The following is a 43,095-nucleotide window of genomic DNA, read 5'->3' as shown; positions in this document are numbered from 1 at the left end:
TCGAAGTTGAGAGTGGGGTTAAATATAGATAAGCCTAGCCATGACCGATCTTTTTGCTCCAGCTCCCACAGACAACTTATTGCCTTATGATGGTCAGGTGAGTGATCTAGGTATTATTATGGATAAACCTAATGAGCTGTATGACACCCTTTTAACTGAGCTGCCGTGGCATGCTGACATCGTCACACTATTTGGCAAAACCCATGTGACGACTCGCCAAATCGTCTGGATGGGGGCAGATGATGCAAGCTACCGTTATTCAGGGCAAGCGCGTCGCGCCATACCATGGTCAAACACAGTAGTCACCGTAAAACGGTATGTTGAGCAAGCCCTGTTAAAAGTGGGAATTTCAGCGAATTTTAACTCTTGTCTGCTGAACTACTATCCTTCTGGTGCGGACGGTATGGGGTATCATGCGGATAACGAAAAAGAGCTGGGAAATCAGCCAATCATCGCCTCTTTATCACTTGGCGCCACGCGCAAGTTTGTCTTTAAGCATAAAAAAACTCAAGATAAAGTCGAGCTCTATCTTGAGTCAGGTCAGCTGATCGTCATGCATGGCGATACTCAAACCTTTTGGAAGCACACTATTACTAAGACTAAAACCGTCGCGGCAGGACGCATCAGTCTCACCTTCCGGCAACTCTCCTTTAACTAACTTTCAAAACGATTTTGCCAAAAGCATCACCTTTTTGTAGCTCATGATGAGCCGCCACCACGTCCAATAACGGGTACGTTTGCTGAATCTTTAAGATCAGCGTACCATCAGCAACGAGCTGTAAAACACGCGCCATATCTTGGCCACTACGCTGCGCTTTGTAACCCGCCACGTCTAAACTTTTTTGCGCGCCTGCTTCTTTGAGCTTATCGACCCAAATGGTTGGCAGTACATTCACGCGCCCACCAGATTTAAGCACACTCAGCGCACGAACGCCTGCCTCACCGCCCACCAAGTCGAGCAGCACATCAGCTTGCAACTCAGGAAAATCCCCATCCTTGGTATAATCGATCCAGCCTGTCAGCTGTGACTTATCTACTAGCTCATCGAGTTTGGCATATTTTTCTGGCGAGCAAATGACGGTGACTTTATTATTATTTTTAGTGACTTTATCCATTAACAACTGAATCAGTAAATGGCCGACCCCGCCTGCTGGCGCATTTATCACGACATGCTCATCGTCTTTAATATCAGCAAAATCCACAAATTGTAGGGCGGTTTGGCCAATACAAGGCAGCGCACCCGCCTGCTCCAAGCTGACAGCCTCTGGAACTTTTGCCAAAAGCTTGGCATCGACTGCCACGTACTCGGCATAACAACCCCCATTAAAAGTCAAAGCTGCCACACTGTCGCCAATCGCAAACTGCTCGCTGTTACTGCTCACGACCTCGCCTGCCACGTCAAACCCTAAAATGGCAGGCTGGCCTTTGTCGAATTTTTCTTTTTGAATATTGTCTGCGCCCCAGCCCTTGCCCTGGCGGGTTTTATAATCGACGGGGTTGATACCGGCATAGGCGACTTTTATCAACACCTGATCATCCTGTAATTCAGGAATATCGACACCCTCCTGATACTTCATCACCTCAGGTTCACCAAATTCACGTATGAGTACGGCGCACTGGCTCGTTGGTAGTGGCTTGTTAGAAAGAGTAGACATCGTTATATATCCTTATAGGTATCTGTTACTTTGTTATAAAACCACCACGATAATCTAGTGGCTATTTTGGTACTTTTTTAAATTCTGTCATACCAGCGCCAGCTCCGCACTGATGGGCAAGTGATCTGATAATGTCGACCATGGCTTACCCGTGTGTACCCACGCGTCTTTAACTTTTAGATTACGTATATAGATACGATCTAAACTCAGCACAGGCAGTTTGGCTGGGAATGTCGGCGATAGCTTGCCGTGACATTCTTTAAAGGCCTCGGTCATACCCAAGCTGGTGGCAAGCTTATCGCAAGACATCTTTTTCCAATCATTAAAATCCCCAGCCAAGATCAATGGCTGGTCTCTGGCAATCTCGTTGCGAATATAATTGGCAATGGCTTCATATTGCTTGATACGATCACGCTCAAACAAATTCAAATGCGCACACAACACGACTACAGGCCTATCCCACCCTACTGGCTGCACCTCACAATGCAAGACCCCGCGCTGCTCAAGTTTATTGACGGTGATATTGACATTGTGCTTTGGGTCTAGAGGAAAACGGCTGAGCACCGCGTTGCCATGATGACCATTTTCATACTCTGAGTTTTTACCGTAGCTGTTTTGCAATTGTAGATACTCACCAAACCATTCATGTTGTGATTGGTCAGGGTACTCATTGTATTGCAGATTGCGCTTGAGATTTTGACCTTGCACTTCTTGCAGACACAGCACATCAGAGCCGATGATATCAAGGGCTTGGGCGATACCTTGAAGTTTCACCTGACGATTCATAGGCGACATGCCTTTATGAATGTTGTAGCTGGTTAGGATAAAAGAGGAGGTATTAGTCATAATGTTATTAGTCATAAACTCAGTATTTATAGCATAAGGGTTGATAGCACTTCATCAAAATGATGATCAAAAGTAAATAAAAGTATAGAGGCCATTGATATAAAAAGAGCATTGATTCTTATCGAAACAATGCTCTCATATTATACCTATATTCTCTCAATGGCTAATTCGTCATTAACCATCATTCATAAATAGTACCAATTAGTAGCGAGTCACCAGAGCAATCGGTTGATCTTCACCCATGATATCTTGGGGCATAAATACCGCCTCACCGCCATTGTGAATCACATGCTCAATGATTTCACCAACAGCATCATCGGTGACGCCTTCTGCGCTAGCGTCGTCTGCCATACTCAAGGTTTGCGCCTTTTCATCGATCGTGGCAGGTTGCATATAGCCACGACGGACATAGAGCGTCTCGCCCGCTCCTTGGAAAGCACTGCGATAAATTTCTTGTAAATCAGTCTGTAACATACTAGCGCCGCGAGCTTTATCAATCTCTCCCATGGCCGCTTGATGTAACGACGTACGATATCCTTCTACCGCTTCTTGGACGCTATCGACGATATGCTGAGCGTTACCATCGTCTAAATTGGTCGCATTTGAGACGGTGGCAATGATGTTATCTGGACGGTCACAGACTTCTTTATAGTAGCCAATGTTTTTGGCATCACCGACGATGACGAGAGGCATTTTGTGCTCGCCCCACAGCTCTTGGACACTTTTATCTACTTGGTTAAAGAACTCTTTTAAATGACTGCTTTCATTATTCGATGAGCGATCAGAACCCCCATCTCCGGTTGTGTACAGACCATTGTTCTCGATAGGGAACTGGATGTTTTCCATATTGTTTTGGATATCATCATCTTTATCGAACTCTCTAATGACGCGATCATTGGATGCTTCGATTAAGCGCGCATTATCACGCGTCAACACGACCGTGTAATAGTGCACCGAACTTGCCATATCACGAACCAAGTCACGAGTCGCAAAGCGATTTGAGATGATCACCCGCTCTTTTGTATCAATTGGCATACGAATGATTTGCACATCATCAGTACTCGCAAATATCGCTAAGGTATCAAGGTTATAGTTATGATTAAGCTCATTGGTCTTAGCATGGATATTGTCTAAAATTGTAGTCGCCGTCCGTTTATCATATTCGTTGGTCAAACGTTCTTCGACTACTTTTAATTGGTTTTTTAGGGCAATTGGATCTTGATCGTTGGCAGGATGCTCACGATGCGTCTTAACAAAGATACTTACCGCAGGATTGGCTTTGGTCTGACGTAAACTTTTGAGAGTCGCTTTCATATATAGTGCTCCTTGTTTTATTATCATTTACTCTTAACGTTATAATTTTTCTAGGTGTTAATGGTTTGGCTTAGCTACCACTTATCATTGTTAGGTTTAGAAATAAGTTTCTGTCCTTCTATTTATTGATAATTTTTAATCCTTCCTTTTTTATCTGACCGCTGATATGACACGTGATAATGACACTCTTTATAATGTTATTGTCTTTTCACAATGCTTTTTTGATCACGCTATTTTTTAATGGCAGTGTTAGTAAACAGACACTGTTAGTATTTGAGTCAGTGGATTATTTTCGTATTCCATTACAATGATGCTAACAGTTGAACCTAAGCCGCTGTAGGGTTAATTTGCAAGCAAATGATAGCGCTTTGTAAGTAGAACAAACTATATTGTTAAAAGGTCAATCTAGCTTTTTTGGCGCTTTTTTGTGCAGCAATGCTCACTCTGCTCCGACATTGGCCTGATGCAGGTTGCATTCTTGCCAAATGAACCCATCTTTTATATACCTAATACGTAAAACTGTCGAAGATAAAAGAGATCAGAATCATTGTGCGCTATGTGTTCGGGTGGTAAGCCAGTACGCTAAAACGTTTCACTTTAAAATGTACAGTGCTGCTGAGAATGATTTTTCGACGCCTCTTGTGTGCATGTAAAACGCCGCACAAGTAGGGACAGTCATCAGCAAGATGTGCTTCTTTTATTTTCAACTACCTATCTGTGACACCTTATCTATTCAATAATAACCTACTCACTTATGACGATACTATCGGATACCTTTATGAACTCTATTTCTCCAGACTTACACCTCGTTGATTTTGCCAGTGCGACGCCAAAAACCTTACAAAATGAAGTCCTCAACGCGATCAATGCTGCCAATGCGTTTTTAGACAAAATGAGCGTAGCAACAGACCAAAGTAGTGATACGATTGACATCAGTGCCGAACAAGCATTAGCGGATGTGATGACTTTTGATCATATGAATGTGGCATTGGATCGCAGCTGGGGTATTTTGTCACACTTAAATAGTGTCATGAGCAACGATGAGACCCGTTATGTACATCATGAACTGCTACCGAAGCTATCTGCTTATGGCACACGTGTGGGACAGCATCAGCCGTTATTTAGCCGTTATCAAACGATCATTAACGATGAGACATTTTTTGCCTCGCTGTCACCCGCCCGTGCGCGAGCGGTTGAGCTTGCGCTAAGAAGCTTTGAGCTATCAGGTGTGGCATTGCCTAAAGCTGAGCAAGAAACATTTGCGGCGGTTCAAAGTGAGCTGTCCACGCTGTCAGCGGCGTTTTCTGATCATGTTTTGGATGCCACGCAAGCCTATGCGTTACCGCTGAATGATAAGCAGTTAGCAGGTCTGACTGAAAGTGGGCTCGCTTTATTGGCAGATGCAGGCGAACAGTATAAAGCACGCGCGCTTGCTTGCGGTGCACTGACACAAGATGAAATCGATGCGTTGCCAACCCCTTATTATATGGCAAGCTTAAACATACCTGTCTATCTTGCTGTCATGACCCATGCTGACGACCGCAGTCTGCGTGAGACGTTGTACCGTGCTTATGTCACTCGCGCCTCTGAGTTTGACACACACACCAACAGCAAGGGCGAGTCCCTAAACAATGCTGATATCATGAGCCAAATTCTGCAACTGCGTGAGCAAAAAGCCCAGCTATTAGGGTTTGGTAATTATGCAGAGGTGTCGTTATCGACAAAAATGGCAGACAGCGTGACAGAAGTTGAAACTTTCTTACGCGATTTGGCAGCGCAAGCCACTCCGACGGCTGAACAAGATTTGGCCCAATTGCAAAAGTATGCCAGCGATTATGGTATTAGTGAATTGCAGCCATGGGACAGCGCTTATCTTGCTGAAAAAGTAAAGCAAAGAGAGTTTAGCTTGTCGCAAGAAGAAATTCGTCCCTACTTTCCATTACCAAAAGTCATTAGTGGCTTATTTGCGATTGTAGAGCGTCTCTACGGTATCAAAGCACAACCACAAAGCATCGATGGTACAGATAGCCAACCTGTATCGCGCTGGCATGACGATGTCCGTTTTTACCAGTTGTTCGATGCAGACGATCACTTACTCGGCGGTTTTTACTTTGATTTATTTGCCCGTAGTGGTAAACGCGGCGGCGCTTGGATGAATGGCTTTCAGGCGCGTTATCGCTATGAGGCACAAGGCCATCAGCAACTACCGGTTTGCTTTATGGTTGGTAACTTCACCCCAGCCCTAGATGGTAAGCCAAGTTTATTAACTCACGATGAGGTACTGACCTTGTTCCATGAATTCGGTCATGGTCTCCATCATTTACTGACGCAAGTGTCCGTTGGTGATGTCGCTGGTGTCAATGGTGTGGAGTGGGATGCGGTCGAGTTACCCAGTCAGTTTATGGAAAACTGGGCGTGGGATGCAGAAGGTATAGCGCTTATCAGCAGTCATGTCGGAACCGGTGACGCTTTGCCCAAAGACAAGCTTGATGCGCTATTGGCCGTGAAGAACTTCCAAAGCGGTATGCAAACGCTGCGTCAAATCGAGTTTGCGCTGTTTGACTTATTGATTCATGCGCACACGCCAGCGCTGGATTACGAGGGTATATTAGCAACATTAACTTCAGTGCGTAGCGATATCGCTGTTATGCAGACACCGGATTATAACCGCTTCGCCAATGGTTTTAGCCATATCTTTGCAGGTGGCTACGCGGCAGGATATTACTCCTATAAATGGGCAGAACTACTCTCCGCCGACGCCTTTAGCAAATTTGAAGAAGACGGTATTTTTAATCCAATAACGGGTAAAGCGTTCCGTGACACCATCCTGTCAGTGGGTGGTAGTTTCCCTGCCAAGACCAATTTTGAAAACTTCCGTGGTCGTAGTGCCAGTATAGATGCCTTGCTGCGTCACAGCGGTTTTGCTAACACTAATAATACCGAGACTGCAGCCGCCCACGCTTCTCATGAGGAGGGTTAAATGCGCTATCAATCACCTCGCCCCAAGCGTCAATTCTTAGCCGGTGTTCGCTGCCCCAAATGCCAAGCAATGGATGCGGTGGTGCAAGTCAACATCGTGACGCCTGCGCCTGATGAGTATATCGAGTGCACGCAATGTGGTCATACAGAGCATCGTCCCGACCCTGATACCATCAGTGCCAAAAACCATCTTGAGGATCAGCTGACTCGTGATGCAATGACTACTGGCACCAGCGGTACAGTGAAGTTTAAGGCTTAAAAAACCACCGTTAACGTGTTCAACCTCATTAAACACTGTGACCCTCAAGGTAACTTATGCCTATCTAGCAATAGATAGGTTTTTTATTTTGAGTTTGCTATAGTATATCTACTTACATTTTTGACCCAAATCGACCATCGTATGAATCGTAAAAAAATGCGTCCCCGCTCCACCAAGTCATCAGAAAAAAATACTGCCAAACTCCGCCAAAAATGGTGGCTGCTTGCGGTATTGGTCGCGCTAGTGATCGGTTACTTTGCTTGGAAAAGCACCACACCTGCGACTGACACCCTTCCTATCAAAAACTCATCATCAAAAACCGAACAAACCAAAGCAGCGCCGTCTGCTACGCCATTAGACAATGAAACAAACGATACGACGTTAAATAAAAGTGCGGCGCTTTCTACCACTTCAAGTAGTCAAACACTTGATCCCAACACTAGCCGTCAAGTACTTGACGCCGACGCTATCTTAAACGCGCCACTGCCAGAAACAGACAGTCTCGCCAAAGAAGAGATTGATCGCTTAGAAGATGAACAACGACGCTTGGCAGAACAAGAAAAGCTGGCTGCTGAACAATTAGCGATGAATAAACAATTGACTGCTATGAAAGCCGAGCAAATTGCGCTACTTGAACAACAAATTGCAAAATTAGAAGCGGATAATACCGATCAGACTGCGGTAGAATAAACCCATAACGTTTAGAAAGGGGCAGGTGATGGCAACGCTACAATTAACACACGCCCCTATTTTAAATAGCAACGCGCAACTACTTATCCTCCCAGTCAACACCGCAGGCGTTTTTTTAGATCCTGTCCTTACACGAGCTAAGACCTTATTTCCCGATAATTACCAACGCTACTATCGCGCGTGCCGTGATGGGAGTCTAAACGTCGGCAGTTGTATGCTGCACAAACGCTCACGTGAGCAAGCTGGACTGGGGGTCAGCAGTAATGGTAACCAACCCAGTCACATTGCCAATCTTGTGATATCTGATCACCCGTACCATCCCGCACGCGCGCGTTGGCTTACTGCCGCGTTACTTGACTTACAACAACAACTTTTTCCTCTCATTCGCTATCAAGGTATTCGTAGAGCGGCTCTATTTGCACGCCCACTTGTTTTTAATAATACGCGCGACCACACCTCAGACGTCCCTAACATCACAAACCTAACTCCTTTGGACTGGCACACAGATACTTTGCCCTTATTGATTCAGCATCTGCCAGTGTTACCTAAGTTGTCTATCGATGTGTATGTACCCAAATGTATTGAGTTTTAACGTCACATCGCTTTTTTTCTAAGGCACAACACGACCTTGAAGCCCCAAAAAATTGTGTCATCGATAATGGCTTCAATGCTATGCTAATTGTTGTTTTTTGTTTGAAAATGCACGATTACTATTCATCATCAGGATAAGTCATCATCAGGATAAGGATACCCTATGAAAACGCTTAGAACCCCCGATTCATGTTTTGCAAACCTGCCCGATTACAACTTTGCACCCCATTATTTGATGGTCGATGACAGCGAGGGTGGAGAACTGCGTGTACATTATCTCGATGAAGGTCCAAAAGATGCCGATCCTGTGTTGTTGCTGCATGGCGAGCCTTCATGGTGTTATCTTTATCGTAAGATGATACCGGTACTGACAGCAGCCGGTCACCGCGTAATTGCGCCAGACCTCCCCGGCTTTGGGCGCTCAGATAAGCCTGCTGATCGTCACGACTATACCTATCAGCGCCATGTCGACTGGATGCAGTCCGTACTTGATCAGTTAGATTTAAAAAATATCACGCTCTTTTGTCAAGATTGGGGTGGTCTGATTGGTTTACGACTAGTGGCCGAAAACCCAGACCGATTTGCTCGGGTGGCAGCGGGTAATACCATGCTCCCTACAGGTGAATACGACCCAGGCGACAGCTTTCGCCAGTGGCAGCAGTTCTCACAAGAGACGCCGCAATTTCATGTCGGCAAAATCATTAATAGTGGCACCACAACCGAGCTATCGCAGGCAGTTATTGACGCTTACAACGCCCCATTCCCTGATGAGTCGTACAAAGAAGGGGCAAGGCAGTTCCCGATACTGGTACCGACCACCCCCGATGATCCTGCCTCAGCAAAAAACCAAGCCGCTTGGGGTGAGCTTGGCAAGTGGAGCAAACCTTTTATCACGCTGTTTAGCGACTCCGACCCCATCACGGCTGGCGGCGCACGAATCATGCAAAAACTGATACCAGGTGCCGAAGGTCAAGAGCATACTACTGTTGCCAACGGTGGTCATTTTCTTCAAGAAGATCAAGGCGAAAAATTAGCCGAATTGCTGGTTAAGTTTATTACTGACAATCCTAAGCGTTGAGCTTTAAAGACCCTGCCCTCAAAGGACAATAAAATTAACACCCATAAAAAAACCGCTTTGAGCGCTCATCACGAGTCTCTCAAAGCGGTTTTTAAATACCTAGACTTAACCAATTTTCAAAATTAGTTTTGCTCGATACCTTTCATCGTGAGCTTAATACGACCACGGTTGTCGACGTCTTGAACAAAGACTTTAACGATTTGACCTTCTTTTAAATAGTCTGATACATTTTCTACGCGCTCTTCTGCGATTTGTGAGATATGTACCAAGCCATCAGTGTTCGGTAAAACATTAACAAAAGCACCGAAGTCTACGATACGAGCAACCGTACCTTCATAGGTCTTGCCGACTTCAACTTCAGCAGTCAATGCTTCGATTTTGCCGATAGCCGCTTTAGTCGCTGCTTTGTTTTCACCAAAGATGCGAATCGTGCCACCATCATCGATATCGATGACCGCGCCTGTCTCTTCGGTTAGCTGACGAATCATCGCGCCGCCTTTACCGATCACATCACGAATCTTATCTGGGTTGATTTCGATAACGGCATAGTTAGGGGCATGCGCGTTGATTTCAGTACGGCTTGCTGGCAATACTTTGTTCATGGCGTCTAAGATGTGGATACGACCTGCGTGGGCTTGCTTAAGCGCTTGCTCCATAATGTCAGGCGTGATGCCTTCAATCTTGATATCCATCTGTAGGGCAGTGATACCGTCTTTAGAACCCGCCACTTTAAAGTCCATATCACCAAGATGATCTTCATCACCTAAGATGTCTGACAAGACAGCGAAACGCTCGCCTTCTTTAACCAGACCCATGGCGATACCAGCCACAGGGGCTTTTAATGGGACACCAGCATCCATCAATGCCAAACTGGCACCGCAAACAGACGCCATAGAAGATGAACCGTTTGATTCCGTAATCTCTGATACCACACGAATTACATATGGGAAGCGTTCGCTATCTGGTAGCATGGCTTCTACGCCGCGGCGCGCTAGGCGACCATGACCGATTTCACGACGTTTTGGAATACCTTCACGGCCTGTTTCACCAACAGAGAAATGCGGGAAGTTGTAATGCAGCATGAAATGATCACGAATCGTACCACTGAGTGAGTCAATCATGTTGACATCACGGCTGTTACCAAGCGTGGTCGTAACCAAGGCTTGCGTCTCACCGCGAGTAAACAACGCTGAACCATGGGTATAAGGCAGGACACCGACTTGTACATCAAGGGCACGAACGGTTTCAAGATCACGTCCATCGATACGTGGTTTACCTGACAAGATATTGTCACGAACCGTACGATATTTAAGATCGTTATAGATTTCTTTTAGCTCAGAGACAGTATCAGCATAGTTTTCTGATTCAGCATCACCAGCCATCGTATCGATAATCGATTGCTTAATCTCATCAAGTTTGGTATAGCGCTCTTGCTTATTGGTCGTGGTATAAGCGTCAGCCACTTGCGCGCCGAACTGCTCTTTCATACTGGCCTCTAAAGCTTTATCACGCTCAGGGGCCGTAAATTGCTGCTTAGCCGTACCAACTTCTTCTGCCATTGACGCAATGTTATCAATGACGATTTGCTGCTGCTGATGACCGTACAATACAGCACCTAACATCTGGTCTTCTGACAACTCTTTGGCTTCTGATTCAACCATCAATACCGCAGACTTAGTACCAGCAACGACTAGATCCAAATCACTACTTTCAAGCTGCTCAAGCGTTGGGTTAAGGACGTATTCACCGTTAATGAAACCAACACGGGCACCCGCAATAGGACCATTAAAAGGCGCATCAGAAATAGCCAAAGCCGCTGAAGCACCAATCATTGCGGCGATGTCTGCAGACTGACTCTTGTCAGATGACACCACGGTCGCTGTGATTTGAATTTCGTTCACATAACCTTCTGGGAATAGTGGACGAATTGGACGATCAATCAAGCGTGAAGTTAAGGTTTCAAACTCGCTAGCACGGCCTTCACGTTTACCATACGCACCTGGGATTTTACCCGCTGCATACATTTTTTCTTGATAGTTTACAGTTAGAGGAAAGAAGTTTTGGCCTTCTTTGGCTTCTGATTTTACAACAGCAGCGACTAGTACAGTGACGCCGCCCATGTGTACTAAAATAGAGTTTGCTTGACGTGCAACGCGTCCTGTTTCGATAACAACCTGTTGGTTACCGTACTGGAATTCACGCTTAATGGTGTTAAACATTGTCATATAATATTCCTAATGTTGGCTGACAAAAGTGATGGCCGCGTTATAAAAAGCGGACATCTGTCATTAAAATTCTTTGTATATAACCGCTCATTGATAGCCCTTCCTGTTAGAAACGCATCAATTAGGATCAATACCGTTACTCAGTTATCTCTATCTGTGATAGACATCATACTATTCTATATATTTGGTCGTTCAGTGTCGGTTTTATTATAAATACTGTCAAAAATGACTTCGTGGCAAACCCACCCCTCTATGGGGCTTTTTAACCGCTAAATTTCTTAGATTTGTCATTGTTAATCTGTAGTGAGTCATTATAGCCGGATAGCCGCTGTATAAACGGTAGCCACGCTGTAAAATTACAAGATATTATTTTACAGTGATTTATAGGCGTTGACCAATTAATTGCAAAATAGCCCAACTAATAGACGTTACTCAGACGTATTGAAGTAAAAAAGCGTTAACTTTCTCGCTATCTGGCCAACTAACTATCATCTAGCAAATAGATCCAGTATCTCAGTCTATGGGGTTTACCATCCAATATTGACAAGCATAAAAAAAACGGCGTGAAACTATTCCACACCGTTTTTAGAAGCAATCTATTGTACCAATATCAGCAAGCAAGTCCTAAGCGGTGTCGCAAAAAAACTGAAACGGTGCCACATAACGGCAGCTTTAGCTTTAGAAACCACTCGTCCCCTTGTCGCTATATTAACGACGTAGACCTAACTGGCTAATAAGGGTGGTATAGCGACCAAGGTCTTTGCCTTTTAGGTAATCAAGTAGTTTACGACGGGTATTAACCATACGGATTAGACCGCGACGGCTATGGTGATCAGCTTTGTGCGCTTTAAAATGGTTCTGTAGATCATTGATACGAGCACTTAATAACGCTACTTGCACTTCTGGTGAGCCAGTGTCGTTTTCGCCGCGCTGGTATTGAGCAATGATTTGTTCACGATCGGTATTAGTTAGCATAAATATCTCCGGCAATGCTAAAAACTTTAAGGCAGACTTTCATTGAGTCATTTTTAAAGCAATAGAATAGTAAATAAAATAACTTGCACGCCATTCAGGACAACCCTGCATTACTAGAGTTGACCTAGTGTACGACAAGTTTGGTTAAAAATAACGCCACTTAAATCTTTAGATCAATACAGTATAACTATTAACGCCAGCCTCTCACTAAGAGGGTGGGTTAGATATAACTTAGGACCTAAAATCTAATTTAAATGTGGCAGCAATTATAGCAAAAAACTGCTGAACTAGCAGCAGTTTTTCATCATACTTGAAAGATTATATTTAACTGTTAAAAAAGCATCAGAGACAGATATTTTTTGCTTAATTATTTGTTGGCATCATCTTCTGTAGCGTTACCACCCAACTCTTTATCTTCAAGCGGCGCAGTAGTGGCCTCAGCCAAACTATCAGGAGTCCGATCTTCACGAGGGTTAATATCTTCTGCGAGCTGTTGAATCTCTTTTTCTTGTTCGTCTTTATTGTTAGATACGTTACTCATAATGACTCCTAGATCGTTATTATTAAGCGATTTCTTTTATTTTTTAATATTGAGACTAGTTTTTGGAAAGCGTCAAAATACACACTTGCTGAATCTCTACACTTCTAAGCTTAAAGCCAGCTAGCTTGTGTAACAGGCGACTGTCTTGTTTAAGATGCTATTTGTCTTCTTTTGCATTTTTTAAATTGTCAGCGATGCGGTCTGCTGCTGCGTTAGTATCTTCTGTATGGTTGTCTTCTGTTTGACTCTTAAGTGAAGCCGTAGCAGACTCCGCACGTTGTTGTTCTAGTTTGGTGTCATTTGGATTTGAATTAGCCATGGTAGTGTCCTTATTGTTAACTATAAACATTTTAAGTGAATGTATGAGGTAATTTCATGCTGTAAAGCCGTCAAAGCGTTTAAGAAAGTGCTTTATCAATCGCTTCAACGAAGTTTTTAATATCGTCTGGATTACGTGAGGTAATCAAATTACCCTCTACTTGTACGGTTTTATCCACAAATTTTGTCCCAGCATTTTCCAAGTCAGTTTGTAGCGAGTGATAGGCAGTCAATGTTTTGCCCTTGGCAATTCCTGTATTAATAAGTGCCCAAGGCGCATGACAGATGGCAGCCAACAATTTGCCTGAATCATTGATACCATTGATAATACCGTGAGCCTCTTCGTTACCACGTAGAGTATCTGCATTAACCGTCCCACCTGGCAGCACTAACGCATCATACTCATTAACCTTTGCGTCTTTTGCAAAAATATCAGCAGTAAAAGTATCGCCTTTATTGACATCCTGCTGCATCGCTTGCACTTCTTTATCTTTATTAGTAGTAATAAGAATCGTTTTATAACCTTTGTCTTTTAATTGGTTATTAACGTCTTCATATTCTGCTTGCTCAAAGTGGTTGTGAAGTAAAAAAGCAATCGTTTTCATAATATCCCTTCTTTTTTATAGGTGAATCGGTTATAAGCTACTTTTTTATTAGATTTTTTATTAGATAACTATTTTCATTATTGTGTAGTTATAATTATTGTTTAAAATAAAGTTGTGCAAATTAAAGTAAAGCTGTGCAATCTTTTTTTTATTATCAGATCCCATCCTTTGAACCCATTTCCTTTTTTTCTTTTTTAATTTCCTACTATAATTATTTTTTATCCAGCTTTCCCTCGCTGACTTAATTAATGTACAAAAAAAACAGGTTTCACCATAGGCGAAACCTGCAATAAAATGTGACGATATGTGATTAGTGTAAACTGTTAGTAAGCTGTCAAAAGAGGAAAACAGAGGGTTTAACCAAGCGCTCCTAACGTTGAATCAGCTTTTTGGGCTGTAATCGACCATTGAGACTGACCGCACCTAGACCAAGAAATTGCCCATCCTCATCCAGCAAGCGTATATCTACAGGGATTTCGTGCGCTAATAATGGCGTTTTGTCTGTTCTGCTTTTAGCATCAAGGTTATCATCCACATCCGTAGCAGCCTCCATACTTGGATGAGCGATTTCATCTTGCTCACTAAGTGTCGGGCTAGCAATACTTTTTAACACGTAATCTGTGAGATGACCTGTTAGCTGTTCAAAGACATTTAAGCGTTGGCCCATATGTACGCGGACACATTGTTCATTGGTTAATGTCAACTCAGCGTCAATATCGATGCAAGCATCTACTGGCAGCAGCCCCTCTTGTCGCTGAGCAAACGCGGTTTCTTCTAACGCTGCTAGCGTAATAGCATCCTCAATTTTAAAGTTGCCCACTTGCGTACGTCGTAACGCCGTCAAATGCCCAACTGTGCCGATTACTTTAGCGATATCCTCACCCAGTACGCGCACGTAAGTACCTTTGGTGCAAGTCACTGTCAATTGAATCTGCTCGTCATCGATTGCTTTCAAATCTATCGCTTTGATCACAATGTCTCTTGGCGGACGCTCTACCTCAATACCCGCGCGGGCATACTCATACAGTTTTTTACCGTCTTTTTTTAAGGCGGAGTACATCGGTGGTATCTGCTGCTGCGCACCTAAAAATTGCTGTGCCACTTTATCTAACAAGGCTTCGTCAAACTTTGGAACAGAGGCTTGCGCGATGGTTTGGCCATCTGCATCCCCCGTATCTGTCTGACTGCCGAGCAAAATAGTCGCTTGGTAAGATTTATCGGCATCTAGTTGGTAGTGGCTAAATTTGGTGGCCTCACCCATACAGATAGGCAACAGACCAGTCGCCATTGGATCAAGCGTGCCCGTGTGGCCTGCTTTTTTGCTGTCATGGTTCGGTGACTTAAACAGATACTTCACCTTTGACACTACTTGTTGCGAGGTCATACCTTTGGGCTTATCTACTAAGATAACACCAGAGACTTTTATTTTATCAGCTTGCTTGGATGATGTAGACATAGTGGATGCTTACTCGTCATTCTCATTTTTTTCTGTCTTAGTGACTGCCTGATTAATCAGATCCATCATGTAATTACCACGAGCGGTGACTTCATCATAGTGAAAACGCAAGCGCGGCGTCGTACGAGTCTTTAGACTGTGGCTTAGCTCAGTACGTAAAAATCCTGCTGCTTTGTTGAGTACCTTAATACTCTCTTCGTGGTTGGTCTTGGTCATCGCATCGTTGAGCTCAGGCTCCATGATGGTGACATAGACATCGGCATAACCCAAGTCTGGGCTAACCTTGACGCTAGAGATAGTGACAAAGCCAGTCAGACGAGGGTCATTGACTTCATCACGAATAAGAACAGCAAGCTCACGCTGAATCTGATCGGCTAAGCGTTGTAAACGTTGGTTCATGTTATTACCTTTATTTGATAGGGCTTATTTTTCTTGATATAAAATTCTGTGTATTAGTCAGTTTAGTACTGATATTTGCTAAAAAAGGCCTAGCAGGATGTACCTGTTAGGCCTAAGTACAGCTAGATACTAAAGGACAATCTCATATACTAAGCTGATTAAGCACCTTGTATGATGAGATAGCCCATATCGAACAGTCGCTTTAGATCGTACGTGCGAACTCTTGGATTTCAAAGACTTCGATTTTATCACCGGCTTCAACATCATAGCCACGAACTGCTAGGCCACATTCCATACCCGTACGTACTTCATTAACGTCTTCTTTATAACGACGTAGTGATTGCAATTGACCTGTAAAGATAACTTGGTCTTCACGCAATACACGGATAGGTTTGTTGCGATAGATAGTACCTTCGACCACCATACAACCCGCAGCAGCACCAAACTTACTAGAGCGGAATACTTCACGAACTTCGGCAACGCCAAGAATCTTCTCACGATGTTCCGGAGCCAGCATACCGCTCATGGCTGATTTCACATCATCAATCAAACCATAGATCACACTGTAATAACGGATATCCATGTTGGCAGCATCTGCTTTACGGCGTGCGGTCGCATCGGCACGAACGTTAAAGCCCAATAACACCGCTTCACTAGACTCTGCCAGAGTGACGTCAGACTCAGAAATCGGACCAACACCTGAACTGATCACTCTCACTTTAACTTCGTCAGTGGACAGCTCATTCAATGCCGCCAGTAACGCTTCAAGCGAACCACGGACATCTGTTTTCAATACGATATTTAAGAATGAGACATCGCCTTGGGCCATCTGATCGAACATGCTCTCTAAACGCATGGCATTTTGACGCTCAAGTTGACGCTCACGTTCACGGTTGGTTCTAAAGTCAGCCACTTCACGTGCTTTTTTCTCATCGGTCACAACTAAGAACTCGCTACCAGCCGCTGGAGTTTCAGGCAAGCCTAAAATCTCTACAGGGATAGAAGGACCTGCTGTTTTAACCCGTTGACCATTTTCATCCGTCAGCGCACGAACTTTACCGTAATGCTCACCAGCAAGAACCAAGTCGCCTTGCTTTAGTGTACCCTTTTTAACGAGGACACTAACCACAGGACCACGGCCTTTTTCTAATCTTGACTCGATGACCACACCTTGGGCAGCACCATCTAATGGCGCTTCTAGTTCCATCAGTTCAGCTTGTAGACTAATGAACTCTAATAAGTCATCAATACCTTCACCCGTTTTGGCTGAGATACGCGCCATTGGTGTGTCACCGCCCCACTCTTCTGAGACGACTTCTTTTGCGGTCAATTCATTAAGAACACGGTCAGGATCAGCACCTGGCTTATCCATTTTGTTAATCGCAACGATAATGGGTGTGCCAGCAGCACGTGCATGATCAATGGCTTCTACTGTTTGCGGCATCATACCGTCATCAGCAGCAACCACCAATACAACAATATCTGTCGCTTGTGCACCACGTGAACGCATCGCACTAAAGGCGGCGTGACCTGGGGTATCAAGGAAAGTAATTACGCCGCGATCGGTTTTCACATGATAAGCACCGATATGCTGAGTAATACCACCTGCTTCACCTGTCGCAACTTTTGTTTCACGAATTTTATCAAGTAATGAGGTTTTACCATGGTCAACGTGACCCATAATAGTCACGACTGGCGGACGTGTTTGCACGTTACTGCTGCGCTCATCAACCGCGTACTGCAGATCATCTTCAACCTTGGTATCACTGACCGGAACTGGATTATGTCCCATCTCTTCAACAAGCAAGCTTGCTGTCGCTTGATCGATCGTATCTGACTCACGTGCGATCTCGCCCATTTTCATAAGCAATTTGGTCACTTCACGCGCTTTAACCGCCATACGCTGAGCAAGATCCGCGACTGTAATGTGCTCGCTAATCTCAACATCATAAACGATTTTTTCGACAGGTTTTTCGAACTTATGCTGTGATGCTTGCGTTGAGCGCAAACCGTTTTTACGGTTTTTGATCTCACGCTCATCTTGATTCTTACGGCGACGACCACGAGTACCAGTACTGCTCGCACCGCGTTTGATTTCACGACGTTCTTTTTCAAAAGACTCTTCTAACGCATCACCGACCAGACCTTCTGCCAACGGCTCGTCTTTACGAACTTCAGCAACAGGCTCACGGTCAGTATATTGACCCGCCATTTTACGCATTTGCTCAAGCGTACGTTTTTGTGCTTCTTCAGCTTGGGTACGACGTGTTTCTGTTTCAATTTCACGTAGACGGGCTTCTTCTTTCTCACGCGCTTCGCGAGCTTTACGCTCTGCTGCCGTCTCAACTTTTGGTTTTGTCGCAGCGACTTTTTTCTTGGGTTGGTCTTTTGGCTTCACTTCAACCTTGGCTTTACCACCTTTTTTCACAACCACTGAAGTCGAGATATCGTCGTTCTTATCATCTGACTTTTTGCTAGAGCCTAAGCTTGCACGCATTGCTGCTAAGGTTGCTGCTTGACGTTCTTCAGCTTTTTTCTTAGTCGCCGCACGCTCTTCTGCGTCTTTAGCAGCACGTTCTTGCGACTCAATCATCGCTTGCTCACGCGCAGCCAATTCTTCAGCCATTTTTTCTGGATCAGGCTTTTCAAACACTTTCTTTTTACGCACTTCCACATTGACGCTCTTAGATTTACCTGAAGAGCCGGTCACGCGCGCGGTGCTAGTCGTCTTAGATTTAAGACTAATACGACGCTTTTCTTGCTGACCATGACTTTGCTTTAAATACGTCACCAACTTCTCTTGCTCAAGCTCGGTGACTAGGTCATCCTCTGCGCGAGCAGGCAGTCCAGCATCTACCAGTTGCTGTTTTACAGCACTTGGAGTTTTGCCTACCATATCTGCCAGTTCTTTGACGGTCTTATCTGCCATTTATTATCACCTACTGTCTATTATTTGCTATATGTTCAATTCAGTTGTTGGCCACAAATGATTGGGGTAAGGCTGGCATCTGTACTGCTTGCATACCAGCGCTTTATTCTCGATAGCATATCACTAAAAGACAGCGATATGCAGTTACCGCTTATTCATTGAACCAAGATTCCCGAGCTTTCATGATGAGTTTTCCTGCGGTTTCGGAGTCTAATCCTTCGATATCTTCTAGATCGAAGACGGCTTGTTCTGCCAAGTCATCAACGGTAATAATATCTTTTTGTGCCATTTTATAGGCCCAGCTTACCGTCATACCTTCGAGCTCTTGCAGCTCTTGACTTGGCTCTTTCATGTTCTGTTGTTTGACCAGCTCATCAGCGATGACCACTTCTTTAGCACGCTCTTGAATCATCTCGATCGCTTCGTCGTCTAGGCCTTCGATATCATAAAAGGTTTCAACGGGTACGTAAGCCACTTCTTCAATACTGGTAAAGCCAATATCGACAAGCGCTTGAGCTAAGTCTTTATCTACTTCTAAACGTTCATAGAATAATTCAATGAAGGCTTTAGATTCATTTTCTTGACGTTGCTGATACTCTTCTTCTAACATCATATTTAGCTTATAGCCCGTAAGCTCAGAAGCCAAACGTACATTCTGGCCTTGTGAGCCAATCGCACGCGCCAACTGATCATTGGTGCTAAAGATGATATCAGCCGTTTGGGCATCTTCATCTAAAATAATGCTGCTGACGTCCGCTGGTTCTAAAGCGCTAATGATGAACTGGGCGGGATCATCCGACCAAACCACCACATCAATACGCTCACCATCAAGCTCTTGCTGTACCGCTTGGATACGCGTACCACGCATACCAATACAAGCGCCCACTGGATCAATACGATGATCATTGGTTTTCACTGCTATTTTAGCACGAGTACCCGGCAAGCGAGCGACATTACGAATCTCAATGATTTGCTCTGCAATCTCAGGCACCTCTTTTTGCATCAATGCTGATAGCATTTCAGGATGCGTACGAGACAGCAATAATTGGGCACCGCGGTTTTCACGGTTCACATGATATAAGATGGCATTGATACGAGACTTGGCACGTAGTTGCTCACGTGGCAACATTTGATCACGTGATAAATACCCTTCGGCATTGTCACCTAAATCGATGATATAACCATCGCGTGTCTGTTTTTTGACTTCGCCATACATCATCTCACCAACACGTGGCTCAAAAGCATCGGCTACTAGTGCACGCTCAGCCTCACGAATTTTTTGGATAATGACCTGTTTGGCTTGCGTCGCGGCAATACGTCCAAACTCAATGGATTCAATCTGCTCTTCTTTGACATCACCGATTGACCATTCATCTTGATCAAGGTCGGTAATGGCGAGCTGACAAGCAGGCATTTCGTGATCTTCATCAGCAACCACTGTCCAATAACGATAAGTATCATAATCGCCAGTTGCACGGTCGATGGCAACCCGCACGGCCACTTCTGGCTGTTCGGTATATACTTTTTTCTTAGTCGATACCACCAAAGCGTCTTCTATGGCTTCAAAGATATCTTCAGGATTTAAGCCCTTTTCATTACTGACAGTTTCTACTACCGTTAAGATTTCACGACTCATGCTATACCTGTCCTATCATTTTTTAATTGACTTAAATTTTATCATTTGTGTGTTGCTATTATATTTTCATTATCCGCTATTGGGAGCGTATGCATCCTAATAGACTAAACCTCTGAATAAACCAGATTGGCTTTATCAATATTACTCAATGCAATCTCAAACTGCTCACCATCACTTGACGTCAGTTTCAAAGACGTGGCATCGATACTGTCTAAAGTGCCAGTTGCTTTACGGCGTTTTTGATCGCCTTCACCAATGGCTTGTATCAAACGTAAGCTCACGGTCTGACCAACATAAGCGTGCATTTGCTCATCTGAGAAAAAAGCACGATCAAATCCGGGTGAAGATACTTCTAAAATGTACTCACCAGCGATAGGGTCATGAACTTCGAGGATACCACTTACTTGGTGGTTTACCGCAGCACAGTCTTCGATGGTAACTTGCTTATCTTGAGCTTGCTCTTCTGGCAGTGCCTCAATATAAATACGTAGCAAAGAGCGACGGCCTTGTGGCGCAAATTCTATGCCCCAGAGTGCCACATCACAGGCGGCTACCGCAGGGGCAATAATATTGGTCAGTTCTGCAACTTTGGTCGAAAGCTTCATAATCTATTTATATTTTCCTATTCAGTATCTATCGTACTTGGTAAACCGTCTCAAGTTTTTACTTGGCTGTTATTTACTCTTGCCCTTAGTATTCACTTGCTCTTAGGAGTTACGGTTACTATTGTATGGTAAATCATAATAATGTGTTGTGCATTTATATAGGGATGAGCCTAAAAAACATCAAGCTCAGCCAGACAATGCTTTTATTATTCATAAAGCAGTACTATCGATAAAAGAGTAAGGAATAACAGATAGTGACGCTTAAGAAAAATCGCGTTAGTAGCGGCAAGTGACGGAAGAGTATTGTACTCTATAGACCTAGAGCTTAGCACAAGTAGGATAGATACCGCGATAACACTGACCATCAGATACAAAAAAACCCACAAACATAATGGTGGGCTAATCGTTACTGACAAATTTAGTATACAAAACATCAGTATAAAAAGTGGTAGCGGGGGCTGGATTTGAACCAACGACCTTCGGGTTATGAGCCCGACGAGCTACCAGACTGCTCCACCCCGCATCAATCTAGAACGCATATTATAGGGAGGTTTTGTAGAAGTGTCAATACTTTTTTTAAATAAATTATAAAACAAGTATCTCTGCTAAAAAATCCAACCTGACGCTATGCTACGTCTATAAAACTTGGTGCGATTGGGGGGACTTGAACCCCCACAGCTTGCGCTACCACCCCCTCAAGATGGCGTGTCTACCAATTCCACCACAATCGCATTTTACTACTCTGTGATCTAGTCGCTAATCTACGGTAAATGACGCTTAAGGTAGGCATCTATAGATCAGGACTTGCGAAAACAGGAAAGCATTGTAAATCTAACCTAGCAAAATAGCAAGCACTGCCTGCTTAAAAGACCGTTACTGAGGATTCTGTGTCAATGGACGCGGGGTTTGGGGGGCCGAAACGGGTGCATCTAAACGGAACTGATCTTCGGCTTGCTTACGAGCGTGAACCGCGAGCGTCATACTGGTGATAAAAAATATAACGGTGAGCACCGCGGTCGCACGCGTCAAGAAGTTGGCAGTCCCTGCGGCACCAAATACGGTGCCTGATGAGCCAGCACCAAAAGAAGCTCCAGCGTCTGCCCCTTTACCATGCTGTATTAAAATCAAGCCGATCATGGCAATCGCCACAATAATATGCAGGGCTAATATAAACGTAAACATGGTGGCCTCTTTTGCCGCGTAATGACGACTGATAACGGAAAATAAATCTTAAGGTTAATAAGGATAGTCATCAGCGTGTCATCACGCTGAATCGACTATATAAATAAGGCGCATTGTACATGATTACAAGGGCACTGTTAAACCTACTTTTGCCAACTGATAAAGACACTGATAGTCACACTAAGCGTTCACACGATTAAAGGCATTAGCGATCGCCAAAAAACTCTCCGCCTTCAATGAAGCCCCACCAACCAATGCCCCATCAATCATCGCATCTGCCGCAAAGCTCTCTGCATTATCGGCATTGACACTACCGCCATATAATACGGTAATCGCCTCTGCTGTATCAGCAAGGCCTGCCACCTTTTGCTTAATATGCTGATGGGTTTTGCTGACCTCTGCCACGGTAGGCACTTTGCCAGTACCGATTGCCCATACCGGCTCATAAGCGATGATAAAGCGCTCAGACAATGATGAAATAAGTTCTGGCTGCTGAATCAGTAAATCCTTAATGACCGCTAACTGAGCATCGATAACTTCAAGGGTTTGCTGATCATCGTACTGCGTTTGCGTCTCGCCAATACAAAGTACCACCCCCAAATTTTGGGCAAGAGCATGAGATAGCTTCTGCACTAGGCTATCATGAGACTCTTTGTGATACTGGCGGCGCTCAGAGTGACCAACTATCGTCCAAGTTGCACCGGCATCTGCCACTTGCTGCGCTGAACAATCCCCTGTATACGCGCCAGTACTCGCACTATGGCTACTGATATCTTGCGCCGCACACAGTACTGAACTATTCTTTAGACGCGTACTGACAGCCGCCAAATGGATATGGCTTGGTGCCACCATTAACTGGCAGCGACTGTTGGGACGTTCTGTATCCGCTTGCTCTTCAGCATTGATCGCAGTCAATAGGTCATCCAACAACACGTTGACGTCGTGGCTTGTTGCTGGATTCTGTTTCCAATTGCCAATTACCCAAGCTTGCATACTCATCTACCCTGTTTCATGTATTCATGCCAATTCGGCTAATATGCGCGCCAGTATAACAAATAATTTACAAGTGCTATAGTATGGTGCTCCAGAAACAAAACAGACGCCAACAGCTAGAGTCGACTGATATTTGACTCAGCGGTGATTCTTTGCGGATGAACCGTTTAATAGTCTAACTAAAAGCCTTTAAACTAAAGTAAAATAAAGTTCTATCTTACGATGTGAATAAGCAGTCTATTAGATAGAAGCTCGATATAGATAGTATGTAAATTTCAAGCAACAGTGCAAGGTACTTGGTATCAAGGAGAGGTCGTAATGTCTATCACAACTGGTAAATATGGTGGTTTAGCGCAGCAGCTCATCAGCGAAGGTGTCGTTAGCGAAGCCGACATGAAAACGGCACAAACTGAGTCTGCGCAGCAGCAAATAGGGCTAGTGCCGTACCTAGTAGACCATAAACTGGCTGATGCTTCTCAACTTGCCCAAATGCTATCACAGGCCTTTGGCGACCCTTTATTCGACCTGGACGCCTTAAACCTCGATGTCATCCCAAAAGACTTAGTGGATGAAAAAATTGTTCGTAAGTTTAATGCCCTGCCACTGTTTAAGCGCGGGCAGCGTTTATTTGTCGCGTTAAGTGATCCGACCCGTATCGATGCCATCGATGCCATTGCTTTTAATTCTCGCCTGTCTATAGAAACCATTGTCGTCGAAGAAGACAAGCTAAAAAGGCGTATTGAAAGTATTTACGCTGATACCATGCAAAACTTTGACAGCTTCTCTGATAGCGATTTAAACGTTGGGTTTGAAGAGGGTGAAGAAGACGAAGGTGAAACCAAACTCACCGATAGTGTCGATGAAGCACCAGTGGTAAAGTTCGTCAATAAAATGCTGGTAGATGCCATCCGTATGGGGGCATCAGACTTACATTTTGAGCCGTATGAAAAAACCTATCGCGTGCGCTTTCGTGTCGATGGCGTGATGCAAAAAATGGCCAACCCGCCCGTACAGTTGGCGGGAAAAATCGCCGCACGTCTAAAGGTGATGTCACAAATGGACATCTCGGAGCGCCGCGTGCCGCAAGATGGACGTATCAAACTAAAACTGTCTAAAAATAAAGCCGTTGATTTTCGGGTCAACTCTTTGCCGACCTTGTTTGGTGAAAAAATTGTTCTGCGTATTTTGGATCCCTCATCAGCCATGCTCGGTATTGAAGCATTGGGGTATGAGCCTGACCAAAAAGAGATGTTTTTAGAAGCACTGCATAAACCGCAAGGCATGCTCCTCATCACGGGCCCTACCGGCTCGGGTAAGACCGTCTCTCTTTATACAGGTATCAATATTTTAAATACGGGGGCAACCAATATCTCAACCGCCGAAGACCCAGTTGAGATTAATCTAGAAGGCATCAATCAGGTCAACGTCAATCCTAAAGTGGGGTTGACCTTTGCCAATGCGCTCAAGTCCTTTCTGCGACAAGATCCTGATATTGTGATGGTTGGTGAGATTCGTGACCTTGAAACGGCGGAAATTGCGATTAAAGCTGCGCAGACAGGCCATATGGTACTTTCTACCTTGCACACTAACTCGGCACCTGAGACCTTGACGCGTCTGCGTAATATGGGTGTGGCTTCCTTTAATATTGCGACGTCAGTCAATTTGGTCATCGCTCAGCGCTTAGCACGCCGTTTGTGTAAAAACTGCAAAAAACCTATCAATGTGCCTCGGCAAAGCCTGCTTGAGCTCGGTTTTCAGGATGCTGACTTGGACAATACAGACAATGTGATTTATGAGCCCGTCGGCTGTAACGAGTGCCGCGAAGGTTATAAAGGGCGTGTGGGTATTTACGAGGTGATGAAAGTCAGTCCAGATATTTCGCGAATTATCATGGAAGACGGTAACGCTATAGACATCAAAGACGCGGCACTCAAAAACGGCTTTCGGGACTTGCGCCGCTCTGGCATTTTAAAGGTACTCCAAGGTGTCACCAGTATTCAAGAGATGATGCGGGTCACCTCTGAATAGTTGTCATTTCAAAGTAAAAACAACCTCACCGTTTGTGAGGTTTTAGTGGTATCAGCGCTGACTTTTATGCGCTAGCAGTCACCTCGACCAGATGTACTTAAAAATAAAACAGATGGACACTGGTTTTTTACGCTAAAATAAAGTAGACGCACTAAACATTATTGGCTAACTGTCCGTTCATACTAAGTAATGTCCAATGAGACAGTTTTTGAGGGTAGTAACATGGCAAAAGCTAAGACCGATATGCTGTTAGACTTTGTCTATGAGGGGGTAAACCGGCGCGGGCAAAAAGTGAAAGGGGAAACCACCAGTCGTAGTTTAGAGTTGGCCAAAGCAACCTTGCGTAAACAAGGTATTACCGTCAAAGGCATTAAGAAAAAGCCCAAACCCCTCTATACCTTCAAAAAATCCATCAAACCTATTGATATTGCTATTTTTGCTCGGCAATTGGCCACGATGATGAAAGCGGGCGTACCACTGACCCAGTCTTTTGAGATTGTCGCCGACTCCCTTGACAATCCAAGTATGAAAGACTTGGTGCTGCAAATCAAAGCCGATATTGAAGCAGGGGGAACTTTTGCGTCTGCGCTACGTAAACACCCTCGTTATTTTGATGACCTCTTTTGTTCACTCGTGGATTCTGGTGAGCAATCAGGTGCGTTAGAGACTATGCTCGAACGGGTTGCTACCTATAAAGAAAAAAGCGAGTTACTCAAAGCGAAAATTAAAAAAGCCATGAAATACCCTATTGCGGTTGTTGTGGTGGCCATCATTGTTACCATCATTTTGCTTATAAAAGTAGTGCCAGTGTTTTCAGACCTATTTGCGTCCTTTGGGGCAGAGCTGCCAGCGTTCACGCAAATGGTGGTGGGTATGTCTGAGTGGATGCAAGCGTGGTGGTTTATTTTGATCGTCGTCATTGGTGGCGCCATTATCGGCTTTGCAGAAGCCAAAAAACGCTCTAAAAAATTCCGTGATTTTTTGGATCGCGTGGTATTAAAAGCACCGATATTTGGCAATATTGCTTATCAAGCCGTCATTGCCCGTTTCGCTCGTACGCTGTCTACGACTTTTGCGGCGGGTGTACCACTTATTGACGCCTTAGACTCGACTGCGGGGGCGGCAAATAATGTGGTATTTTATAACGCCATTCAGCAAATTAAAAATGATGTCGCGACCGGTCAGCAACTACAGTTCGCCATACGCTCAACCAATTTATTCCCAAGCTTGGCCATTCAAATGGTCGGGATTGGTGAAGAATCTGGTAGCTTAGAAGAAATGCTAGACAAAGTGGCGGTATATTACGAAAACGAAGTCGACAATGCGGTGGATGGCTTAACCAGCTTAATGGAACCACTGATTATGGCGGTATTAGGGGTATTGGTCGGTGGCTTAGTGATTGCTATGTACTTGCCAATATTCCAAATGGGCTCAGTGGTAGGATAACGATTTGATGCAATTTATACAATTACTCCAAGACAATACTGCGCTAGCTTTGGTCGTGTTTGGTCTACTAGGTATTTGTGTTGGCAGTTTTTTGAACGTGGTGATTCACCGTATCCCCCTGATGATGGTCTATAGCTGGCGGCAAGAGTGCAGCCAGTTTATGACTGAACAAGCAGACATGCCGCGCAAACATACCCTGCCCCTTGCTAGTATTGTCACAAACGATCAACCTATTACTTTGAGCCGGCCAGCCTCGCGCTGCCCGCATTGCGCGCATAAAATCAGGTGGTATGAGAATATCCCCTTAGTAAGTTGGTTGCTACTACGCGGGCGTTGTTCAGATTGCAAAGCGGCTATCGGTCTGCGCTATCCTTTGGTTGAGCTGACCACTGCGCTGCTATCGGTGCTGGTTATTTATCAATTTGGCGTTAATGCTACTGGCTTGTCAGCATTAGTCTTAGTATGGACGCTTATTGCTTTAACAGGCATTGATTTTGATACGCAGCTCCTACCCGATCGCCTCACCTTTCCTCTAGCGGGTTTGGGCTTGGCAGTCAATTCACAAGGTTGGTTTGTCTCGCCCACTCAGTCGATTTGGGGATTATTGCTTGGGTTTTTATCGTTGTGGATAGTGGTTAAGGTGTTTTACCTAATTACTAAAAAACACGGTATGGGACAAGGGGATTTTAAGTTATTGGCCGTGCTGGGAGCGTGGCTTGGGCCACTGATGCTGCCGTTGATTATTTTACTGTCATCCTTGCTAGGGTCTATCGTTGGGCTTATTTTAATGAAAAAACAGGGTGAGAGTCGACCTTTCGCTTTTGGTCCTTATATCGCGATTGCTGGTATCATTGCGTTATTATATGGCTCAGATATCGTCAGCTGGTATCTTGGTATGTATACTTACTAAAACGCTTTGTTTAAGTGCCTGTTGAACACACGTCAGAGCGCTCCCCTATAAGTCAACGAATAGTCAGCACAATATTCGCTCACTTTAACACTGTTATCACTATACTATCCGTCAGATAAGTCACCATTATGTCAAAAAACAACGCTTCACCTTATTCTCATGAGCCACAAACACCCCAAAAGCAAAACAAGACATTAGTAGTCGGATTGACAGGGGGTATTGGTAGCGGCAAATCCGCTGCCAGTGCTTGGTTCGCTGAACAAGGCATCGATATTATTGATGCTGATGTCATTGCCCATGAAATCGTTGCAAAAGGCAGTCCGACCTTACGCAAAATCCAAAGAAAATTTGGCGACTGGGTATTAAATGGTGATGGATCGATGAACCGCGCGGCGGTAAGAACGCATGTTTTCACCCATCCTGAAGCACTGATTGAATTAGAAGCAATCACGCATCCAGCGATACGCGAGACGGCAAAAGCCCAGTTGGCAGCGAGCACATCACCTTATGTGGTGTTGTCAGCACCCCTGCTCATTGAAGCTGCGGAGGCAGGGCTTGCTAACTTATGCCAACGTATTTTAGTGATGGACGCCACCGAGGACACGCAGCTGGCGCGTGCCAGTCAGCGTGATGAGCAAAGCGTACAGAAAATTAAAGCCATTATGGTGAATCAGCTGAGCCGTGAAGAGCGCAACCGTCATGCGGATAACGTCATACTCAATGAGAGTGACCTTGACGCTCTTTACTTACAACTAGAACCGTTACATCAAGAGTATCTTATACTTGCCCAGCAGCTAAAGTACGCTGTCGATTGACCTCGTATAACGCCATACCCGTGGCAACACTCACATTGAGACTTTGTAGGTTGCCATGCTCATTCCCTGACATGGGGATATAAACCAGCTCATCACAGCTCTCGGTGGTCAGGCGGCGCATGCCCTCTCCTTCTGAGCCCATAATGATTGCCGTCTTGCCTGTCAAATCGGCGGCATGTATCGGTTTGGCATCAGCACTCAGTGCGGTACCGAAGACAAACACGCCTGCCTGTTTGATTTGTGCGAGCGTACGGGCCAAATTGGTGACGCTGACAATCGGCATCATTTCTGCCGCGCCAACAGACACTTTGGCCACGGTTGGCGTCAGGCTTGCTGCATGATGTTTTGGACAAACAACTGCATCCACACCCATCGCCACAGCGGTACGCAAACAAGCCCCAAAATTATGCGCATCGGTGATTTGATCGAGTACCAACAATAAGCACTGCTCACGTCCAGCAATCGTGTCAAGCAAGCCTCCATCAGCGAAGCCCAACGGACGAGCATGCAGTACGACGCCTTGATGTTGCGGGCTACCACACAACTGAGTGAGCTTATCTTTTTGCGCCGACTGAATACTGATACCATTGGCATCAGCTTGTGCCATGATGCTTTTTACATGGCTATCGCTCTCGCGCCCTTGCTGTACAAATAAGCTCAGCCCATCAAGAGGGCGATGGTCAAGTAAGGCATCAATCGCGTGAATACCATAAAAATAAATGGGTTTTGCCATAATAGGCCTACTGAATATAAGTGGATATCGCGCAATGCGATAAAGTAAAAAGAGGGTTAGCGGTAATTGTACCAACTAATCGATGACTGGTTAGCAAAAATGTCAGCCAATAAAAAAAGAAATAAACAACACCAATTCGATATTGTTTATTTCTTGAGGACGTTATGGCTATTATGGGACATCAGTGATGCAAGCGTTTAACGCCCTATTACTGTCAGTTCTATCAGCCTTCTAAATGGCAAATATACTGAACAATTTCTTCGGTGCGTAGATTAAATCCACTATTCCCTTCGACCACGAATGACTGGCCAGCACGATAATAGCTGAACTCTTCATCACCATTTATTTTCACCTCACACTCCCCGCTGATGATCTCAATACGTTCAGAGGTGTTGGTACTAAAGTGATAATGGTCAACCAAGTTGTCACAAGGCAAAATAACACCCAACGTTTTATGGCGGCCGTCCTCAAACATGATGGTATGGCTTGAACAACGACCATCATAAGATATTGTCGCCTGGGCATTGACGGTAACATTCGTAAATTGCGCCGCTGTCATAGTGGCTTCCTTATCAAATAATTATGGCAAAACTAAAAAATAAGTAACTGACTTCAGTCAGCTAGCGTGTGCATTTTAAAGAAGCGCGCGGGCTTAGATGCCGCTTGCTTTTATGTGAAACACCTATGCTTTCATCATAGAGGCAGGTTCTATGAAAACATGCTGATACAAGGACCCAGTTGCATACCCCTCCAACGATACCGTTCTAATTTTACGAGATTATGACTCGTTGTCATATAGAAGGATGCATAAATCCAGTGGTAAGAGTTTATCATTATGTGAGATTATGCTACCACATTATATCTATAAAGTTTGTTAAAGCGACCAGTAAATTCTACTTGTGATGTCTGACTCACAGACTTTTTAAGGAGCTGTGTTATTCAGGTGCGCGCTCTATGTAAGACGGTACTATCGCTGACTGGCTAAATTTGTACATCGTGTAGATCACATCATGATGACTAAGAATGGCCCCTCTTTGAGGATTTTATGGTAGTCTTATCACGTCATTTTATCTTATTCATTGCCTTTAGTATTTGTATTTAAAAGTATTTAACACCATAATATTTGCCAATCCCATGTATCTATTTATCCCGATTAATTGACTCATTTTATTCTTTTATTCATCCTATTTTAGATGTGACATGCCAGCCTTCTACGTGAGGCTCATTGTCTGTCATGAGAGGCGTTGATGCTCGTATCATTAACTTTACATCAATTTGCGTTAATCGCTCAGCATGAGCTGAATATTGCTGGAGGCTTTAATGTCATCACCGGTGAGACGGGTGCTGGCAAGTCATTATTACTGGATGCGCTTTCCTTATGTGCAGGCGAACGCGCAGATAGCGCGATGGTCAGACATGGCGCCACGCACGCAGATATTTATGCGCAGTTTGATGTAGAAAACAATCCGGTTGTTGCTGATTGGTTTGCAAAAAATGACAGACCACTAGAAGAGCCTGAAGTGTTGATTCGTCGGCAACTGAGTAACACTGGCCGCTCAAAAGCGTGGTTAAATGGTACGCCAGTGAGCCTCGCTGAATTAAAAAGCTTGGGATCATTACTGGTCAATATTCATAGCCAACATGCCCAGCAAGCCTTACTCAAGCCGCAGTTTGTGGTGCAATGGCTGGATGAAATGGCGCAGATATCTCCTCTTGCTGCGCAAACCGCAAGCAGCTATCAGCAGTATCAAAAGCTTAAACGTCAGGCTGATGATATCGCCAGCCGTGAATCGCAACGTCAAGATCGCATCCAACTGCTACAAAGCCAACTTGCTGATATTGCACCGTTACTGGCCGTTGACTATGCAGATGTCGAAGCGGAGCACGAAGAGCTGTCTAACATTGAAGCACTGATGACGGAGGCCAGTCATGGTTTGCATCTACTAGATAATGACACCGACGAACCAGATGTCATGACCCTGCTAGGTCAAGCGATCAAGCTCTGTGATCATCAAATAAGCGTCAGCCAAACCTTTGAGCAAGCGTCTGAGCAACTGCATTTAGCACAGCAGCAAATTACGGAGGTGACGGCGCTACTCTCAGACTATGCAGAGCAGCAACTGCCTGACCCTGAGCGCTTACAAACACTAGACAGTTTAATCAGCCTAGGGCACCGATTATCGCGCAAGCATAATTTGCCAGCGGGCGCATTGATTAATGAAGCACAGAGCTGGCAAGCGCAGTTAGAACAATTAGAAAACGAGCCAAGCAGTGACGCGATGGCGTCGCAAATCGAACAAGCTTGGCAAGACTATTTGGCGTTGGCCACACAATTGAACAAGGCACGCTCGAAGGCCGCGCCAGTCGTCAGCAAACAACTGATCAAACAGCTGCAACCCCTCGCCCTGCCCAACGCGCGCTGTGAATTCGTCTTTACCAAAAAAGCCGATCCGAGCCAGTATAATGCGCAAGGCTGCTTTGATATTGACTTACTATTTAGTGCCAATGTGGGTATGCCGATGCAGCCACTACATAAAATCGCCTCCGGGGGTGAGTTGTCACGCATGGCGCTAGTGATGCAAGTCATGCAAGCGACCAATGCCGACAACAATGCCGCCAAGCCCATGCTGGTATTTGATGAGGTGGATGTCGGTATCAGCGGCGGTACAGCACAAGTGGTCGGTGAGCTGTTACGGGCGCTTGGGCAAACGCAGCAACTGCTCGCCATTACGCACCAAGCACAAGTGGCCGCGCAAGCGCATCAGCATATCTTGGTGCAAAAACATCATCAAGAGCAGACAGAGAGTGAGCTGTTAATATTGACAGACAATGCGCAAGTCGATGAGCTGGCACGCATGTCAGGCGGCGTCACCATCACTGACGTCACTCGTGATCATGCCCGTAGTTTATTGACCGATGTTAAATAAAAGTCAGTTGCCTCTACTTATGATCTAGCCACTGATAAATATTTGCTTTGGTTGATTTTCTACTCATTATCGCCATATAGTGGTCTCTCACCTTTATTATTAGGTTGCGTTTGTCTCTATGTCTAAAGCTAATTTGACCCATCACTTCTTAATCGCGGCGCCAGAGCTATCAGACCCAAGGTTTGAGCAGGCCTTAATCTATATTTGTCGTCATGATAAGCATGGGGCACTAGGTCTTATGGTCAATCGTCCGCTAGAGCAATCTCGCGTGGGCAAACTCTTAGAAGACTTAAATATTGAGGTGACTGACTCGCAAGTGATGGAGGATCTGGCATTAGAAGGTGGGCCTATGTACCCTGAGGTTGGCTTTGTCTTACACACAGGTCAGCCAGAATGGGCCTCTTCTTTTGCTATTTCAGAAAATGTCTGTATTACGACAAGCCAAGATATTCTTAAACGGATCGCGGCAGGTCAAGGTGTGGGTCATTATCAGCTGTGCTTGGGTCATGCCAGTTGGGGCCAAAAACAGCTTGAACAAGAACTAGATAGCGGCGACTGGCTGGTGTGCCCAGCCGATTTGAATTTGTTGTTTGACACACCGTTTGAAGAACGTTGGCAGATTGCCGCTGATAAGATTGGCGTGAATTTTGACTATCTTAGCAGCGATATCGGACACGCTTAATATCGTATTCTCTATGAATACAGACATAAAAATAGGTAACATCCTTTATGATGGTAGACCGTACTCCTATAACAGATAGCGAAGATAGCTCAGAGATGGGGGCTAGTAGCATCGCTGCACCAGCCGTCAAACCGCATCTGGTCTTGGCCTTAGATTATGGCGTCAAAAAGATGGGCATGGCGCTGGGTAACACCATTACCGAGACCGCACGTGCCTTTGATATCCTAGCGATGAACAATGGTCAACCAGATTGGGACAACTTACTGGGCATTATTAAAGTGTGGGGCGTGGCAAAAGTGGTGGTGGGGTTACCACTAAATATGGATGGTAGCAGCTCCATGCTCTCAAAACGGGCACACAAGTTCGCCCGCCGCTTAGCCCATAGAATCATGGAGCAGCATTTACCGGTAACGGTATCTCTGTGTGATGAGCGCTTAACCTCAGTCGCTGCCAGGGAAATAGCGTGGGAAAACGGCTGGATTAAGCATGAGCGCGCGCCGATTGATGACATCTCTGCGTGTATCTTGATGTCGACCTATTTTGCTGATCCTAATACCAGTCTTGCCATTGATGCCATCAAAGCAGATTAATTGAGTGACCAGTTTTTCTAACGTTCCACACAACACGGCTATTTTCTGATAGGTCGTAACTCTAAACGGATACATGACTGATTACTATGACCACTGTCTCAGACCAATCCTTGCAAAATAAGTCGCAACACGGCTTTGCCCCGCTTGCCATCGCTCGTATTAAAGGTGCCCAGCGTGTAAACCAGATAGCGATTTATCTCATTTATGCCGCTCTCTTCGCTTTTGTGGTCTTTGGTACCATTGCCAGTGTTAAAGCGTTCCATGGCAATCAGCTGCTTTATCAATTGTTTTATAATTTGCCCTATGCGTTGGTTGCGCTCACGATTCCTATTACTGTTTATGATGCCTTAGTCATTTATCGTTATCGTCTGAATCAACCGTCGATGATTGCGCTGAGCATTGGCGTGTCGACCATTATCTTGATCGGCGGGTTATTATTTGCCGACACGGTGTGGCTCGGTCTAGCATCTTGGCTGGGTGTGGCGTTTTTATTCAAAGTGACTTTTAAGCGCTTCTTTAACTATTTAGAAGTACAAGAGGACTCTGACATTGTCGAAGAGACATAAAGTACGCGCCTAAAAGCACGTCTGTGCATTACTCTTGTATTTTAAACTTAACTTTATTGATTCAAAATTACCATTATGACTACTTCTATCGCGCAAACGGCTATCAACCATCATTTAGACACTCAAGGACTGATCTGTCCTGAGCCTGTCATGATGCTGCATCGCACCATTCGTCAAGCGGATGGCGGTGATGTGATTGAAATACTGGCCACTGATCCGGCCACCACCCGTGATATTCCTAATTTTTGTCGTCACTTAGGGCACACGCTTGTCCATCAAGAAACCCTCGCTGAAAAGGTGAGCTTGGATATAGATCCTGATGAAATCACGGTCGCTGACGATAATGATGAGCCTACGAATGGCACGCTTTATCGTTATTTGGTTAAGAAAAAAAACGCTTAATTTTTTCTTTCTGACATTGATTTACTGTCAATTTTTAGCCATTCCCTGTTTTAGCCATCCTCTGAGTATTGTCTTATGAGTCGTGATCGCGCCGTACAACAGCGACAACCGAAAGCCTTGGCGGTAGAAGATGATGAGCCTAGCTACATGACTGAGTTTCGTCAAGCTATGCTGGCGCGTGGTCTAGCGACGCGTACTCGTAACGCTTATGTCCGTGATTTGCGCGCTTGTGAATTAACCAATCCTATCGCTTTGACCCGCTGGCAGCCTGACGATGTGCTGCACTGTCTCTCCTTTGTTGCACGGGACGGCAAAACCCCACGTACCCAAGCGCGCATGCTCTCAAGCCTGCGTCAGTTTTATTTATGGATGATCGCTAGCAATCTGCGTGAAGACAACCCCTGTGAGCGTATCAAAAGTCCAAAGCTTGGTCGTCCGCTACCGAAAGATTTGAGCGAAGCGGATGTCGATAATCTACTCGCTGCACCCGATACCAGCACCGCCCTCGGACTACGCGACAAAGCCATGCTAGAGGTACTCTATGCTTGCGGTCTGCGCGTCAGCGAATTGATTAATCTCTCGCTTGAGCAAGTCAATCTCAATTCTGGCTGGTTACAAATCACGGGGAAAGGTAATAAAACGCGACTGGTGCCCTTAGGCGAATATGCTAGCGATGCGCTAGAAGATTATCTGTCTCATGGGCGTGGCGATTTGATTGCGCACTTAAAATCAGGTAATTGCCAAGCGGTGTTTTTGACCGCGCAAGGTGGCTATATGACGCGGCAGAACTTTTGGTATTTGCTCAAAAAATACGCCAAAGTTGCCAGTATTGACAAAGAGCTATCGCCGCATACCTTACGGCACGCCTTTGCCACTCACCTGCTAAATCATGGGGCGGACTTGCGTAGCGTGCAATTGTTATTGGGGCACAGTGATCTATCAACGACACAAATTTATACCCATGTGGCAACGGCGAGGTTGCAGAAATTGCACGCAGCACATCATCCGAGAGGGTGAGAACCGTTAAAAAGAAGCACTGCTTCGTTAGGTTCGCAAGAGAAAATCCCTTAAAGAGGACTTTTCTATAAGTGTCCTTTACGTCCAACCGTCCCGCTCAGAGTGACAGATACAAACAACAGGCACGATTGGCTCTTCTTGCATTTGTAGAAATACAATTCTCTCAATCCATAGCTGCAAACCTGCCCGTTTCTCGCTACAATACCCTTAATAATGTGCGTCATCATATGCACACTGTCTGATTGGGCCGCGCAGCCTTTTTACTTATCTATATTTGAGAATTCCATGAGCCATAGACCGCCTGCTGACTTATTAAAAAACGCCGAACATTGGCGCGAAGACATTCACTTTCGCCAAGACGTGCTGGGTAAGCCATTTGATTTTTCAACCACCTGGGGCATTTTTTCGCCGCAAAAGCTCGATGATGGCAGCCTGATGCTGCTCGATTATGTGGACTTTCAAGCGGATGATGATTCGATAGATTTGGGCTGCGGCTATGGTGTGCTTGGTATGACAGCCGCGCGTGAGTGTCCAAATGGTCAGCACACACTGATTGATAAAGACTTTATGGCGGTAGAATATGCGCGCCGTAATTGCGAAAAAAACGGTCTAAAAAATGTCGATGTGCATTTATCTAATGGCTTTAACCATGTGGCAAAAGACAAAGACTTTAGCCTTGTCATGTCAAACTTGCCTGCCAAAGTCGGCAAAGAGCAGCATTACTTATACTTCCTCGATGCCTATGCGCGGATGCGTCAAGGCGGGCGTTTTTATGTGGTGACGATTAATGGCTTGCGCCAGTTTATGAAGCGCTCATTTACCGAAGTGTTTGGCAATAGCGAAAAGATCAAACAAGGCAAGACTTATACGATTACCATGGCGACCAAAGATTAATTTTTTGACGGCCTAAACGTTTAAAAACCGAACAAGCAAAAGCCCGCCAAAACACACATGTTTTGGCGGGCTTTTTTATGGCTACTACATTTGCCGCTTGAGTAAATAACCACCCAATACCGCACTAACAACAATCGGTAACAGCACCATAAATAACGGCGAAAATCCAGTCGCGAGCGAGACAAAGCCCACCAAGTCTTGTATATAACTGAACAGCAAGCCGAACAGTAATGCCACAACGATACGCAAACCCAGACTGTGCGTTCGTAGCGAACCAAACACGAATGAGCAAGCCACAATCACCAAAGATAAAATAGACAACGGCGATAACAGCTTTTGCCAAAATGCCAACTCATGGCTCAAAGAGCGTTGACCTTGCTGACGCATAAACTGACGATGCTCATACAACTGGGTCAATGACAAATCCTCTGCCTTGCGCGTGAGCAAATATACAGACTCAGGGGCAAATGGCAGGCTTAACGTATCAGATGGTGAGATGGCTTGGCTACTGTCAAACCCTTGGTTGATGGTGAGTTTGGTCATGTTGTTCAGCTGCCACTCGTAACGATACTGCTCGCTCGGTTTGCTGTTATTAGCATCTATAGGTTCGCGGCCGATATACTGCCCACCTTCAGCGTGGACGGCCGTTTGCAAATTCCCGTCATTATCTAAATGCCAACGCTTGACTTCACCGATATTGCCTTCGACATCAGCATAGTCGATATACAAAATATCGCTGCCATCAGGCTTGGTATCGCCACCCTCTGAGCGCTCAAAGCGCGGCTGCAGTGTCCAATAACCGCGTACCGACGTGACCAACGAACTGCTGTCCTCCTCATTAATCTCTTTCGCCAACTGATTGGAGTGCGGTAAGACAAACTGATTGATAGCCAGCGCTAACAGGACAAAGAGCAAAGCAGGCTGTAGCACCCAGCCGACAATACGATACACGCTCACTCCAGCGGCGCGCATCACCACCAGCTCACTTTTATTGGCGAGCAAACCCAAACCTACCACCGCACCCAGTAACGCACCCGTTGGGATAAACTGCTCTAAAAAGTAGGGGGAGCGATAAAAGATATACTTGATCGCCTCACTCATCGTGTAGCTCTCATCTAACGAATCAAGCTCTGATAAATAAGAGAAAACCAACTGTAACGCCCACAGACCTAAGACCGCGGCGATAATAGCAAGCAGCGCGTTGCGTTTGACATAACGACTTAACACTTTTAAGTTGGTCGGTTTTTGCGCAAGCTGATCAGTAGCCGGTGATTTTGCAAATAAAGAACGCATTAAGACCGCCCTCCTTGTGAGCCACTGCTTTGATGATCAACCGTTGGTAAAGGGTCGTTTTCTGGTTTGCGAAAGCGCAACCGATGCTGTACACGGCTTCCCCAGTTCAGATAAAGCGCCAACGCCATAAATCCTACAATAAACCACGCATAGGCCCACACACTGACACTGCCTTTACTGACCGCATTTTTGAGCGAAATAATACCCAGCGCGCAGCTAACAAATAACAAAATAGAGGGAAACAGACGCAACCAACGGCCTTGGCGGGGGCGCACTTGTGCCAGTGGCACCGCCAGCATAGGTGCAAGAATCATCAACCAAGGTAGCGCCAAGCGATAACCAAGCTCACCTTGGGCGGCACGCAACGCATTGTCACTACTCGCTACTTGGGCACTACCAGTCGCTGTCTGCCACAATGGTCCAATCGCTTGAGTCTCGATATTGTCTTCTGTGATGACTTCTTTCGATGATTCAATCAAGGTGATTCGATAGCGATCAAAGCCCACTTGATTATACTTTAGACTACCCGCGGCGACCTCATAGCGCCGACCTTGGAATAAGTCTAATTGGGTCACACCGCTATCACCTGTGTCTACTTGTTCAGCGCGTTTGGCTAAAGTAATGGTGTCTTTACTGATAGCGTTATTGTTGACCCACGCGTTTGGTAACTCTGGAATATTTAATTGCTCGGCAGTCTCGGGATCAATACGATTATTGACATCAACAGCGGTACTTTTATCAGCGGACCCTTTTGGGTTCGGTTCAGATTGGATGAGTATCACATCTTGCAACTGCTTTTTATCATCGCTCAAACTACCCACATACAAATGATAATTGCCGCTACTGATAAACTCATTGGGACGAATTAAGTCAAACGCACTGGTCAACGCTTGCTGTTGCCAAACAGCCTCAGATGAACGCACGCCCCACGGTTTACCGACGATGGACAGCGCCGCTTCACCGACAAACAGTACCAGTATCAGGGGCGTCATCAAGCGGGCAAGCTTACCCCTCGACACGCCGCTGGCATTGATCACTGCCATTTCTTGATCCACGTACAAACGCCCAAACACGAGCATCAACGCGATAAAAAACGCTAACGGCAGGATTAACTCTAAAAAATACGGCAAATTATAACCAATAATCGTAAATAACAAGCTGATATCTAGGTTGCCCTCTGCCGCAATACCAAAGTAACGGATCAACCGCCCGCCAAGCATCATCACCACTAAAAACCCCAATACCAAAGCGGTCGTTGAGGCAACTTGTTGAGTCATGTAGCGGCGTAATATCACAATAGGCACTCTTAAAAAAAAGGTTGGTATTCGCACGATTCATCGCAGGTTTATTGATCGGCTAGGGGCAGACTCAAGCACAATTATGAGAACTATCAACCCAGAGCTGTTCTAGCAGATAGTTAAACAGGCGTAAAAACAACTGGGCTACTAATTAGCCACACCGTATAAATATTAGCGATAAAGATAACCGCTAATCCTAGCATATTTTGGTAAAAAATGGCTGTGAAATGTGTTTGAATCATTGCTTACATTTTACTGAGAACATCATAAAAATAACCGATAATAAGTGTCATAAAGCCCGCTTAAAACATACACTACGTTAAGTGACGCGAGTTTTTTCTGTTAGATTTTTACTATATTTACTGTAGAAAGATTTGTTTACCCTTCTTATCATTGACCACGAGAAGAATAGCGTAAATTGGCATAGCAGACTTGCTCAAATGTATTAGCTAAGGCGTGCTCACTGCGCACCCACCTCGCAATATGCTACACTACGGTGGTGGCTTAATAAGTCAAATGATTTAACAGAGATAATCCATTACATAAATTCTGCTATTTTCATAACTCTAATAAGGATAATTATATGAATATTAAATTAACCCAAACTTTACCAAAAACGCACACGCAAAAAATACTCAAAAAAGAAGCCAAAAGCAAAGACGCGGCTTGCCTTGTCGTCTTAGTCGATGATAAGAAAAATATCTTGGCCGAATCAGTCTTAAGCGATTACCAAACGCGAATTGAGCAGTTGATTGACGTCTCACATTTTAATGGTAAAGCCTGCGAAACTGTGGCTGATTATGCCTTAGCGGGTGACAAAAAGACCACGAAGCAAAATCCAGTACAGCTATTGTTGGTGGGTGTTGGTAGTCTTGATAAGCTTAGCCAAAGCGGATTGCAAAAAATTGCCAATACCATTTATCAAAGCACGCAAAAGCGCGTCGACTCTATTACCGTTGCTTTGGATGATGCCTTAGAAGACAATCAATTTGGCCAGTTTGCGCTTAATTTATTGGCAGCGAGTTATCGTTTTGATAAATACAAGTCTGAGCAAAAAACGCCTGTGTTAACCGATATCTACTTACTGGCTGATAAGTCATTGCAAGAGACGCTAGCGTTTGCTCAAGCGGTCTTTGCTGGCCAAAGCCTGACCCGTGACGTTGCTAACGAGCCAGGTAACATCTGCTTCCCAGCTTATATGGCAGAACAAGCGCAAGAACTGGCAAAAACCTATCCGGATCTCTTAAACGTCACGGTACTGGGCGAAGACGAGATGTCAGCGCTGGGTATGGATTGCTTCTTAGCGGTAGCGCAAGGCTCTACTAAAGAAGGCAAACTTGTCTTGATGGAATATCAAGGTAAATCAGCATTTAGTGCCAATGCTAACAACGCTAGTAATGTGACTAACAGCGCAAAAGCGACCGGTGGCCTAAAAGCACTGGCGGATAAATTGCCGACCAAAAAAGCGTCTAAAAAGGCAAGTAAAAACAGTGATACCACTACGGACGTTGCTAACGACGACGCCCCTATCGTCTTAGTCGGTAAAGGGGTCACCTTTGACTCAGGCGGTATTTCAATCAAACCAGGCGCGGCCATGGATGAGATGAAGTTTGATATGGGCGGTTCAGCATCAGTCCTAGGTACGATTAAAGCCTTGTGTGAAGCGCGTCTACCGATCAATGTCGTTGGTGCGCTTGCTTGTGCGGAAAACATGCCATCAGGTGATGCTACCCGTCCTGGTGATATCGTCAAAGCCATGAACGGCAAATCAGTGGAAATCTTAAACACGGATGCTGAAGGTCGCTTGGTACTGGCCGACACACTATGCTACGTGCAGCGCTATCAACCAAAAACCATTATTGATGTTGCTACCTTGACCGGTGCCTGTGTGGTTGCTTTAGGGCACGTACGCTCAGCAGTGTTTAGTAACGATGAAGACGTATTGTTTGATCTTGAAAATGCCAGTAATCTATCAGGCGATCTCATTTGGCACATGCCAATGGATGATGAGTATCAAGCACAGCTTGACTCACCCATCGCTGACATTCAAAACATTGGCGGGAAAGGCGCAGGCTCTGTGACTGCCGCCTGCTTCTTGTCGCGTTTTGTCGAAGAAGGTCAAGCGTGGGCACATTTAGACATCGCTGGCACAGCGTGGAACTCAGGTAAAGATAAAGCCGCAACCGGTCGTCCTGTCCCCCTATTTATGCAGTATTTAAAAAACAGTGTAAATATGGCTTAATGAACTCATGAAAAACCACTTTATGACAATCATTTTATGAACATTAGCTTTTATGTTTTAAGCGAGAGTAAAGCCCAAGATTTCTTGGGCTTTATTTGTCAGCTGACCCAAACCGCGATCAATAAAAGCTCTCAGTCGGTGCTGATACTGGTAGAAGATGAGACACTACTGTCGACGCTTGATGACGCCCTATGGGCACAAGAAGCGACAAGCTTTATACCGCATCAACGCCTTCTAGACGCTCATACTGAAGCCGCTGATCCTGATATAACAGACACTCACAAAACATTAGCGCCTGTTTTGCTTGGCAGTCGTATGCCAGCCGATTTTAGAGGTATTGTACTTAATACTACGGTGCAGCCTGTCACAAGCGTGATGGCAGCAGCCAATGCACAGCCTACTCGGGTGCTTGAGCTGATAAAACCTGACCCTAACAGCGTGCAAGAAGGTCGTCACAAGTACAAAGTTTATCAACAATTGGACTATGAGCTGACCCACTTTAAAGTTTAAAATATACAGCTTTAAAACGTCTGTATTTTAAAAAAAGCCGTCCAGTTTCCCTCATACCAAGTCCTACGCTTTTTTTCTGAGTCCTATCGGCCTAAGCAGGTAGGGGTTAGAGGTAGGCGCTTATCTTAAAAAATGCTACCATCCATCGATTCTTTGTCTATTTTCGTTATAAATTTCTTATTTATTGACTAACTCGAGGGTGTATAGATGCGTTCATTGATTGCGATGTACCAGCGTATAGGGCTGGTACCGCTGATTATTATTGGTTTGGTACTGGGTGTGATAATTGGTTGGCTAGCACCAAGCATCGGTATTGCATTGGGACTGTTGGGCACACTGTTTGTTGGCGCGCTAAAAGCAGTTGCACCAGTATTGGTATTCGTTTTGGTCATGGCCGCCATTAGCCAACACCGCAGTGGTAATGAAGTTTATGTCAAACCAGTGCTTATTATGTACATGTTTGGCACTTTTTTGGCGGCGCTCACCGCGGTAGGAGCCAGCTTTTTATTCCCAACTGAGCTGGTCTTAGTAAATGCGACGATTGAGCAGGTACCACCAGCAGGCCTCAAAGAAGTGTTGACTAACCTGCTTATGAATTTGGTTGCCAATCCGGTTAGTGCGATTGCTGAAGCCAATTACATTGGTATTTTGGCATGGGCAATTATCATCGGCTTTGCTCTACGTCAAGCCAGCGATACCGCGCGTGCCGTGGTCAATGATTTTTCTGATGCCATCTCACAAGTGGTGAAATGGATCATTGCCCTAGCGCCTTTTGGTATCTTAGGTTTGGTCGCTAATACCGTCGCTGAGACAGGCTTTGCCTCTCTAGCAGGGTATGCGCGTATTTTATTAGTACTGGTCGGTTGTATGCTGTTCATTGCTTTAGTTGCCAACCCTATTATCGTACTGATCAAGACAGGCAAAAATCCTTATCCACTGGTATTCACCTGCTTGCGTGAATCAGGGATTACCGCTTTCTTTACTCGCAGCTCAGCGGCCAATATTCCAGTCAACATGAACCTTGCGCGCAAACTGGGCCTACATGAAGACACGTATTCAGTGACGATTCCACTTGGCGCGACGATTAATATGGCGGGCGCGGCGATTACGATCAATGTGTTAACGCTTGCAGCGGCGCATACGCTCGGTATCGAAGTCTCATTTGCATCAGCGCTTTTATTGAGCCTAGTCGCAACGATTAGCGCGTGCGGAGCGTCTGGTGTTGCTGGTGGTTCACTGCTCCTGATTCCATTGGCGGCAAGCTTGTTTAGCATTCCAAATGACATTGCCATGCAAGTGGTGGCGATTGGCTTTATCATCGGTGTCATTCAGGACTCGGCCGAAACAGCACTGAACTCATCAACTGACGTACTATTCACAGCAGCAGCGGATCCTACTTATTCGCGTTAATCTTCAAAAATTTTACAAACAAAAAAGGGCTAATTGAACCGACCCCCATAAGTTGG

At 45.1% G+C, this 43,095-nt stretch carries 39 protein-coding genes and 2 tRNA genes; 20 read left to right on the top strand and 21 right to left on the bottom strand.

All coding sequences use genetic code 11. The features are described 5' to 3' along the window. Positions 1-40 precede the first annotated feature (40 nt). Positions 41-658 carry an alpha-ketoglutarate-dependent dioxygenase AlkB family protein gene (locus B2P60_RS01855; protein WP_286739128.1) on the top strand — a complete coding sequence of 206 codons (618 nt, stop codon included), beginning with the start codon at positions 41-43 and terminating at the stop codon, positions 656-658. Here the strand turns inward: B2P60_RS01855 and B2P60_RS01850 are convergent. The 3 genes from B2P60_RS01850 to B2P60_RS01840 form a co-directional block, all read right to left on the bottom strand. Beyond that, positions 651-1,655, bottom strand: a complete 1,005-nt coding sequence (locus tag B2P60_RS01850; protein ID WP_286739125.1) for an NADP-dependent oxidoreductase — start codon at positions 1,653-1,655, stop codon at positions 651-653. The two genes, B2P60_RS01855 and B2P60_RS01850, sit on opposite strands and share 8 nt — an antisense overlap. A gap of 87 nt (positions 1,656-1,742) precedes the next feature. Beyond that, positions 1,743-2,501 (bottom strand): endonuclease/exonuclease/phosphatase family protein, encoded by a 759-nt coding sequence (locus B2P60_RS01845; protein ID WP_193005644.1) that lies wholly within the window; start codon positions 2,499-2,501, stop codon positions 1,743-1,745. Positions 2,502-2,702: 201 nt separating this feature from the next. Next, positions 2,703-3,815, bottom strand: coding sequence for a hypothetical protein (locus B2P60_RS01840; protein WP_198334591.1), 1,113 nt, complete (start codon positions 3,813-3,815; stop codon positions 2,703-2,705). A 778-nt stretch (positions 3,816-4,593) separates the two neighbouring features. Here B2P60_RS01840 and B2P60_RS01835 point away from each other — a divergent pair. From B2P60_RS01835 to B2P60_RS01815, 5 genes are all read left to right on the top strand, one after another. Continuing rightward, entirely contained in the window at positions 4,594-6,795 is a 2,202-nt protein-coding gene (locus B2P60_RS01835) for a M3 family metallopeptidase (protein ID WP_286739123.1), read from the top strand. Beyond that, entirely contained in the window at positions 6,796-7,053 is a 258-nt protein-coding gene (locus tag B2P60_RS01830) for a YheV family putative metal-binding protein (protein WP_286739122.1), read from the top strand. Between the two features lie 141 nt (positions 7,054-7,194). Then, the gene (locus B2P60_RS01825) at positions 7,195-7,743 is read left to right on the top strand and encodes a hypothetical protein (RefSeq protein ID WP_286739120.1); all 549 of its coding nucleotides are present in this window, start codon (positions 7,195-7,197) and stop codon (positions 7,741-7,743) included. A gap of 28 nt (positions 7,744-7,771) precedes the next feature. Then, a complete protein-coding gene (locus B2P60_RS01820) occupies positions 7,772-8,335 on the top strand; it encodes a hypothetical protein (RefSeq protein WP_286739118.1) in 564 nt (187 codons plus the stop codon). 162 nt (positions 8,336-8,497) lie between these two features. Next, a complete protein-coding gene (locus B2P60_RS01815; RefSeq protein WP_286739116.1) occupies positions 8,498-9,412 on the top strand; it encodes a haloalkane dehalogenase in 915 nt (304 codons plus the stop codon). 122 nt (positions 9,413-9,534) lie between these two features. On the opposite strand, the gene pnp is transcribed toward B2P60_RS01815, so the two are convergent. From pnp to tpiA, 14 genes are all read right to left on the bottom strand, one after another. Continuing rightward, positions 9,535-11,637, bottom strand: a complete 2,103-nt coding sequence (gene pnp / locus B2P60_RS01810) for a polyribonucleotide nucleotidyltransferase (protein ID WP_198334597.1) — start codon at positions 11,635-11,637, stop codon at positions 9,535-9,537. A 708-nt stretch (positions 11,638-12,345) separates the two neighbouring features. Continuing rightward, positions 12,346-12,612, bottom strand: coding sequence for a 30S ribosomal protein S15 (gene rpsO, locus B2P60_RS01805; protein ID WP_045443035.1), 267 nt, complete (start codon positions 12,610-12,612; stop codon positions 12,346-12,348). 367 nt (positions 12,613-12,979) lie between these two features. After that, the gene (locus tag B2P60_RS01800) at positions 12,980-13,153 is read right to left on the bottom strand and encodes a hypothetical protein (RefSeq protein ID WP_286739112.1); all 174 of its coding nucleotides are present in this window, start codon (positions 13,151-13,153) and stop codon (positions 12,980-12,982) included. A gap of 157 nt (positions 13,154-13,310) precedes the next feature. Continuing rightward, positions 13,311-13,472 (bottom strand): hypothetical protein, encoded by a 162-nt coding sequence (locus tag B2P60_RS01795; RefSeq protein ID WP_286739111.1) that lies wholly within the window; start codon positions 13,470-13,472, stop codon positions 13,311-13,313. Between the two features lie 79 nt (positions 13,473-13,551). Then, a complete protein-coding gene (locus B2P60_RS01790; protein WP_286739109.1) occupies positions 13,552-14,076 on the bottom strand; it encodes a type 1 glutamine amidotransferase domain-containing protein in 525 nt (174 codons plus the stop codon). Between the two features lie 370 nt (positions 14,077-14,446). Beyond that, complete coding sequence (gene truB, locus B2P60_RS01785; RefSeq protein ID WP_286739107.1) at positions 14,447-15,532, bottom strand: tRNA pseudouridine(55) synthase TruB; 1,086 nt, start codon at positions 15,530-15,532, stop codon at positions 14,447-14,449. A gap of 9 nt (positions 15,533-15,541) precedes the next feature. After that, a complete protein-coding gene (locus B2P60_RS01780) occupies positions 15,542-15,931 on the bottom strand; it encodes a ribosome-binding factor A (RefSeq protein ID WP_193005656.1) in 390 nt (129 codons plus the stop codon). A gap of 202 nt (positions 15,932-16,133) precedes the next feature. Further along, complete coding sequence (infB, locus tag B2P60_RS01775; RefSeq protein WP_198334602.1) at positions 16,134-18,860, bottom strand: translation initiation factor IF-2; 2,727 nt, start codon at positions 18,858-18,860, stop codon at positions 16,134-16,136. Between the two features lie 151 nt (positions 18,861-19,011). Beyond that, entirely contained in the window at positions 19,012-20,496 is a 1,485-nt protein-coding gene (nusA, locus tag B2P60_RS01770; RefSeq protein WP_193005658.1) for a transcription termination factor NusA, read from the bottom strand. Positions 20,497-20,600: 104 nt separating this feature from the next. Continuing rightward, entirely contained in the window at positions 20,601-21,101 is a 501-nt protein-coding gene (rimP, locus tag B2P60_RS01765; RefSeq protein ID WP_193005659.1) for a ribosome maturation factor RimP, read from the bottom strand. A 446-nt stretch (positions 21,102-21,547) separates the two neighbouring features. Beyond that, positions 21,548-21,624: transfer RNA gene (locus B2P60_RS01760), tRNA-Met, on the bottom strand. A 123-nt stretch (positions 21,625-21,747) separates the two neighbouring features. Next, positions 21,748-21,832 (bottom strand) — tRNA-Leu (locus tag B2P60_RS01755). A gap of 142 nt (positions 21,833-21,974) precedes the next feature. Continuing rightward, the gene (gene secG / locus B2P60_RS01750; protein WP_025652589.1) at positions 21,975-22,283 is read right to left on the bottom strand and encodes a preprotein translocase subunit SecG; all 309 of its coding nucleotides are present in this window, start codon (positions 22,281-22,283) and stop codon (positions 21,975-21,977) included. A gap of 180 nt (positions 22,284-22,463) precedes the next feature. Next, the gene (gene tpiA, locus B2P60_RS01745) at positions 22,464-23,276 is read right to left on the bottom strand and encodes a triose-phosphate isomerase (protein ID WP_286739101.1); all 813 of its coding nucleotides are present in this window, start codon (positions 23,274-23,276) and stop codon (positions 22,464-22,466) included. 318 nt (positions 23,277-23,594) lie between these two features. Here tpiA and pilB point away from each other — a divergent pair, with 318 nt between their 5' ends. From pilB to coaE, 4 genes are all read left to right on the top strand, one after another. Then, positions 23,595-25,304, top strand: a complete 1,710-nt coding sequence (pilB, locus tag B2P60_RS01740; RefSeq protein WP_286739100.1) for a type IV-A pilus assembly ATPase PilB — start codon at positions 23,595-23,597, stop codon at positions 25,302-25,304. Between the two features lie 222 nt (positions 25,305-25,526). Then, a complete protein-coding gene (locus B2P60_RS01735; RefSeq protein ID WP_286739098.1) occupies positions 25,527-26,750 on the top strand; it encodes a type II secretion system F family protein in 1,224 nt (407 codons plus the stop codon). A gap of 7 nt (positions 26,751-26,757) precedes the next feature. Next, a complete protein-coding gene (locus B2P60_RS01730; protein ID WP_286739095.1) occupies positions 26,758-27,660 on the top strand; it encodes a prepilin peptidase in 903 nt (300 codons plus the stop codon). A gap of 128 nt (positions 27,661-27,788) precedes the next feature. Beyond that, positions 27,789-28,475, top strand: coding sequence for a dephospho-CoA kinase (gene coaE, locus B2P60_RS01725; protein WP_198334607.1), 687 nt, complete (start codon positions 27,789-27,791; stop codon positions 28,473-28,475). Here coaE and rlmB read toward each other — a convergent pair. Continuing rightward, positions 28,438-29,208, bottom strand: coding sequence for a 23S rRNA (guanosine(2251)-2'-O)-methyltransferase RlmB (rlmB, locus tag B2P60_RS01720; protein ID WP_286739090.1), 771 nt, complete (start codon positions 29,206-29,208; stop codon positions 28,438-28,440). The two genes, coaE and rlmB, sit on opposite strands and share 38 nt — an antisense overlap. Positions 29,209-29,431: 223 nt before the next feature. After that, positions 29,432-29,767: a pyrimidine/purine nucleoside phosphorylase gene (locus B2P60_RS01715; RefSeq protein ID WP_193005665.1), complete on the bottom strand. Its 336-nt coding sequence runs from the start codon at positions 29,765-29,767 to the stop codon at positions 29,432-29,434. A gap of 688 nt (positions 29,768-30,455) precedes the next feature. Here B2P60_RS01715 and recN point away from each other — a divergent pair. From recN to B2P60_RS01680, 7 genes are all read left to right on the top strand, one after another. Continuing rightward, entirely contained in the window at positions 30,456-32,135 is a 1,680-nt protein-coding gene (recN, locus tag B2P60_RS01710; RefSeq protein ID WP_286739087.1) for a DNA repair protein RecN, read from the top strand. Positions 32,136-32,253: 118 nt separating this feature from the next. Beyond that, positions 32,254-32,817, top strand: a complete 564-nt coding sequence (locus B2P60_RS01705; protein WP_286739085.1) for a YqgE/AlgH family protein — start codon at positions 32,254-32,256, stop codon at positions 32,815-32,817. Positions 32,818-32,867: 50 nt separating this feature from the next. Further along, entirely contained in the window at positions 32,868-33,407 is a 540-nt protein-coding gene (gene ruvX, locus B2P60_RS01700; RefSeq protein WP_193005699.1) for a Holliday junction resolvase RuvX, read from the top strand. An 86-nt stretch (positions 33,408-33,493) separates the two neighbouring features. Next, on the top strand, positions 33,494-33,973 hold the full coding sequence (locus B2P60_RS01695; protein WP_286739082.1) for a hypothetical protein: 480 nt from the start codon (positions 33,494-33,496) through the stop codon (positions 33,971-33,973). A 75-nt stretch (positions 33,974-34,048) separates the two neighbouring features. Then, a complete protein-coding gene (gene tusA, locus B2P60_RS01690; RefSeq protein ID WP_286739081.1) occupies positions 34,049-34,375 on the top strand; it encodes a sulfurtransferase TusA in 327 nt (108 codons plus the stop codon). Positions 34,376-34,450: 75 nt separating this feature from the next. Next, positions 34,451-35,392, top strand: a complete 942-nt coding sequence (gene xerD, locus B2P60_RS01685) for a site-specific tyrosine recombinase XerD (RefSeq protein ID WP_286739080.1) — start codon at positions 34,451-34,453, stop codon at positions 35,390-35,392. Positions 35,393-35,677: 285 nt separating this feature from the next. Beyond that, the gene (locus tag B2P60_RS01680; RefSeq protein ID WP_193005671.1) at positions 35,678-36,286 is read left to right on the top strand and encodes a class I SAM-dependent methyltransferase; all 609 of its coding nucleotides are present in this window, start codon (positions 35,678-35,680) and stop codon (positions 36,284-36,286) included. An 84-nt stretch (positions 36,287-36,370) separates the two neighbouring features. On the opposite strand, the gene lptG is transcribed toward B2P60_RS01680, so the two are convergent. Further along, positions 36,371-37,579: an LPS export ABC transporter permease LptG gene (gene lptG, locus B2P60_RS01675; RefSeq protein ID WP_286739078.1), complete on the bottom strand. Its 1,209-nt coding sequence runs from the start codon at positions 37,577-37,579 to the stop codon at positions 36,371-36,373. Further along, positions 37,579-38,856: an LPS export ABC transporter permease LptF gene (locus B2P60_RS01670; protein WP_286739076.1), complete on the bottom strand. Its 1,278-nt coding sequence runs from the start codon at positions 38,854-38,856 to the stop codon at positions 37,579-37,581. Before B2P60_RS01670 ends, lptG begins: the two co-directional genes overlap by 1 nt. Positions 38,857-39,460: 604 nt before the next feature. Here B2P60_RS01670 and B2P60_RS01665 point away from each other — a divergent pair. The 3 genes from B2P60_RS01665 (at position 39,461) to sstT (ending at position 43,039) form a co-directional block, all read left to right on the top strand. Beyond that, on the top strand, positions 39,461-41,119 hold the full coding sequence (locus B2P60_RS01665; protein WP_286739074.1) for a leucyl aminopeptidase: 1,659 nt from the start codon (positions 39,461-39,463) through the stop codon (positions 41,117-41,119). A gap of 36 nt (positions 41,120-41,155) precedes the next feature. Beyond that, entirely contained in the window at positions 41,156-41,629 is a 474-nt protein-coding gene (locus B2P60_RS01660) for a DNA polymerase III subunit chi (RefSeq protein ID WP_193005675.1), read from the top strand. Between the two features lie 207 nt (positions 41,630-41,836). Then, positions 41,837-43,039 carry a serine/threonine transporter SstT gene (gene sstT, locus B2P60_RS01655; RefSeq protein ID WP_193005676.1) on the top strand — a complete coding sequence of 401 codons (1,203 nt, stop codon included), beginning with the start codon at positions 41,837-41,839 and terminating at the stop codon, positions 43,037-43,039. Positions 43,040-43,095: the final 56 nt, after the last annotated feature.

The sequence above is a fragment of the Psychrobacter sp. UBA3068 genome, assembly GCF_002366815.1.
In the GTDB taxonomy this organism is placed as follows: domain Bacteria; phylum Pseudomonadota; class Gammaproteobacteria; order Pseudomonadales; family Moraxellaceae; genus Psychrobacter; species Psychrobacter namhaensis.
The sequence above is the reverse complement of the archived record's forward strand: the minus strand, read 5'-3'. Positions and strand labels throughout refer to the sequence as shown.

Excerpts from the sequence above, each read along its gene's own strand:
- B2P60_RS01855 (WP_286739128.1), top strand. The coding sequence starts at position 41 with ATGACCGATCTTTTTGCTCCAGCTCCCACAGACAACTTATTGCCTTAT.
- B2P60_RS01850 (WP_286739125.1), bottom strand. The coding sequence starts at position 1,655 with ATGTCTACTCTTTCTAACAAGCCACTACCAACGAGCCAGTGCGCCGTA.
- B2P60_RS01845 (WP_193005644.1), bottom strand. The coding sequence starts at position 2,501 with ATGACTAATACCTCCTCTTTTATCCTAACCAGCTACAACATTCATAAA.
- B2P60_RS01840 (WP_198334591.1), bottom strand. The coding sequence starts at position 3,815 with ATGAAAGCGACTCTCAAAAGTTTACGTCAGACCAAAGCCAATCCTGCG.
- B2P60_RS01835 (WP_286739123.1), top strand. The coding sequence starts at position 4,594 with ATGAACTCTATTTCTCCAGACTTACACCTCGTTGATTTTGCCAGTGCG.
- B2P60_RS01830 (WP_286739122.1), top strand. The coding sequence starts at position 6,796 with ATGCGCTATCAATCACCTCGCCCCAAGCGTCAATTCTTAGCCGGTGTT.
- B2P60_RS01825 (WP_286739120.1), top strand. The coding sequence starts at position 7,195 with ATGAATCGTAAAAAAATGCGTCCCCGCTCCACCAAGTCATCAGAAAAA.
- B2P60_RS01820 (WP_286739118.1), top strand. The coding sequence starts at position 7,772 with ATGGCAACGCTACAATTAACACACGCCCCTATTTTAAATAGCAACGCG.
- B2P60_RS01815 (WP_286739116.1), top strand. The coding sequence starts at position 8,498 with ATGAAAACGCTTAGAACCCCCGATTCATGTTTTGCAAACCTGCCCGAT.
- pnp (WP_198334597.1), bottom strand. The coding sequence starts at position 11,637 with ATGACAATGTTTAACACCATTAAGCGTGAATTCCAGTACGGTAACCAA.
- rpsO (WP_045443035.1), bottom strand. The coding sequence starts at position 12,612 with ATGCTAACTAATACCGATCGTGAACAAATCATTGCTCAATACCAGCGC.
- B2P60_RS01800 (WP_286739112.1), bottom strand. The coding sequence starts at position 13,153 with ATGAGTAACGTATCTAACAATAAAGACGAACAAGAAAAAGAGATTCAA.
- B2P60_RS01795 (WP_286739111.1), bottom strand. The coding sequence starts at position 13,472 with ATGGCTAATTCAAATCCAAATGACACCAAACTAGAACAACAACGTGCG.
- B2P60_RS01790 (WP_286739109.1), bottom strand. The coding sequence starts at position 14,076 with ATGAAAACGATTGCTTTTTTACTTCACAACCACTTTGAGCAAGCAGAA.
- truB (WP_286739107.1), bottom strand. The coding sequence starts at position 15,532 with ATGTCTACATCATCCAAGCAAGCTGATAAAATAAAAGTCTCTGGTGTT.
- B2P60_RS01780 (WP_193005656.1), bottom strand. The coding sequence starts at position 15,931 with ATGAACCAACGTTTACAACGCTTAGCCGATCAGATTCAGCGTGAGCTT.
- infB (WP_198334602.1), bottom strand. The coding sequence starts at position 18,860 with ATGGCAGATAAGACCGTCAAAGAACTGGCAGATATGGTAGGCAAAACT.
- nusA (WP_193005658.1), bottom strand. The coding sequence starts at position 20,496 with ATGAGTCGTGAAATCTTAACGGTAGTAGAAACTGTCAGTAATGAAAAG.
- rimP (WP_193005659.1), bottom strand. The coding sequence starts at position 21,101 with ATGAAGCTTTCGACCAAAGTTGCAGAACTGACCAATATTATTGCCCCT.
- secG (WP_025652589.1), bottom strand. The coding sequence starts at position 22,283 with ATGTTTACGTTTATATTAGCCCTGCATATTATTGTGGCGATTGCCATG.
- tpiA (WP_286739101.1), bottom strand. The coding sequence starts at position 23,276 with ATGCAAGCTTGGGTAATTGGCAATTGGAAACAGAATCCAGCAACAAGC.
- pilB (WP_286739100.1), top strand. The coding sequence starts at position 23,595 with ATGTCTATCACAACTGGTAAATATGGTGGTTTAGCGCAGCAGCTCATC.
- B2P60_RS01735 (WP_286739098.1), top strand. The coding sequence starts at position 25,527 with ATGGCAAAAGCTAAGACCGATATGCTGTTAGACTTTGTCTATGAGGGG.
- B2P60_RS01730 (WP_286739095.1), top strand. The coding sequence starts at position 26,758 with ATGCAATTTATACAATTACTCCAAGACAATACTGCGCTAGCTTTGGTC.
- coaE (WP_198334607.1), top strand. The coding sequence starts at position 27,789 with ATGTCAAAAAACAACGCTTCACCTTATTCTCATGAGCCACAAACACCC.
- rlmB (WP_286739090.1), bottom strand. The coding sequence starts at position 29,208 with ATGGCAAAACCCATTTATTTTTATGGTATTCACGCGATTGATGCCTTA.
- B2P60_RS01715 (WP_193005665.1), bottom strand. The coding sequence starts at position 29,767 with ATGACAGCGGCGCAATTTACGAATGTTACCGTCAATGCCCAGGCGACA.
- recN (WP_286739087.1), top strand. The coding sequence starts at position 30,456 with ATGCTCGTATCATTAACTTTACATCAATTTGCGTTAATCGCTCAGCAT.
- B2P60_RS01705 (WP_286739085.1), top strand. The coding sequence starts at position 32,254 with ATGTCTAAAGCTAATTTGACCCATCACTTCTTAATCGCGGCGCCAGAG.
- ruvX (WP_193005699.1), top strand. The coding sequence starts at position 32,868 with ATGGTAGACCGTACTCCTATAACAGATAGCGAAGATAGCTCAGAGATG.
- B2P60_RS01695 (WP_286739082.1), top strand. The coding sequence starts at position 33,494 with ATGACCACTGTCTCAGACCAATCCTTGCAAAATAAGTCGCAACACGGC.
- tusA (WP_286739081.1), top strand. The coding sequence starts at position 34,049 with ATGACTACTTCTATCGCGCAAACGGCTATCAACCATCATTTAGACACT.
- xerD (WP_286739080.1), top strand. The coding sequence starts at position 34,451 with ATGAGTCGTGATCGCGCCGTACAACAGCGACAACCGAAAGCCTTGGCG.
- B2P60_RS01680 (WP_193005671.1), top strand. The coding sequence starts at position 35,678 with ATGAGCCATAGACCGCCTGCTGACTTATTAAAAAACGCCGAACATTGG.
- lptG (WP_286739078.1), bottom strand. The coding sequence starts at position 37,579 with ATGCGTTCTTTATTTGCAAAATCACCGGCTACTGATCAGCTTGCGCAA.
- B2P60_RS01670 (WP_286739076.1), bottom strand. The coding sequence starts at position 38,856 with ATGACTCAACAAGTTGCCTCAACGACCGCTTTGGTATTGGGGTTTTTA.
- B2P60_RS01665 (WP_286739074.1), top strand. The coding sequence starts at position 39,461 with ATGAATATTAAATTAACCCAAACTTTACCAAAAACGCACACGCAAAAA.
- B2P60_RS01660 (WP_193005675.1), top strand. The coding sequence starts at position 41,156 with ATGAACATTAGCTTTTATGTTTTAAGCGAGAGTAAAGCCCAAGATTTC.
- sstT (WP_193005676.1), top strand. The coding sequence starts at position 41,837 with ATGCGTTCATTGATTGCGATGTACCAGCGTATAGGGCTGGTACCGCTG.